Here is a 57,671-nt window from a genome sequence, read left to right as displayed (position 1 = left end):
CACGCTGCCCGATCATCGCCCCCACCTGCAAATGCAACATCATCTGCATATAGGCATCAACATCCCCCAAGCCGTAAATGGCGGAAACGGAAGCGACTACGATGGTGTCTCGGCGTTCCAAAAACGATTTGGTAGCGGAAAGTCGCATTTGCTCGATCTGCTCGTTAATCGAGGCATCTTTCTCAATAAAGGTGTCGCTTGACGGCACATAGGCTTCGGGCTGATAGTAATCATAGTAGGAAACGAAATATTCCACCGCATTTTCAGGGAAAAAGGCTTTCATCTCAGCATAAAGCTGAGCCGCGAGCGTTTTATTTGGAGCAAGTACCATCGCTGGGCGATTAAGTTGTGCAATGACATTCGCAATCGTGAATGTTTTCCCCGAACCCGTTACACCGAGTAAGGTTTGGTGTGCCAATCCATCATTCAAGCCTTCGGTGAGCTTTGCAATCGCAGTCGGCTGATCGCCTGAAGGTTTGAAAGGAGAGTGGAGAATAAAAGATTTTTGCTGTTTACTCATATCGTTCCTACCTAAAAAATCAGTTTATTCTAGCATAAGCAAGCGGTCTTCTTTTGATAAAAATTTACAAATTAAAATGTGAAGTAGTTCACAAAATTTTTATTTTCTTTTTGAGAATAGTTCGCAACAGTATTATTATTTATGCCAAAATATTGTTTAAGGAGACTTACTATGCGTTTAACCAAACTTGCTTTCGCACTTTCTAGCTTTTTTATTACAACCCACGCTTTTGCTTTAGATTTAAGCAAAGAAACCGAAACTTACAAACAATTTGTAATTGAGGAAATAGATCAATTAGTAACGGGTACAGAAAAATTTGTTGGTTACCTAGAAAAAGGTGATGTGCAAAAAGCAAAAGAAATTTACCCGCTTGCAAGAATGCATTTTGAGCGTTCAGAGCCAATCGCAGAAAGTTTTGGGGATCTAGACCCTCGCATTGATGCTCGCCTAGCCGATTTAGCCGAAGAAGGTAAAACGGAAAAAGATTGGTCCGGCTTCCATAAAATCGAAAAAGTATTATGGGAGAAAAACACCACCAAAGGTACGAAAGAAACTGCGGATCAGCTATTAAAAGATGTGAAAGAGCTGCGTGCAAAAATTCCGACCGCAGAAGTTACACCTGAGCTAATGATTACCGGTGCGGTAGATTTGTTAAATGAAGTTTCTACTACCAAAGTGACGGGTGAGGAAGAAATTTTCTCCAAAACAGATTTGTATGATTTTAAAGCTAATATTGAGGGTGCAGAGAAAATTTATCAAATTTTCAAACCTCAGCTAGACAACGTGGACGCTAAACTGTCGGCTGAAATTGCAAGCCGGTTTACTGCTGTAAATGCTTTGCTGGAAAAACATAATAAGTCCAAAACAGGTGGCTATGATTATGTGGGCTATGACACCCTTTCAAAAGCAGATATCAAAGCATTAGCTGAAGCTGTGAACCAACTGGGTGAGCCATTAGCTCAATTAGGTGTACTTTTAAGTAAATAATCGGAGCAAAAATGATGGCAGAAAATCGTTCTCGCCGTGATTTCTTAAAACACTCCGCATTAGTAGGAGCAGGCTTGTTGTCTGCTCCTGTTTTTGCATTAGAATCACGACAAATCCCGCAAAATGCAGAAAATCAACATCCATTTTATGGCGAACATCAAGCAGGTATTATTACTCCGGCACAAAAACATATCTACTTTTTGGTATTGGATTTAGATACTCACGACATTGCCAAAGTGAAAAGTATTTTCCAAAACTGGACAGCTTATAGCAATAACCTCACACAAGGTAAAAACGTGAAGCCTTATAGTAAAAATGCGTTTATCCCACCTAATGATACAGGTGAGGCAGATAGTTTATCGCCGCAAAATCTGACATTAACTTTTGGTGTTAGCCCGAGCTTTTTCAGTAAATTAGGTATTGAAAAATTAAAGCCTGCCGAACTCAAAGATCTCCCCCACTTCCCTCGAGATCAACTTCAAGCTGAATATACCGGCGGAGATATCTGCATTCAAGCCTGTGCTAACGATCCGCAAGTTGCCTTCCACGCAGTGCGGAATTTAGTTCGTGTGGCTCGAGGAGAGGTAAAAATGCGTTGGTCGCAAATGGCATTTAACTCTTTTATTGATGAGAGAACACCTCGTAATCTGTTTGGTTTTAAAGACGGTACAGCGAATGCTGATACGTTAAAAGAACAGGAAAATACCATTTGGGTACAAGGTGGTTGGTTGGAAGGAGGTTCTTACCTAGCCGTTCGCCGTATTAAAATGTTTTTAGAAACTTGGGATCGCACGCATCTCCGCTCACAAGAAGAAACCTTTGGTCGCCATCGGGATTCCGGAGCCGGGCTTGGACATCAGCACGAATTTGATGCCTTAGATTTAACCAAAAAAGATGAAAAAGGTAATCTTGCTATTCCTGATATTTCCCATACTCATCTTGCCAATAAAACAGGGTTAAAAATGCTCCGCCGTTCATTCTCTTACTCTAGCGGTATTGATGATAAAGGACAATTTGATGCGGGATTACTGTTTATTTCATTCCAGCAAAGTCCTGAACAGTTTATCAAAATCCAAAATGCGTTGGGCAACGTGGATAAAATGAATGAATACATTACGCATATCGGCAGTGGTTTATTTGCTTGTTTTGCGGGTGTAAAAGATGAAAACGACTACTTAGGCAAAGCCCTTTTTGATGCAATTTAAGGAAGAACAAATGAAATGGAAGAATTGGTTATTTATTTCGTTGCTTTTCTCAGCAAATAGCATTCTGGCTAAAGTTGATGTTAGCCCTTTATTCGTGCAACTTTCTGATGCAATGGCAGAAGCGAAAAAGGGCGAAATTGCAAAATCTCAGCAAAATTTGACCGCTTTACAGCAACATTTTTTAAACCTTGAACAAAACGATTCTATTGCCGGCATTCAAGTGAAAAACTCACTGAAAGTAGCCATTGATAGCCCGAATGTAGAGACCTTAGAACAGCTGGCAAAAAATCTCTACTCCTTTGAAAAGGAGCAAAATCCTGTCAATTATGGTGCAAAACATCAAGATTTCATCGCAAAAATGACACCACTGTATATGGAGCTAAAAGCCGCCATACAATCCAAAGATCTCACAAACATTAAAAAAGCAGCTCGTCAGTTTGGTCAAAATTGGGCAAAACACGAAAAGGCGGTGAGAGAAATCAGCTTAACACATTATGGCAAATTTGAACGAATTCTCGGTTTACTGCGAATTACAGTTAATTCAGAAAAAGCTGATTTAATCAAAATAGACAAACTTGCGGAAGAGCTAGGTATTGTAATGGCAGAATTCAACCAACTTGACGTTAAATAATCTGATGAGACTTTCAGAATTTACTATTTTGAATATTGTTTTAACTTCTATATTGCTTCAATTTAAGTTAAAATATTTGAGAATTATTTTCAATAAACAGGGAGTTGTTTAATGTTCAAAAAAGCACTATTTACGTTAACCACAATAGCATTATTTACCGGCTCAGCACTTGGAAAAGAAATTACCATTCCAACTGCTCGTGGCGATGTTACCTTTAGCGAAAGTCCGGCTAAAATTGCGGTATTTGATACAGGCAGCCTTGATACTTTACAAGCCTTAGGCGTAAAAATTGACGCTATGCCAGAGGTTAAAGTGATTCCTTATTTAAAAACAAGTGCTGAAAAAGCAACTAATGTCGGTACTTTATTTGAGCCAAATTTAGAAGCCTTGCATAGTTTACAACCTGATTTAATCATTGTAGGTACTCGCAGTGCAAAAAAATTTGATGAGGTAAGTCAAATCTCAAAAACCATTGATATGACTGATAATGGCGATAAACTCATCGAAAGTGGGTTACAACGTATCGATTCTTTCGGCAAATTATTTAATAAAGAAGCTGAGGCTGAAAAACTTAAAACCGAAATTAATACATTACTTGAGCAAACAAAAAATGCGGTAAAAAATAAAGGAAATGGACTTATTGTTCTGGTGAACGGTGGTAAAATTTCAGCATTCGGTTCAGGTTATCGTTTAAGTTGGATTCACGAGAACTTAGGTATTCCAATGGCGGATGCAAGCATTAAAAATGCAGGACACGGTCAGCCGATTTCATTTGAATTTATTCAAAAGTTAAATCCTGATTGGTTATTTGTACTGGATCGTATTGCGGCTATCGGTCAAGAAGGACAATCTGCTCAACAAGTATTAGATAATGAATTAATCCGCCAAACTAAAGCTTGGAAAAACGGTAATGTCGTTTATTTAAGCGGTGCATCATATTTAGCACCGGGTGGCTATGAGCAAATGAAAACCGACTTACAGACCATTAAATCAGCGTTTGAGAAAAAATAATTAACCTTACAAGCGGTCGTTTTTTATAAGAATTTTGCATCTTTGTATTGCAAAAAATCAGTAAAAAATGACCGCTTGCATTTATATCTTATGTTCTCTTTTTTTAGATTAAATCTTCTTATTTTATTGTTACTCATTCCAATCAGTACCAGTGTGGGTGTTGCTGATTTTAACTGGAGTGAGATATTCAGCTCTGCCGAGCAAAGTAAGCTCTTTTTTGTCAGCCGTTTACCAAGAACTCTTGCGGTATTGTTAGTAGGAGCAACGCTCGCCGTTGCGGGAATGGTATTGCAGATCGTCTTAAAAAACCGCTTTATTGAGCCAAGTATGATTGGAGCAAGCCAAAGTGCAGCTATTGGTATTCTTATTGCGAGCTTAATGTTTCCAGCCTCTACATTGATGCTGAAAATGTCTATTGCTACAGTCAGCACATTAATCGGAATCAGTATTTTTATACTACTTATTCGTAACTTACCGCCTTACCAGCAATTAATGTTACCATTAATCGGCATTGTATTTGGCAATGTGATTGAAGCAATTTCCACTTATATTGCTTACGAAAACGATAGCCTACAAGTTTTATCTGTTTGGTTCTCAGGCGACTTCTCGGGCATTTTAGCTGGTCGCTATGAATTACTCTGGCTTACTGCAATTTTAGCAGTGGTTGTATATGTGATGGCAGATAAATTAACGATTGCCGGGCTAGGCGAGAATATTAGTACAAATTTAGGCATAAATTATAAACAAATGACGTGGTTGGCGTTGATCGTTGTTGCGATGATTATCTCTATCGTCGTGGTAACCGTTGGGCAAATCCCTTTTATTGGTTTGGTTGTACCTAATATTGTTTCTCGTATTGCCGGTGATAGACTACGCCAAAATCTGCCTACTGTGGTGGTATTGGGTGCAAACTTGGTGCTCTTTTGTGATATTTTAGGGCGTTCAATTAATGCCCCTTATGAAGTGCCGATATCCACTATTTTTGGTATTGTTGGAACTGTTATTTTCCTCTATTTATTAATAAGAGAAAAACGTATTGAAGGAAAATATCGTGGTTAAATCTCGTTTTATTATTTTAGTCCTTAGTTTAATGTTATCCATACTCTTTTACCTTACTTATAATGCCAAAGGGAGTTGGGATTTCATTCTAACTTTTCGAGGTAAAAAATTAATTTTACTCTGTACTATTGCCTATACGATTGGAGTTTCAACCTTATTATTCCAAACGCTTACGCATAATCCTATATTAACACCCAGCATTTTAGGTTTTGATGCACTTTACTTACTATTGCAAACATCATTAGTCTTCTTTTTTGGTGGAATAGGCTTTACTCAACTTGATCCTAGTCATAAATTTTTCTTTGAAACATTGCTAATGTTAGGAGCATCTTTATTACTGTTTAGCTCATTAACTCAAAATAAATCAGATTTGCCCCGAATGATTTTAATTGGGGTCATTTTTGGGGTTATGTTTAGAAGTTTAAATAATTTATTACAACGAATGATTGATCCAACAGAATTTGCTGTTGCTCAAGGCTCATCATTTGCCTCATTTAATATCACAACACCTTCTCTACTTTGGATTGGTTCGGGTATTGCGTTTGCTTCTTCTATTTGGATTTGGAGGCAAAGGCATAAGTTAGATATTCTCTTGTTAGGTCAAGATAAAGCAGTTGGACTTGGATTAGAATACTCCCGTTTTTCTCGCCAATTACTCATCTGCTGCGCGTTGTTAGTTTCAATTTCAACCGCATTAGTTGGACCTATTCTATTCTTAGGATTACTGGTTTGTGCGATTGTTAATGCAATTACTCCAACCATTCACCACAGTGTACGCATTCCGATGACGTTTTTAGTTTCGGCGATTACGCTTATTTTAGGGCAAGCCATTTTTGAGCAAGTACTGAAAATGCAAGGTGTACTCAGTGTAGTGATTGAGTTTGTAGGGGGAATTGTCTTTATCTATCTCATTTTAAAACGGAAAAAATAATATTAATAAGGAATAAAATGATAACAGTAAAAAATATTTACCATAAAATTGGTAACACTACCATTTTAAATAATATCAATTTAACTATTCCAAATGGCGGTATTACTGCATTAATCGGAGCAAATGGAGCGGGCAAATCAACCTTACTTTCCCTTATTGCACGTTTAAAAGATATTCAAGAAGGCGAAATTCACTTAAATAATCTTAATATTGCAAAAACGCCTTCTCAAAAAGTGGCTAAGCAGTTAGCAATTCTAACGCAAGACAATGTTATCCATAGCAGAATCACAGTAAAAGATTTACTAATGTTCGGGCGTTATCCTCATCATCAAGGCAGAATAACACAACAAGACCAAAATATTGTGGAAGAAGCCCTTGAACGCTTTGATTTAGTTGATTTTTCTCATCGTTTCTTAAATGAATTATCTGGCGGGCAACGTCAGAGAGCGTTAATTGCAATGACTTTTTGCCAACAGACTAATTATATTTTATTAGATGAACCACTTAATAATTTGGATATGTTTCACGCTCGTGAATTAATGAAACTACTACGTCAATTAACTGATGAACTAGCACTAACCGTAGTAATGGTAGTTCACGATATTAACATTGCTGCCGCTTATGCAGATACCATTGTGGCAATGAAAAACGGCACTATTGAAAAGATAGGCTCTCCACAACAAATTATTACAAATGAAAATCTGAAAGCCGTATTTAATCTTGACGCTGACGTTGTGGAATATCAAGGAAAACCCTTAGTTATTCATCATATCTAACAGTTTACGGAAGAGATAGGTAACGACACCTGTCTATAAAATTAAAACAGCTCCCAAATAGGCTTGCACTCTTTTGGCAGTTCTAAACTTCTGCCGAGTTCAATCCAGCCTGTTGGGTAATGGAAATCAGAGCCAACCGAACCATATAAATCAAATTCTTTTGCCCAGCGGGTAAGCAATTGCCGTTGGTCTGGGGTTTGTCCGCAGCCTGAAACTTCAATGCCATCTCCGCCTGCTAGTTTGAAATCAACAATCAAACGGCGAATCCAACGTGCAGTCATTTTATAACGTAGTGGGTGGGCGATATTAATAACTCCGCCTGCATTGTGTGTTATTTGAACTGCTTCTTCTAAACTGCTCCACATAGGCTTAACGTAAGCAGGTTTTCCCATTCCTAAATAACGTTTAAAAGCGTGTTCAATGTTGCGAACGTGTCCTTGTTCATATAAAAAACGCCCATAATGAGCCCGAGTTACTTCACCTGAAGCAAGAGCTTTTGCACCTTCATAAGCGTTTGGAATGCCTGCTTTTGCTAATTTTTCGCCAATTTCGACCGCTCGTTCTTCACGCAATTTGGCTTGATTATCCAAAAATTGAATTAATTTCTTATTATTTTCATCAATATTTAAAGCTGCCAAATGAATACTTTTATCTTGCCATAGTACCGAGATTTCGACACCCGAGATAAATTTGATTGGTTGTGTTTGGGCAAATTTTTTTGCTTCACAAATGCCGGAAATAGTATCGTGATCAGTCAAAGCAAGCATTTCAACACCTTGTTCAACCGCTCGTTGTACTAATTCCGTGGGGGAAAGCACTCCATCAGAGGCTGTGCTATGGGAATGTAAATCGTATTTCATTGTTAATCCTTAATAAGCCCTGCTTGAATAAAAAATTGTCGATAGGCTTCTGTTTTTTTCTCCAAACTTAATGGGTAAGCTCTTGAGGTAGAAGGTAATCTGTATAAATAAAGTTCCCTTGATTTAGAATAAGGATACACTACCCATTCATTAGTTTTCGGGGCTTTGATTTTTTCTGAAAGCAGGTCTAATAACACATCTGTAGCTAAACCGCCTGTAGTAAACAGCCATTTCATTTTTGGCAATTGGGCTAACAATTCGTTCATATCTACAGGTTCAACAATTTTGAGATCTTTATCCGCCGCATTACCTTTTAAGCGAATTGCCGTTTTAGCGGAAGAACAAAGTGCAATACCTTTTTCTCGCAAAAAGGCTTCAATGCGAATAGGATCAAAACGCTTTTCATCATTCACTCGAAAGTAATCCACATCACCAAAAAAGATTTTACCCATTATCCGCCACATATCATTTTGGAAATTCGGATAGTGAAACTCCATACAGCGTTTCTCTGATGTTGGCGGAAAAGTTCCCATCATTACAACGGTCGCTTGTTCCGGTAAAATCGGATCAAAAGGATGATGTTCTAATTCAAGTATTTCCATTCTATTTGATTAATTCCTTTAATAACTTTAATTTGTCTGCTTTATCTAATGGTTGCTCTGCTACTTTATTCAAATCGCTCACTAGCGTTTCATCTTCGCTATTTTTAGCATAAACCACAGTCTGTTTTTGTGAGATTTGTTCAGCGTAAGCGGTCAGATTTTCCAATAATTTTACTATTTCCGGATTATCGTGATGTTGCTGGAACAAAGCATCAATAGCGTTCGCAAACTGTTCGGCTTTTGCATCAATCTGTTGGTGGCAATATTTCTGCCATTTAATCTGCTCTGCTCTTGTCAGAGTTTGTGAATAATGCCTTGCTCGATAATGGAATAAAAGTTGCTCCACTCGAGGATCTTCAAATTTTAATCCGTGATCCGCTAAACTTTCAGGTGGCAAGGAGCGTAAAATTGTCATATTGTTTTTATCCGCAGTTGAGAAAAAACCGTCATAAAGTGTCGTTTCTACATTGGCTGAAGGCTCAAATGTGCGTTCATCATTAAAGATTTCCAACACTTTTTCTCGAACCAACGATTTATGTGCTTTTAATGCCTTCAAATTTTCTAAACATAATGCTCTATCAATGCCTAATCGCTCTGCATTTTCAGGTAGCAAGGTTTTTGCAGGAGCTAAAATCGGGCATTTATTGATATGCACTAATTTTAATGGCACAGGTAGCTCGTTATCAGCTAACTCCTCACGTTTGGTATATAGGCGTTGGCGTAGAATTTCAGCATTTTCATTGAGCAAACCATTCATATCGCCCGATAAATCACACACAATCACCGCATTTTGATTAGTAGGATGCCAAGCCAATGGCACAACCCAAGCGGTATTACCCCGATAATTCCCTAACATTCCCGAAACGTGAACGAGCGGTGTCATTTCGCCTGTATCAATCAGTTTCTCCACTTCTTTTTTACTGCGTAGATTGAAGAAAAAATTGAATAATTTCGGCTGTTTTTCCTTAATTAATTTCGCCATCGCAATGGTAGCGTACACATCCGACATCGCATCGTGAGCATTTTCGTGAGCAATACCGTTTGCTTTAGTTAAATTCTCTAGTTTAAAGCTCGGCATTCCATTTTCATCTTTTGACCACTCAATGCCTTCCGGACGCAACGCATAACAAGCCCTTACTAAATCCAATAAATCCCAACGAGAATTACCGTTTTTCCAACTGTATTCATACGGATCGTAAAAATTGCGAAAAAAAGTGTAGCGGGTCATTTCATCGTCATAACGGATATTGTTATAGCCGATGGTACAAGTATTTGGCTGGCTAAATTCTGCGTGAATACGAGCAGCAAACTCAGGTTCAGACACTCCCTCAGCGTTACATTGTTGCGGTGTAATACCAGTTACCATAACGGCTTCAGGGCTTGGTAAATAGTCTGGCGTTTGCTTACAGAAAAACATTACTGGCTCACCGATGATATTAAACTCTTCATCAGTACGAATACCCGCAAACTGAGCCGGTCTATCGTGAGCCGGACTTACCCCAAAACTCTCATAGTCGTAAAAGAAAAAAGAAAATGATTTACTCATTGGAATTATTGATTAGATAAAATTAGAAAGATTGTACCACAGATAACATAAAAGAGAGGGAGAAATACAAGCGGTTGTTTTTCAGTAAAAATTTGCAAATCGTTTAATATAAAAAAAAGCCCCTAATCAAAACAGCGAAAAGGGGCGGAGGTCTTACCTAAGGAAATTAATGAAAAAAACTTGCATAAATCTGTTACATATACTCAGACTAACTCACTGAACAAAAGTTCATTAAAAAATTAAAAATTTTTTAAAACTAAGCAAATCCAGATCCAACTGCTTGCAATGTTTATATAGACCAACAAATTTTCAAATAATTCCGTAAAATTATTATATTTCCCCCTATTTTCTTGTAGAATATTAAATATTCTTTTCTTAAAAGAGCTTACAAGAAAAATTTGAGGTATTAAATGTCTAAATTTCCAACAGTTTCGGAAATCCTATCTGGCAAAGTTGCAGTAGGTGAAGAGGTTGCAGTACGTGGCTGGGTGCGTACCCGCCGTGATTCAAAAGCCGGTTTATCTTTCTTAGCCGTGTATGACGGTTCGTGCTTTGACCCAATCCAAGCAATCATTAACAACGATTTACCAAATTATAATGACGAAGTACTGCGTTTAACCGCAGGTTGCTCTGTTATTGTTACAGGTAAAGTGGTGGAATCGCCGGCAGAAGGTCAAGCTGTTGAGTTGCAAGCAACAAATGTAGAGGTTGTTGGTTGGGTAGAAGATCCTGATACTTACCCAATGGCAGCAAAACGCCACTCAATTGAGTATTTGCGTGAAGTAGCACACTTACGCCCTCGCACAAATTTAATCGGTGCGGTAGCCCGTGTTCGCCACTGTTTGGCTCAAGCAATCCACCGTTTCTTCCACGAACAAGGTTTCTACTGGGTTGCAACTCCTGTGATTACTGCATCAGACACAGAAGGTGCAGGCGAAATGTTTCGTGTTTCTACGCTTGATTTAGAAAACTTACCACGTGGTGAAAACGGCAAAGTGGATTTCAACCAAGATTTCTTCGGTAAAGAGTCATTCTTAACCGTATCAGGTCAGTTAAATGCGGAAACTTACGCTTGTGCATTAAGTAAAGTTTATACTTTCGGTCCGACTTTTCGTGCGGAAAACTCCAACACCACCCGCCACTTGGCAGAGTTCTGGATGATGGAACCTGAAGTTGCTTTCGCAGATCTAAACGATAATGCTAAATTAGCGGAAGATATGTTGAAATACGTTTTCCGTGCGGTACTTACCGAGCGTAAAGATGATATGGAATTCTTCGTTAAACACGTGGATAAAGATGCGATAAGCCGTTTAGAGAACTTTATTAACGCACCATTCGCTCAAGTAGATTATACCGATGCTATTGAGATTTTATTAAAATCAGGTAAAGCGTTTGAATTCCCTGTGGAATGGGGTATCGACCTTTCATCTGAACACGAGCGTTATTTAGCAGAAGAACACTTTAAATCGCCGGTGGTTGTGAAAAACTATCCGAAAGACATTAAAGCCTTCTATATGCGTTTAAATGAAGACGGTAAAACTGTAGCTGCAATGGACGTATTAGCTCCGGGCATCGGTGAAATCATCGGCGGTTCACAACGTGAAGAGCGTTTAGAAGTATTGGATAAACGTATGAACGAAATGGGCTTAAACCCTGAAGATTACTGGTGGTACCGTGATTTACGCAAATACGGGACTGTACCGCACTCAGGTTTCGGCTTAGGCTTCGAGCGTTTAATCGTGTATGTAACAGGTTTACAAAACATTCGTGATGTAATCCCATTCCCTCGTGCTCCACGCAATGCAAACTTCTAATTTGCAAGAAATTAGATAAAAGCAACCGCTTGCAAGCGGTCAAAAAAGGCGAAAATTTTACGTTTTCGCCTTTTGTATTCATCACTACCCTTTCAATGTTTTATTCGGTTCTTTCGCTATTTCTCTTGCTAATTTGGGCACAAGGTAGCCCGATGTGACTTTTTGCAGTTCTCGATAAATGGCAATCGCTTTTTCATCTTCAATATAAAAATGGCTTGCTCCTGCAACTTTATCAAATAAGTGAAGATAATAAGGCAAAATACCGTATTCAAATAGCTTATTACTCAAGGCTTTTAGGGTTTTGGCATCATCATTTACGCCTTTTAACATTACCGATTGGTTCAGCAATACAACGCCGACTTTTTTAAGTTGAGCCATTTTTTCCGCAAAAACATCATCAATTTCATTTGCGTGGTTAATATGAGTAACCAACACGACATTCAAACGAGATTGTGATAACCGTTCACATAATTCTGGCGTAATTCGACTAGGAATGACCACAGGAAGCCGAGAATGAATACGCAATGTTTTGATGTGTGGAATTTGTTCTAACTTATCTAACAACCAATCCAATTCCTGATCTTTTGCCATTAATGGATCACCACCTGAAAAAATCACTTCTTCTAGTTCTGTATGTTCGGCTATGTACTTCAAACTTTGTTGCCACACCATTTTCCCGCTTTTTACTTCATCATACGGAAAATGGCGGCGAAAACAGTAACGGCAGTTAATAGCACAACTGTTTTTTACCATAAATAACAAACGGTTATGATACTTATGCAAAATATTCGGAGCCGGGCTTTGCTGTTCTTCTAACGGATCAGCAACAAATCCTTCTTGCTCAATAAACTCTTGTTGTGATGACATCACTTGTAGAAAAAGCGGGTCTCCCGGATTACCCTTTTCCATTTTTTCAGCAAAGGCTCTTGGCACTCTGAGAGCAAATAATTTGCGAGCAACTATATCTTCCTCAAAATCGGTAGGATTGAGTTCGAGAAATTGCAGTAAATCGATAGGATTATTAAAGGCTTGAGCAAGTTCAGCCAGCCAAACTGGTTTGATTTGAATTGATTGCATTTGAGAAAGTAGGGGCAGGCTTTATGCCTGCCCACTAATAATTAAGGAATTAAGTTACATTGTAATGGTGTGCCGTTTGGATTAACCATTACAACAGGCGAGGCTTGTGAGCCCTGTGCAGCCACTAAGTATTGCACGCCAGAAATACAATAACGGCGGTAGCCATCCGTTTTCTCAACTAAGAATGGATCAATTTGACCACCAATGCTCTTAAATTCTGCAATAGCTCCATTTGCAACATTTTGAGCAGAATTAACCGCTTGTTGTGCATTTGCATCAGTAGGTTGATTTGCGTGAGCATTTGATGACATCATATCACCTAAAATATAACCTGCAGCAGCCCCCATTGCTACGTTTGCCATCGTGCTACCTTGACGAGCTGGCTGTTGTGTTGCGGCATTATTTGGCGTATTGGCAAAAGTCGCATCTCTTTGTTGTTGAGTTTGTTGCTTAGCTGCGGGCTTAGTTGCTACCGCTTTCGATGGACTTGCACGGAAACCACCGCCTCGTTTTGCCTCCGCAACTGTTGCTACAGAAACCGCTAAAACTGCAGAAAGGGTAATTAATTTTTTCATTCGTATTCCTTGTTAAGAGTGTTTATAAAAATTATAGCAAAAAATTTTAGAGATCTTTCGCTAATTTTGTGAATTTAGGTTATTATATGGCTCTTTTTGACAAACCCAATAGGGTTAGGTTCAAAATGTGTTAATTTATTGTTATTTTTTGAATAATTGAGGAAATAATGGCTAGTTACAGCACTAACGACTTTAAAAAAGGTTTAAAATTTATCCAAGATGGCGAACCTTGTGTAATCGTTGAAAACGAATTCGTAAAACCGGGTAAAGGTCAAGCATTTACTCGTACTAAAATCCGTAAATTAATTTCCGGTAAAGTATTAGAGATCAACTTCAAATCAGGTACTTCTGTTGAAGCCGCTGATGTTGTTGATGCTAACTACAACTACTCTTACAGTGATGGCGATTTCTGGTACTTTATGCACCCGGAAACTTTCGAGCAAATCTCTGTAGATGAAAAAGCACTAGGCGACAACGTAAAATGGTTGGTTGATAATGCTGAATGTATCGTTACATTATGGAACGGCTCTGCAATCGCAGTAACACCACCAAACTTCGTAGAATTAGAAATCGTTGAAACCGACCCGGGCTTAAAAGGCGATACTGCAGGTACAGGCGGTAAACCGGCAACATTAAGCACAGGTGCAGTTGTGAGCGTACCGTTATTCGTACAAATCGGCGAAGTAATCAAAGTAGATACTCGCTCTGGTGAATATGTTTCTCGTGTGAAATAAGTTTTTATCACTACCTAAAAATGAAGCCCTGTTATGATACAGGGCTTTATCATTTCTATTTCACTAATTTTAAAGTTGATGCCTTTTTCACTTTTGGTTTCTGCATTTTTTCAGCACCTGTTCTAGCTTGGTAAGCCTCAACAGAATAATACTCTTCCTCTTGGAACATAATGCCATCGCCTGTTTCTTGAGCATAAATAGCTTCCATTGCACCAAAAGGAATATGAATATCTCTTAACATTCCCTGAAAACGAGCACTAAAACCAATATATTCATCAGTCGCCACATATTGTCCGATTGAACGTGAGGAAATATTTAAAATAATTTTCCCTTCTTTGACAAATTCAACAGGCACATCAACATCTGGATATTCTGCATTTACCAATAAATAGGGCGTGTTATCGTTATCAATAATCCAGTTGTAATAGGCGTTATAAAGATAAGGTCTTAACGGTTTCATTAATCTTTATCGTCCATTAAATGCTTTGGAGCTTCACCGCCAACAGATTGAATAAAACTATCACGCTGGAACACCCTAGTCATATAAGTATTGATTGGTTTTGCAGTTGCACCCGTAAATTTCACGCCTAATAATTGCATACGCCATAATAATGGAGCGATATAGCAATCAACCAGGCTGAAATCATCGCTCATAAAATAAGGTTTAGCGGCAAAAACAGGTGCTAACGCTAAAATATCTTCTTTGAGTTGTGCTAATGCTGTTTTACCTTCTGCTGATTCAGGATCTTTATTCACTAAATCAATTTGAGCGTACCAATCTTGTTCGATACGATAGATATTCAAACGGCACTGACCACGAGAAACAGGATAAACAGGCATTAATGGTGGATGTGGAAAACGCTCATCTAAATATTCCATAATGATACGAGGGTTAAATAACACCAACTCACGATCAACTAAGGTTGGAATATTGCCATAAGAGTTCAATTCCAATAAATCTTCAGAAATACTACCTAGCATAACGTTCTCAATTTCATAAGGAACACCTTTTTCCGCTAATACGATACGCACTTGATGGCTGTAAATATCATTTTTATCCGAAAAAAGCGTCATTACTGAACGTTTATTTATACTACTCGTCATTTATATCTCCGATGATTAAAGTTACAAAAAATAAAATTGGTCGTTGATTATATCATATTTTGAACAGCAGATAATAGCCCTAAAATTTGTCTTTATTATATTAAATAGCTAAGCAAACGTTTGCTTTATATGATATCATCACGGCGTTTTACATTATCAGAATAAGGATTTAAAATGTCGAAGAAAGCCGAAATTGCCATTGTTATGGGTTCAAAAAGTGATTGGGTTACGATGTCTGAAGCCACTCAAATGCTAGACCAATTTGGTTTAAGCTATCACGTTGAAGTAGTCTCTGCTCATCGCACACCGGATAAACTTTTTTCCTTTGCAGAAAATGCACAAGCAAACGGCTACAAAGTCATTATTGCCGGTGCAGGCGGAGCAGCTCACCTACCCGGTATGATTGCAGCTAAAACTATTGTACCTGTGCTAGGTGTACCGGTTAAAAGCTCAATGTTAAGTGGTGTCGATAGCCTTTACTCTATCGTACAAATGCCGAAAGGCATTCCTGTTGGCACACTCGCCATTGGTCCTGCCGGTGCGGCAAATGCGGGCTTATTAGCGGCACAAATTTTAGCAGCTTTCAACCCTGAAATTGCGGAAAAATTACATCACTTCCGCCAAACACAAACTCGAATGGTGTTAGATAACCCAGATCCACGTATTGAATAACCACGTTTACCGATGTCTAAAAAATTATTAATTATCCACACAGGCGGCACAATTTCAATGAAAGAAGGGGAAGATGGTAAAGTCTCCCCTTCTGCTGAAAATCCATTACTAAGTGCGTTAGAACGCTTAAATCACCCTGCGAAATTAGTACAAGAATCCTTATTTAATATTCCCTCTCCACATATCAATATTGAACATTGGGAACAGTTAAAAAATCGGATAGAGAAAGCCGTAAACGAAGAAAATATGGACGGTATCGTAATTACTCACGGCACAGATACCTTAGAAGAAACCTCCTATTTCCTTGATTTAGCCTTAAATGTAAATGTACCAATTGCAATTACAGGGGCTATGCGTTCAAGTAACGAATTAGGGGCTGATGGCTTAATCAATCTACAAAGTGCAATTTTAGTTGCCTTAAATGAAGAAAGCCGTGATAAGGGCGTTTTGGTAGTAATGAATGATGAAATCCATAATGCCAAATTTGTTACCAAAACCCACACTACTAACGTTGCAACATTCCAAACGCCAACATTCGGACCTTGCGGTTTGGTCACGAAAGAATCGGTAATTTTTTTCCAAAAATTGACCGCTTACGAGCGTTTTCCTATCAATCAGCTCACTAAAACAAATGTTCAATTGCTCAAAGCCTATGTAGGAATGGACAGTTTCTTACTTGAGAAACTAGCCGAAAGCCATTGTGATGGCGTAGTGATTGAGGCACTAGGTGCAGGCAATTTACCCCCAAGCTGTCTTGATGGCGTAACTGCTTTAGTGAAAGCGAATATTCCTGTTGTTATAGTTTCCCGTGCATTCAACGGCATTACCCAAGATGTGTATGATTACGTAGGTGGCGGAAAACAACTTAAACAACAAGGTATTATTTTTACCAAAGGTTTAAGTGGACAAAAAGCTCGTATTAAACTGATGGTATTACTTAACCAGCAATTAGATAAACCATTATCAGATTATTTCTAAATTAGAGAAAATTTTATGCAAAAAAGTGCTATCTATCCTCCCGTTTATGTATTAGGCAATGGTCAATTAGGCAGAATGTTGCGTTATGCTGGTGCACCGCTTGATATTGAAGTGAAACCACTCGCCTTTGACTCGCCTGTATTTGATATTGAGCCAAACAGTATTATTACCGCTGAAATTGAACGTTGGGCAGATACGCCTTTAACACAATTACTCGGTAATCATAAAAATTTTGTCAACCTGAATGTATTTGGGCGATTAGCCGATCGTTTTACGCAAAAATCACTCCTTGATGAACTCAATCTTGCGACTTCAACGTGGCAATTACTGGAAAGTCCAGAACAGTGGCAACAGATTTTCCAAAATATCGGCGAGAAAGTCGTCGTAAAACGCCGTACTGGTGGCTATGATGGACGTGGACAATGGATTGTTACTGCTGACTCTATCAACCAAATTACGCCTGATTTATTCGGTGAAGTGATTGCAGAAAAATTTATTCCGTTTGATGGTGAAATTTCCGTAGTCGGGGCAAGATTCCGTGACGGCTCAACACGCTTCTACCCGATTTCACATAACCTTCAACAAAACGGCATTCTCCGCTATTCGGTATCTGATGTAAATTTACCTAACCAAACTATTTACCAGCAACAAGCCGAACAAATGCTTGGTGCGGTAATGCAAGAGTTGGATTATGTCGGCGTAATGGCAATGGAATGTTTTGTTGTGGGCGATAAATTATTGATTAATGAACTCGCCCCTCGTGTTCATAACAGCGGACATTGGACGCAACTCGGCTGCTCTATCAGCCAATTTGAGCTACATTTGCGAGCCTTGCTTGATTTGCCAACCCCGCAATTGCAACAAATTGCCCCAAGTGTGATGGTAAACCTCATCGGCATCGAACATTCTAACCAATGGCTAAATCTGCCATTCAGCCAACTTCACTGGTATGGAAAAGAGGTTCGAGCAGACAGAAAAGTAGGACATATTAACCTTACTTACCCCGATAAAAAGGTGCTGATTGATCTACTCGAACAACTCCGCCCAAATTTAACTGAAGATTTTAATTCAGGGCTAGATTGGGCGATTGGGAAATTAAAGTAAGCGGTTAAATTTACGCAAAATTTTACAAATCTTTTATAAATGGCATAGGTTCCTGACCTATGCCTTTTTTTATGCTATTATCTCCGCCATTTTAATTTTAAAGAGATAGAATAACCGTGCTAGTTTCCGACTTTCATTTTGACTTACCTGATGAACTTATCGCTCACTACCCGACTGCCGAACGTTCCGCAAGCCGTTTGTTGCATTTAAACGGTGAAACAGGCGAATTTGCCGATCAGCAATTTACCGATTTATACAACCATATTAACGAGGGCGATCTGCTTATTTTTAACAATACGCGTGTGATCCCAGCACGTTTGTATGGTCGTAAGCCTAGTGGGGGCAAAGTGGAAGCTTTAGTCGAGCGAGTGTTAGACGAACATCGCTGTTTAGCTCACGTTAAAGCCTCAAAAGCACCAAAAGAAGGTGCAGAACTGATTTTTGGTGAAGATAAATTAGGTGAAGGGAACGGCTTTAATGCCACAATGGTTGCCCGCCACGATACGCTATTTGAATTACAATTTAGTGAACAACAACCATTGTTTGATTTATTGCAACAAGCCGGTCATATGCCCTTACCGCCTTATATCGACCGTCCCGATGAAGATGCAGACCAAGAGCGTTACCAAACTGTTTACAGTAAAGTGTTAGGTGCAGTTGCTGCCCCAACCGCGGGATTGCATTTTGATAATGCGATGCTGGAAAAATTAAAAGCAAAAGGCGTGGATATTGCTTTTGTAACTCTACACGTTGGAGCGGGTACATTCCAACCTGTACGGGTCGATACCATCGAAGCCCACAAAATGCACGCAGAATATGCAGAAGTGAGCCAAGAAGTAGTAGATAAAATTTTAGCCACTAAAGCAAAAGGAAAACGAGTGATTGCCGTTGGCACAACTTCTGTGCGTTCAATTGAGAGTGCAGCTCAAGCAGCTGAGAGTGAAGGAAAGCTGATTGCCCCGTTCTTCTCCGACACTTCAATTTTCCTCTACCCGGGAAAAACATTCAAAGTGGTTGATGCGTTAGTAACAAACTTCCATTTGCCGGAATCTACGTTGATTATGTTAGTTTCCGCCTTTGCCGGTTACAGAAATACGATGAATGCTTATGCCCACGCCGTTGAAGCAAAATACCGTTTTTTCAGCTATGGCGATGCAATGTTTATCAATAAAAATCCGAATGCATTGAATGATATACCTTAATTTTTAAGGGCTGGGTTCAGCCCTTAATATTGTTGTTTATACCAAGCAGAATACTCACTTCTGGCTTGTTCTATGTCAAAAAAATTCTCGTAAAATTTTACCCTTACCATTCCAACTTCGGCAGTATTAAGCACCTTAATTCCTTTTCTTTCTAATCGCCCGACTACCTGCTTATTTGGCAATTTCCAGGCATTCCAACGCCCTGCAGAAATAAATGCAAATTGTGGTTCAGTTAGGGCTAATAATGTTTCACTAGTACTACTTTTACTGCCGTGATGTCCTACTTGTAAGAAATGAACTTTTCCAATATTGGGGGCAAATTGGCGTTCTTGTTCTATGCCAGAATCCCCGGTAAGTAAAATCTGCAAGCGGTCATTTTCTACTAAAATAACGCAAGAGTCGTGATTTTTGGCTCGCTCTACCCGATAAGCAGGATAATGTGATGATAAATGCCACTTACCAAACTGCCACGATTTCCCTTGAATACAAGGTTCAGGCTCAACATTATGGTAACGAACTTTACTTGAACTAATAAGACGAGCGTTTGGATAAGCAGAGAGTAAATCCATCACACCACCTGAATGATCATTATCATCGTGGCTGAGAAAAATTGCCTCCACAGAAATGCCATTGCGTTTTAAATAGGGTAATATTTCGATCTTTGCCATTGAGTTTATCTTGCCATCATCGGATTGCCAACTTGACCCCGTATCGTAAATTACCGCTTTATTTTGTTCATCAATCAACGCCATTGCTAAGCCTTGCCCGACATCAAACATAATCCATTCCGCTTTAGTTTGAGTAGCCAATTTATACAGATAAAAGCTCAAATTGAACAATATTGATAATGCAATTGCAGTTAGCCATTTTTTATAAGGCAGCCCATATAATTTGCAATAAAGGCATAATAGAACCAATAGATTAAGCGAAAGTAACTGCCATTGCTGCCAATAGCTGAGTGTGAACCAAGCATTAGAGAGTGGAGCTAATAACCATAAACTACCTTGAGCGAGATAATCCGCCAATTGCCAGGTTGCAAACAAATTGTCGGTTAATAAACTGAATAAAATAAGTGGTACAAGCAAAAAACTGTAAAGGGGTACAATAATCAAATTAGCGAGTAACGCAAAAGCAGACACACCCTCAAAAAAGTAGAGTTGAACAGGTGAGAAAATCAACCAAATCCCAATTTGTAAATGCAAAAGCGATAACCACAAGCGGTTAAATTTCGTCATTTTTTTACGTATTTCATCAGAAATAACGCAGCTTAAGGGGAAAAATTGATACCATAAAATCAAGCTCACTACCGCTAACAGAGAGAGCCAAAAACTATCAGACAGTAAACTGAGCGGTTCAAGAACGATCAATAAAGCCACAATTCGCCACCAACATTGCCAAGCGGTGTAATGACGTCTTAAACATTGGCAAAGTAACACAAATGCAATGGCGAATAAGGCTCTTACTGTTGGTACTGCAAAACCGGCTAAATAGCTATAAGCAAACGCAGTTAGAAAACCGATTGCCCTTGCAAAATAAAGTGAAAATCCGACCGCTTGTAACCATTCTAGTCTGCTTTTTAAACAAAGCCATTGCAGACTTTTCGCCATATAAAATCCAAAGAGCATCGCAAGTCCGATATGCAATCCTGAAATGGCAATTAAATGAGCGGTAGCAGTTTGTTGAAATAGTTCCCACTGTTCGGGCTCTAACCACGCTCGCTCACCGAAAGCCAGAGCTAATAACAAGCCTTGAGTAGGTAGCGTTTCTGTTTCTGCTTTAACACTACTCAGCCAATTGGTTCGAAAGGTGTTTTCTCTTTGTACCAATTTCTCAACTTGACGAACAGTTGCCGTCATATTGATGTGATTGGCGAAATACCAACGTTGGCGGTCAAAATTACCTATATTGCTACGGGCTGAAATTGGACGGAGATTAAGTTCGGCTTGGTAATATTGCCCAAGTAATAACGGTTGCTCTGCTTGCCAATTCAGGTAGATATTTTCGCCTGTTTGGAGTGTGCCAATCGCTGTTTGATAATCTGTCTGCTTAAGAATTTTGCTGATTTTAAACTGAATAAGCTGCTTACTAGCGGTTATATTTTCCGCATTTTTTGCAACTTGGATAATGTGAAAATAACTCATACAAATAATCACACCAAGCACAAAAGTGTGTTTAGCTCGAATATAAATGCCATAGAGCAAAATTATTCCGCCAAAAGCGAGGCCGCCTAATAACCCATCTTTAGGTAAAAACAAAATAGGCAGATGAAATAGAAAAATGGCAATACAAATACGATCTAACATAGCAAACAGATTAAATTTTTAATCTGAGTATGCCGTTTAAGAGAAATTTTTTCAGAGTAGATATGTAAATTTTCGACGCAGATCGCAAAAATAACTGTAAAAAGAAAGGCAGACTAAAAAGTCTGCCTTTAAATAAAATATATTATGCTGATTTTTGATCTTCAGCGTAGCTTACCGCAGCGGTAAATAATACGTCTGTTGATGAGTTTAGTGCAGTTTCAACCGAGTCTTGAATCACACCAATCACAAAGCCAACACCAATTACTTGAGCGGCAATATCATTTGGAATACTAAATAAGCTACAAGCTAATGGAATTAACAATAGTGAACCACCCGCAACACCTGAAGCACCGCAAGCACAGATTGAGGCTACCACACTTAATAATAATGCAGTTGCGAAATCTGGCTGAATACCTTGGGTATAAGCAGCTGCAAGGGTTAATACGGTAACCGTAATTGCTGCACCCGCCATATTAATGGTTGCACCTAATGGAATTGCCACTGATGCGATTTCATCTCGAATACCTAAACGCTTAGCTAGGTTCAAATTGACGGGAATGTTTGCTGCAGAACTGCGGGTAAAGAATGCCGTTACACCGCTTTCACGTAAGCAAGTGAATGTCAGTGGATATGGGTTACGACGGATTTTCCAGAACACTAATAATGGGTTTAAGACTAATGCAACAAACAACATTGCTCCCACTAACACCAATAATAAGCGAGCGTACCCTTCAAACGCATCTAAACCATTTACAGCCACTGTTTCTGCCACTAAGCCAAATACACCAATAGGTGCAAAAGCAATAACTACTTTCACTACAAATGAGACTGCATTTGATAAATCATTTAAAAATGCTTTTGAACTTGCTGAACCGTGACGGAATGCAATTCCTAAACCGATCGACCAAGCTAAAATACCAATAAAGTTACCGTTGCTTAACGCAGTCAGTGGGTTATCGACTAAGTTAAAAATCACGGTTTTTAAGATTTGACCGATGCCTTCAGGTGGTGCTAAACCGTCTGGACTAGCAGTTAATTCTAACGTGGTTGGGAACATATAGCTTAAAATAACTGCCGTTAATGCCGCCAAGAAAGTGCCTAATACATAAAGCACTAAAATCGGTTTTAATTTGCTGTCTGAACCAACTTCTTTATTTGCGATAGCAGATAACACTAAGACAAATACTAAAATAGGAGCGATAGCTCGGAGCGATTTCACAAAAAATTGACCTAGTACACCAACGTTCACCGCCCAATCTTTATTAATAAATGCCAGTAATACCCCTAGCACTAAACCAATGGCGATACGTAATACTAAATTACCGCCAAGAATTTTTGAAGATAATGAATTACTCATAAGAATTTCACTTCTGTAAGACAAAAAATAAAAAAGGATAAATAATATTTATCCACCTAATAAAATAGGTTCGTAGATTAGCCGAAAATCAGACAATATGGAATAAACAAGCGGTCATTTTTTAAAATTTTTTTGCAGAAAGTTGGATTTTTCTATTTTCAGATTAATTTATTTTATTCATACTAAGTTTCTTTAAAGATAACTTTTCTTTCAGTACAATAACGTTTTAACTTATTTACTTAATCTAACAACTTATGAAACCTAAAAATAAAGCTGACTTTCAGCGTGTTATTAACGCAACAAAATATTCAATGAAAGGCTTAAAAGCTGCTTATATTAATGAAGCGGCTTTTCGCCAAGAACTGTGGTGTGCAATTATTCTATTTCCATTAGCCTTGATGCTAGGTGAAACAAATATTGAAAAAATACTGTTAATCGGTACAATTTTTCTAGTATTAATTGTTGAATTACTCAATAGTGCGGTTGAAGCCGTTGTTGATCGCATTGGTTCAGACTTTCACGAACTCTCCGGTAGAGCAAAAGATTTCGGTTCAGCCGCTGTGTTTTTATCAATGATTTTACTGGCAATTACTTGGATATTGGTTTTATTCTTTTAATGCCTTTTTTAACACTCATATTTACTGAGGTATTTCTATGAACTTTAAGAAAACATTACTTTCTCTCGCTATTCTAGGCTCAGCCTCTGCAATGGCGTATGAAACAGATAAAACTTACCGTTTTACTGTGCTACATACCAATGACTTACACGGTCATTTTTGGCAAAATGATAAAGGCGAATATGGCTTAGCGGCACAAAAGACATTAATTGATGGTATTCGCAAAGAAGTAGAAGGAAAAGGCGGTTCAGTCGTCGTATTAAATGCGGGTGATGTTAATACAGGCGTGCCTGAATCGGATATGCAAAACGCTCGTCCTGATATTGATGGTATGAATGCGATTGGTTATGATGCAATGGTGTTAGGTAATCACGAGTTTGACTTCCCTCTCCAAGTGCTCTCTATGCAAGAACAATGGGCAAAATTCCCTTTTATTTCTGCGAACGTTATTAATAAAAAAACAGATAAGCCTATCGTAAAACCTTACGTTATGCTTGAACGAGGCGGTCTAAAAATTGCCGTTGTTGGATTAACTACAGAAGATACAGCAAAACTAGGTAATCCTGATGTAACTGAAAATGCGGTCTTTAAAAACCCGATTGAAACTGCGAAAACAACACTTGCAGAAATTAACAAAACTGAAAAGCCGGATGTGCGTATTGCCCTAACTCATATGGGCTATTACTTTGACGGTAAACACGGTACTAATGCACCGGGCGATGTAACAATGGCTCGTACGTTAGATAAAGGGGCTTTTGATTTAATTATTGGCGGACATACTCACGATACCGTGTGTATTGATGATAAAGGTCAATTCAAAGCCAAATACACACCGGGCGAAGAGTGTAAACCGGATTTCCAAAACGGTTCTTGGATTGTTCAAGCCGGCGAATGGGGTAAATTTGTAGGGCGAGCTGATTTTGAATTTAAGAACGGCAAAACAACTTTAGTAAAATATGAGTTAATTCCTGTAAACTTGAAAAAAACCATCAAAAAAGAAGATGGCACAAAAGAATATCAACTCTACCAACCTGAAATTAAAGCCGATGAAGCCACTTATCAATTACTCAAAAAATATCAAGATGAAGGCGATCAAAAACTTAATATTGAAGTAGGTAGTGTTAAGGGCTTATTAGACGGTAAACGTGAACACATTCGTTTCCATCAAACTAATCTAGGGCGTTTAATTGCACAATCTCAAATGGAACGTGTAAAAGCAGACATCGGTATTATGAACTCGGGCGGTATTCGTACTTCGATTGAAGAAGGAAAAGTAACCTATAAAAACCTACTGACTGTTCAACCATTCGGTAATATGATTGCAACTGTTGATTTAAAAGGCAAAGAGTTGTTAGAGACCATTACTGCTATCGCATTGAAAGATGTTGATACAGGTGCATACCCACAATTTGCAGGTATTTCAATGGTGGTTGATCGTAATGCAAAAACCATTTCTGATGTAAAAATTGGTGGCAAAGCATTTGATGAAAACAAAACCTATAAAGTCTCTTTACCTGACTACGTCGCAGCAGGCGGTGATGGTTATCCATTACTGAAAAAACACCCAACTTATGTGAATACAGGCTTTATTGATGCGGAAATGCTGAAAAAATTCTTTGAAGAAAATAAAGTGATTGAAGCGGACAAATACGATCCGAAAAATGACATTATTTTCAAATAATTAAATACAAATGGGGAAATCAAAATGATTTCCCCATTTTTTAGCCACCAGACAATTTTACTTTAAAGCCTTTACTTTCTAAAATTTGCTTAATGAGTTCACGGTTATCGCCCTGAATCTCAATAACTCCCTCTTTAAATGAACCGCCACAACCTAACTTACGCTTCAGCTCTGAAGCGAGTGAGTTAAGTGCTTTATCATCTAAATCAAGCCCGGTAATAACACAAACTCCTTTTCCTTTTGCCCACTGGTTTGACGTTGAATACGTACAATCCCATCGCCTTTCGGGCGTTCTTCTTGAATAATTTCCGGCTTTATTCTACCGGTTTCTGTTGAATAAACTAATGCCATTGGTAAATTTTTCCTTAAATACGACCGCTTGTATCATTTAAAAAGGCGGATAATTCCGCCTTATTGATTAACTATTAATGGATTGATTTATTGATTTGAGTACTGCTAATGGATCTGCAGCTTGGGTAATTGGACGACCAATCACTAAGAAATCTGAGCCCGTTTCTATTGCCTGTTTTGGCGTCATTACACGTCGTTGATCGGCAAAATCACTGCCTTCCGGTCGAATACCCGGAGTGATTAATTTGAAATCATTACCGCAATGTGTACGTAATACTTCCACCTCTTGCGGAGAACATACCACACCGTCTAAACCGGCACGTTGTGCTAAATGAGCTAAACGAATTACCTGTTCCATTGGCGAAGCATTAATGCCGATTTGCAATAAATCTAAGTCTTCCATACTGGTTAAAACCGTAACTGCAATCAACAATGGAGCATCTTTGCCGTAAGGCTCTAAGATTTTTTTCGCATCTTCCATCATTTTTAAACCACCGGATGCGTGTAAATCTACCATCCATACACCTAAATCAGCCGCTGAGCGTACTGCACGGGCAACGGTATTTGGAATATCGTGATATTTTAAATCAAGGAATACATCAAATTTACGGTCGTGTAATTGTTTCAAAAAATTTGTGCCTAATGTTGTAAACATCTCTTTGCCTACTTTTAAACGACAAAGTGATGGATCAACTAAGTCCACAAATTCCAATGCTTCACGTTCCGTTTCATAATCTAAAGCAACAATGACTTTATTGTTCATACTGAACTCCTTAATTTTCTATTAGATAAGACCATCGATACTCTGTACCGGTTTAATTTTTTCCCATTGATTACAAGATGGGCATTGCCACATTAAGCGGTAACTTTGATAACCACAATTTAAGCAGCGATATTGAAAGCCTCTTTTTATTTGGTTACCTACCATATTATGCAATAGTACCAAGCTCTCTTTACCATTTCCTTCTTCCGCAAAATCTGCTTGATAGCGAATAAAACGATGGAACGTAATCAAACTCGGATAAGCACTTAATTGTTGGTATAATTTAGAATGTGCTGCATTAATACCGTCTTTTTCTTCAATAAATTCGGTTAATGCAATATCTACACTACTATTATGCTTTACTTGATTAGCTTTAATTAGGAACAATTCATAGCCATTATGATCATTTAGTGCGACATAGCACTGTTTCACTCGTCCAATTACTTCACTAATATAATCGGGATCTTGCTGTAAAATTTGCTCAAAATAACCTAATGCTTTAATAAACTCTTCCTGTTCTAAATAGAAATCCCCCAGCATTATTGAAGCTCTTGTGGATTGAGGATAATAATCTAAGGCTTTGTTTAATGCTTCTAAAAATGCAATTTTATCTTCAAATTTAACCGCTTGTGCATATTCGCAGTAAAAATGAGATAGCGGAATTTTATCTGTTTCAGGCGAAATTTTTAATAACTTTTCAGAAGCATTAATTGCTTTCTTCCACTCTCGTGTCTTTTGATAAATCACTGTAAGTTGAGATAATGAATGCTTAGCAAATTCAGGTTCATCAACTAATGAGATATAGTAATTTTCTGCCCGATCATAAAAACCTGCAGCCATAAAATCTTTAGCCAACTGTTGTTTAGCTAATAATTTCTGTTCAAATGAGTAATCAGGATTATTTTCTAAGGCTTGATGAATACGCAAGGCTCTATCTACCTCCCCCCTTGAGCGAAACAGATTACCTAAGGTTAATTCAGCTTCAAATTGGGATTCAGTAGAAATTTGATTTTCAGATTCTTGCTTTTGTAGCATAGAAAGGAAAAGATCAACCGCCTTTTCCTGTTGATTAGATAAAAGAAAGTTCAATCCTGTAACATATTCACGGGAAAACTTATTATTAACAGTTTCTTGGTCCTTTTTTGCACTACGCTGCCCCATATACCAACCGTATAATGCAGCAATAGGCAATAAAAGGAACAATAATTCAAGCATTTATTCAACCTTTGGCGTGGTTAATTCAGTTATCTGTTGAGCTTGACGTTTTACACGACGATTTAATGCGATATTTTGCACTTTAACTTTCAAGTAAAAAATACCTGTTACTAACCAGCCTAAAATTAACCCTAATCCAAATAAAATTGCTACTAAGGTTGATAGGCGTAATTCACTTTGTGCAATAATATAATTGAAAGTAATAAGTTGATCATTATTTGCCCCAATTGTAATTGCAACAATAATTACTGCAATAACAATTAAAATTCCTAAAATATACTTAATCATACAATCTCCCTTACTACATAAGTTTCCAAGGAGTGAGACTTAAATTAAGTCCACCCGTTCTTTTAAATCTTTACCAGCTTTAAAATGAGGAACATATTTTCCAGATAATGATACGCTATCCCCTGTTTTAGGATTGCGTCCTATACGAGGCTGACGATAATGTAATGAAAAACTACCAAAGCCTCTTATCTCAATCCTTTTATTTTTTTCCATTGTCAGTGTCAAATGCTCTAAAATCTCTTTTACACAATTTTCTACGGTTTTAGTCTGTAAATGTGGATTTTTAGCAATCAAACTCTCAATCAATTCAGATTTGGTCATATCATCCTCATCAAAATCATCATAACAATTTTAAATAATCACTCTTTATAAATAACTATTTAAAATGGTCATCAAGTTTAAATGGGTATGTTGAAAACATACCCATTTATTATCAATTAAACCTAATTATTCACCTTTAGCAGCTTTGAAAGCTTCAGCAAACGCGTTAGGTACTGCAACTTCTTCTTTGTTCACTTGAGCAAGTGCCGCAGACTCTTCAGCTTGGTCTTTTGCACGAACAGATAAGTGAACGATACGTGATTTACGATCTACACCGGTGTATTTTGCTTCAACAGTATCGTTTACAGCAACTTCACCGTTTAAATCTGCTGCACGGATATAGCCTTCAACGCCACCTGCTAATTCAACTTTAGCACCTTTAGCATCAACTTCTACTACTGTCGCAGAAACGATTTCGCCTTTTTTCGCACCATCAACAAAGTTTGTGAACGGATCAGATTCTAATTGTTTGATACCTAAAGAGATACGCTCTTTCACTGCATCAACTTGTAGAACTACAGCTTCAACTTCGTCACCTTTTTTGTAGTTACGAACTGCTTCTTCACCTGAAACATTCCAAGAAATGTCAGATAAGTGAACTAAACCGTCAATACCGCCTTCTAAACCGATGAAGATACCGAAATCAGTAATTGATTTGATTTTACCTGATACTTTATCGTTTTTGTTATGCGTTGCAGCGAATTGTTCCCAAGGGTTTGCTTTACATTGTTTTAAACCTAATGAGATACGACGACGCTCTTCATCAACTTCAAGTACCATTACTTCAACCACATCACCAACATTAACTACTTTAGATGGGTGGATGTTTTTGTTTGTCCAGTCCATTTCTGAAACGTGAACTAAACCTTCAACACCGTCTAAAATTTCAACGAAACAGCCATAGTCAGTTAAGTTAGTTACTTTACCGCTTAATTTGCTGTTTACTGGGTGGTTTTCAGCGATTACCGCCCAAGGATCTTGACCTAATTGTTTTAAGCCTAATGATACACGGGTTTTATCTTTGTCGAATTTTAATACTTTAACAGTAACTTCGTCACCAACATTAACCACTTCGCTTGGGTGTTTAACACGTTTCCATGCCATATCTGTGATATGTAATAAACCGTCAACACCACCTAAATCTACGAATGCACCGTAGTCGGTTAAGTTTTTAACTGTACCTTTAACTTCTGAACCTTCAACTAAGTTCGCTAATACAGCATCACGATCTTGGTTGCTTTCTGTTTCGATTACAGCACGACGAGAAACCACTACGTTGTTACGTTTTTGGTCTAATTTGATTACTTTGAATTCGTACTCTTTACCTTCTAAGTTTAAAGAATCACGAACCGGACGAGTATCAACTAATGAACCTGGTAAGAACGCACGTACACCATTTAATTCAACAGTGAAACCGCCTTTTACTTTACCATTTACGAAACCGATAACAGTAGCTTGCTCTTCGAATGCTTTCTCTAAAGCAATCCAAGCTTCGTTACGTTTTGCATCACCACGAGAAACAACTGTTGCACCGAAGCCATCTTCCACAGCTTTAAGTACTACATCTACCTCATCACCAACTTGAACTTCTAACTCACCTTGTGCGTTAGTAAATTCTGATGCATCGATAGCTGATTCAGATTTGAAACCTGTATCAACAATCACTAAACCTTTTTGGATAGCAACAACAGTACCTTTAACAACATCACCTAAACGTGGTGTAGCTGCAAATGATTCTTCAAGTAGTTGAGCAAACGATAATTCTGACATAATAAATCTTCTTTAAAAATAAACATCCATCTAACATCTTGTTAAACGGGGTTAGTAATAAAAGCCAAACAATTCCTATGTAAGGCAGACAAAAACTAATATTTAATATTATATTGACCAATATGCTTCAACGCTTGTTGGATCACATCTTCAATAGATAAATGCGTAGAATCTAAAATTAACGCATCTTTAGCCGGAACAAGCGGAGCAACAGCTCGATTTCTATCTCGAAAATCACGCTCTTTTATCTCGGCTAAAATCTCGTCAAAGTTAGCATTAAATCCCTTTTCTTGCAACTGTTTTACACGTCTTTTTGCACGTTCTTCTGCACTTGCATCTAAAAAGAGCTTAATTTTAGCATTTGGGAATACAACTGTCCCCATATCTCGTCCATCAGCAATTAATCCTTTTTCCGTGCTAAATGCTCTTTGACGTTCTAATAATGCCTCTCTCACTTTAGGGAAAGCTGCAACTTTTGAGGCATTTTGACCTGCTTGTGCAGTACGAATTTGGTCACCAACATTCTCACCGTCTAAAATTACATTAATTTCACCATTTACAGGCACAAATTGGATATTTAAATTACGCCCTAGTTCCGCTAGTTTTTCATCATCATCCAATGCAATATCTTTTTTTACTGCACTCAAAGCAGTAATTCGATATAACGCCCCAGAATCCAAGAAATCAAAGCCTAGTTTTTCTGCTAAAACGTGGCATAGTGTACCTTTCCCAGCACCACTAGGTCCATCAACTGTAATAACTATTTTTTCCATTCTTTACCCTATTGTGCTTGTAACTCAGTAATCGTTACATCAAAATTTAATAATTGACTACCGCGTTGAACAACCACACGAACTGTGGAGTATGGTTGCATTTCAGCTAACGCCTCCATCATTTGTGAAGGTGATAATGCTTCAACGTTGCCGATTTTAAGAATCAAATCCCCGGCTTGAATACCTGCTTTAGCCGCCGGACCATTTTCACTTACATCACCAATAATTACACCCTTTTCATAGCCCTGCATTTTAGCTGTATCAAATAAATCTGTACTGACGCCGAAATATCCTCTAATTACACGACCATCTCGAATAATTTTTTGCATAATTTGATCAGCCAGATTAATTGGAATAGCAAAATTCAATCCTTCAGATAATTCATTGGTATTTTTACCTAAACGTAGAGTATTAATACCAATAAGCTCTCCTACACTATTAATTAATGCACCACCTGAATTACCTTGATTGATAGATACATCTGTCTGGATAAAATTTTGTCGCCCACTTTCTGTTAGGGTATTTCTCCCGATAGCACTCACTATACCTTGCGTAATACTCTGACCTAGATTTAACGGATTACCGATGGCTAAAACCACATCTCCCACTTCAATTTTTCGCTCGGGATTTTGTGGTATTGTCGGTAGATTTTCAGCCTCTATTTTGAGTACGGCTAGATCAGTAAGAGAATCCGCACCGACTAATTTTACGTCTGTTGAAATTAAACCGCTTTGTAAAGCAATAACTATTTGATCAGCATCATCAATAACGTGCTTATTCGTTAAAATATAACCATCATTACTCATAATCACGCCAGAGCCTAAATTTTTGACTTCAAATGCTGAATTTTCAGCACTAAAATTTCGGTTATATACATTTACTACTGCTGGCGATGCAATTCTTACAGCTTGATTGTAACTTGCAATTTCTCTCTGATTTAATGCTAAAAAGGAGAATCCATTACCTTTATATTGAAATAACGGAGCAACAAACAAAATTAAAAATGCACAAAAAAGTCCAAAAATGACCGCTTGTCCAATTTTTTTTAGCATTATGAGCTCCCTAAAATTTAATTATAAACGACGAGCCTGCCAAAAAGCTTTTGACCAATAAGGCGAATCCATATCGGAATAAATCACGCCACCTTTTGTTGAAGCGTGCAAGAATTGTCCGTTTTTAACATAAACACCAACATGTTTACCATTTGGACCTCTCCCTGTATTAAAGAAAACTAAATCCCCAGTTCTCAATTCTCGTTTGGAGATACGCTCCCCTTCTTTGGCTTGCTCTTTAGTTGTTCTTGGTAGACTAATCCCGAATAAGTCTCTAAAGGTAACTTGCATAAAACCGGAACAATCAATCCCAGACTTACTATTACCGCCTAAACGATAGCGAGTTCCTTTCCATTCGTGTTGTTGTTCACTCAAACGACTAATTGCCATAATAGGATCAGATAAATCTGCGTGATAGGCGGAATGATATATTTTACTTCTTGCCTGTGCCTTAGAAACAGATCTATCCGAGCTAGAACAAGCTGACAATACTATTGCACTTGCAAATACAAATCCTAATGATAGCCATTTTTTTACTAATTTCATTTGATACCCCTTTTCTGAGCACCCGCATTATCTATGATAAGATAACCTTATTGTGCTTAAATATTTGCCTGCTCAATACGCTCACGCAATTTTTGACTGGCTTTAAAGCTCACCACTCTACGAGCAGATACTGCTACATTTTCGCCTGTTTTAGGGTTACGACCGGGTCTTGCTTTTTTCTCTCGAAGTGAAAAATTACCAAAACCTGATAATTTTACTTCTTTACCATTCTCGAGAGATACTCGAATTTCTTCAAAAAATAATTCTACAAATTTCTTAGCCGCACGCTTTTCTAAATCTAATTTTTCAATTAGGTTTTCTGCAATTTCAATCTTGGTAAGTGCCATAATTGATCCTTTTTTATTTTATGGCTGATATAACATCAGCCATATTTTATTTGATAATTAATCACGAAGTACCGCATTGAAACGTGTTGCCAATTCATCTAAAACTACTTGAATGACAGCATTAATTTCACTTTCTTCTAATGTTTTTTCTTTATCTTGAACAGTTAAACTAATCGCTAAACTTTTCTTACCTTCGGCTAAATTTGTACCACGATAAACATCAAACAAGTTTAATGCCACTAATTTACTGCCTGCCGCTTGACGACAGATGTCTAATACTTCACCTGCTGGCACAGATTCATCAACCACGACCGCAATATCACGGTTATTTGCAGGGAATCGGGAAATTTCACCCGCTTGTGCAACAGGGCGTTCCGCAATCGCAGACGCTAGAATTTCACATACAATTGGTTTACCTTTAATACCAAGTTTCTGCACGATTGAAGGATGAACCGTACCGATGAAACCAATCTCTTTACCGTCTAACATAATCGCAGCTGATTGCCCTGGGTGTAAGGCTGCAAACTGTTTTGGCACAAATTGTAAATCGTGGCGAACCGCAGTTAATGAAAGTACACGTTCGATATCGCCTTTCAAATCAAAGAAATCAGCCGCTTCGTTTTTAGCTTCCCAATGCACAGGGCGTTTATCGCCAACAATAGCTGCACCAAACACATATTCTTGGCGAACACCGGATTCCGCATTACTGTCAGGAATAAAACGTAAACCACCTTCAAAAATACGCACACGGTTTTGCTGACGGCTTTGGTTATAAACGATAGTGTCTAACAAGCCTGTTAATAGTGAAACACGCATCGCCGACATTTCACTTGAAATAGGGTTAGGTAAAATTAACGCCTCTTGGTTTGGATGTAATAGTTCCTGTTTTTTCGGATCTACAAAGCTATAAGTAATCACTTCTTGGTAATCACTATCCACCAACGCCATACGGATACGGTTTGCTTCCAATAATTTTTCCGGCGTACCTTTCATCGTTAAATGCGCAAGTGGAGAATTATTTGGAATGCTGTTGTAGCCGTAGATACGAGCCACTTCTTCGATTAAATCTTCTTCAATTTCAATATCGAAACGCCAGCTTGGGGCAACTGCAGTCCAAGTGTCATTCGCAAAAGTCACTTTTAAGCCTAAACGGGTTAAAATATCCGTTACGGCTGCATCTTCAATATGATGTCCAATAACAGCATCTAATTTACTGCGACGTAGCGTGACAGTATTACGTTTTGGTAGATTTTCCTCGCTCACAGCTTCCACAATCTCACCCGCTTCACCGCCACAAATCTCTAATAATAATGCGGTTGCACGCTCCATTGCTTTGCGTGTTAATTCAGGATCAACCCCACGCTCAAAACGGTGAGAAGCATCGGTATGTAAACCATATTGACGAGCACGACCGGTAATCGCTAATGGTGCAAAAAATGCTGCTTCTAAGACCACATCTTTGGTATTTTCACTCACACCACTGGCTTCGCCACCAAAGATACCCGCCATTGCCAAAGCACCTTTGCTATCAGCAATCACAAGCGTATTAGCTTGTAATTTAGCCGTTGTGCCGTCTAATAAAACGAGTTCTTCACCGTCTTTCGCCATACGCACTTGAATGTTGCCATTAATTTTTGCCGCATCAAAAGCATGCATCGGCTGACCAAGTTCTAATAAGCTTAGGTTAGTAATATCCACGATTGGGTCGATAGAACGAATACCGCAACGGCGTAATTTTTCTTGTAACCATAATGGTGAAGCCGCTTTCACATTCACATTTTTCACCACACGGGATAAATAACGAGGGCAAGCTTCAGGGGCTTGTAATTCCACCGCTACTTTATTGGCAATAGTCGCTGCCACAGGAGTAATTACCGGTGCTTTCACATCAATTTGGTTAATCACACCCACTTCACGAGCGATACCTGAAATGCTTAAGCAATCGGCACGGTTTGGCGTTAAGCTGATTTCAATCGCTACATCGTTTAAATTCAAATATTCACGGAAATCTTGACCAATTGGTGCATCAGCTGGTAGTTCAATAATACCGCTATGATCTTCTTTAATACCTAGCTCTGAGTAAGAACATAACATTCCTTCTGACGGCTGACCACGCAATTTGGTTTTCTTGATTTTGAAATCGCCCGGTAAAACCGCACCATCCACTGCACACGCCACTTTCAAGCCCTGACGGCAATTTGGAGCACCGCAGACGATATCTAATAAACGCTCGCTGCCTACATTTACTTTAGTTACACGTAATTTATCGGCATCCGGGTGTTGGGCACACTCTACCACTTCGCCCACAACCACGCCTGAAAATGCACCTGCTACCGGCTCTACATCATCAACTTCTAAACCTAACATTGTAATTTGGTCGCATAATTGCTCTGTCGTAATGGCTGGATTAACCCATTCACGCAACCAAGATTCATTGAATTTCATTATTTATATCCTTTAATTTGCAAAATTTTTGTTCTTTTTGACCGCTTGTTGTGAGCGAATTACTTAAATTGTTTTAAGAAACGTAAGTCGTTTTCAAAGAATGAGCGTAAATCCGTGACATTGTATCGCAGCATAGTTAAACGCTCAACGCCCATACCGACCGCAAAACCGCTGTATTCTTCAGGATCGATACCCACGTTACGCAACACGTTCGGGTGAACCATTCCGCAGCCTAATACTTCTAACCATTTGCCGTTTTGACGCATTACGTCTACTTCTGCTGAAGGCTCGGTGAATGGGAAGAACGATGGGCGGAAACGCACTTGTAAATCTTCTTCAAAGAACGCTTTTAAGAAATCGTGAATTAAGCCTTTTAATTCAGTAAAGTTTGCTTTTTTATCCACATAAAGTAATTCGATTTGGTGGAACATTGGTGTATGAGTTTGGTCGTAATCGTTACGATATACACGCCCTGGAGCTACAATGCGGATTGGTGGTTTTACAGTTTCCATCGTACGAATTTGCACGCCGGAAGTTTGGGTTCTGAGTAAACGTTTTGCATCAAACCAGAACGTATCGTGATCGGCACGAGCAGGGTGATGAGCAGGAATATTTAACGCATCAAAGTTATAGTAATCGGTTTCGATTTCTGGACCGTTTGCCACCGTAAAACCTAATTCAGAGAAGAATTTCACTACACGTTCAATCGTGATAGATACAGGGTGTAAGCCGCCTAATTCTGTTTTACGCCCCGGCAATGACACATCAATACTTTCATTGGCTAATTTAGCATTTAATTCGGCAGTTTCTAAGCTCTCTTTCTTCGCATTTAACGCATCTTGAGCAATTTGTTTGGCATCATTAATTTTTTGACCTACTGCCGGACGTTCTTCCGCCGGTACATCACGCAAGCCTTGCATTAAGGCGGTAAAATGACCTTTTTTACCAAAATATTCTACTTTCACTGCTTCTAATGCGGCAACATCGTTTGCGGCATTTACTGCCTCAACTGCCTGTGCAACTAAACTCTCTAAGTTGTGCATTCTATCCTCTAATAATTTTGATGATTTAAAATTGATGGAATGATAATACTTTACTAAAAAAAAGTAAATGTAACGTTTCGCTAAATTGTTGATTTTTAAGGTAAAGGATTTTAGTACAAGCGGTCATATTTCTGCATTTTTTTGCAAGTATTTAGCAATGAAATTGGCTTTAGTTGTTAAAAGCGTTATTATGAGTGAAATTTTTAAGCTAACAAAGGAAAAAACGATGTTCAATATTAGTAAACAACAAGTTTTAGAGGCTTTTAATTTCCGTGCTGCTTGCCGTAGTTATGATCCTGTCCGCAAAATCAGCAAAGAGGATATGGATTACATTTTAGAACTCGGTCGTCTTTCACCAAGTTCGGTAGGTTCTGAACCTTGGAAATTTTTAGTGCTGCAAAATCCTGAAATCCGTAGCAAAATTGCCCCTATCTCTTGGGGAATTAAGCACCCGATGGAAGAAATGAGCCATTTAGTGATTATTCTTGCTAAGAAAAACGTTCGCTATGACTCACAATATTTAAGAGATTCGCTTATCAAACGTGGTTTAACCGATGAGCAAATTGAAGGATCTATCGCTCGCTATAAAAGTTTCCAAGAAGAAGATATGAAAATTTTAGAAAGCGAAAGAACGTTATTTGATTGGAGTACTAAACAAACCTATATCGCATTAGGCAATATGATGACCGGTGCGGCTTTAATCGGTATTGATTCTTGCCCGATTGAAGGTTTTCATTATGATAAAGTAAATCAGATTTTAGCTGATGAAGGCTTATTTGATCTTAATGAATATGGTATTTCGTGTATGGTAACTTTTGGCTACCGCAACAAAGATATTAAGAAAAAATCACGAAAACCAACAGAAGAAGTCATTGAGTGGATTGAGTAATTCATACTGAAATCCATAAAAAAGGGCGATTTTATCGCCCTTTTTCATCTTTTTTATTCAGGTTTTACCCATTTATTAGTAATTGTGCCGGCAACCATTGCCCCATTTACATTTAGTGCGGTACGTCCCATATCGATCAGTGGTTCAACAGAAATTAATAATCCTACTAACTCAATCGGTAAGTTTAAGGTTGATAGCACCACTATTGCCGCAAATGTCGCACCACCGCCAACACCTGCAATCCCAAATGATGAAATAGCAACCACTAAAACCAATGTTAAAATATAATTTAAGCTAAAGGGATCAACACCCACTGTTGGTGCAATCATTACCGCTAACATTGCCGGATAAATTCCTGCACAGCCATTTTGACCGATAGTTGCCCCGAATGTTGCAGCAAAGTTTGCAATCACACTATGGTTACCTAATTTGTTCGTTTGCGTTTCAATATTCAGCGGAATCGTTGCTGCACTTGAGCGTGAAGTGAAAGCAAAACTTAATGTCGGTAAAACTTTTTTATAATAATCAAACGGGTTCACTTTGGCGATGAATAGCAAGATACCGTGTACGATAAACATCAACGCCATTGCGATATAAGAAGCAACAATAAAGCTACCTAAGTTTACAATATCGCTCCATTGCGAAGTTGCCGCCATCTTGATCATTAATGCAAACACTCCGTAAGGCGTTAAGCGAATGACAAAACGGACTAAACGCATTACTAATTTATTTAAGGTTTCCACACCTTGAGCGATACGCTCACCTAAATTTTTGTCTTCTTTACCTAAACTTAATGCAGCAAAACCTAATAAGGCAGAAAAAATAACCACGCTAATGATTGATGTTGGATTTGCTCCTGTTAATTCTAAGAACGGGTTTCTCGGAATAAAAGACAGTAACATTGCAGGCACAGATAAATTACTCACTTGCTCTGCTCGCCCACCTACTTTTTCTTGTGCGGCAATTTCACGAGTGCCAGCGACTAATCCTTCCGCAGAAAGATCGAATAGATAAACCAATGCAATCCCGATTACCGCAGAAATTGCAGTCGTCACTAATAACACTGAAAGCACACCAAAACTGATTTTACCTAATGCTCCCGCTTCTTTTAAACGGGTAATTGCAGATAGAATTGAAACAAAGACAAGCGGCATTACGATCATTTGTAATAAACGTACATAACCGTTACCCACTAAATTGATCCAATCAAGTGTTGCATCAATAAGAGGTTTTTCGTAAAAAGTTTGTAAAATTACACCGCTTGCAAGACCTAACACTAAGCCGATAAATACGGTTTGCCCCAGTTTTTGCGTCGATTTATAAATTCTCGCCAGTAAAAATAAAATAGCAGCAAAAACCGCTAAATTTAGAATAAGCACAAAGCCTCCCAATATAAATAGTCATATAATAAAAAATGCCGCAAGGTTATTATGTTTACGGCATTTCTAAAAGACGAATTGTTACTTTATCATAACTAAAAGTTATAACAACTCCCAGCTTAGATTAGAAATTAAACGGCAATGATCGCATTTAAAATGGAAAATATCGTGTAATGGCGATGCCAATTTCCACTCGCAATTACAAGATGGACATTTCCTATTGTGTTCTTCCAGCTCATCTGTACCTAAGCGATAGAGATAATAAAAAGTTGGAATCTGCGTTTTTTCTTCCACTTGTTTGCATAAATCTAAGCCGGATATTGCCAATTCGCTTCGATTATCCGAGATCTGCATTAACGCACTTTCCTCTAAAACAGATCCTTTCATTTGCAAGAGATCGCACGCTTGCCAATTTTGCTGCCACTCTAGTAATACTTCGCTTAATGCTTGATCTTTTAAACGATATAGTGGAATGGGGGCAAATTGCTCACCATCATAAAGTGGCGAACAGGTATCTAAATGCGTTGTGTATAAAATTTGGAATTTAGGCTGTTTATTATGGCTTGTTTCTTCACCTTGATAATCACGCCCAACAATTTCGAAACCGGTAAAATTTACGCCATTTTCGACCGCTTGTAACAGTGCTTCATTCACTTCTTCACTATTATTATCCGGTAATAAACTCTCTTGCTCAGGCGTGCAAACGCTAGCTTGAAATCCATTTTGATGAAAAGTAATCGGCATTTCTCTACCAATTACTTGCCCATTATATAACCATTGATTTAAAATCTGCCCAATTAACGTTACAGGGTCTTGTTCAAAATTTTGATAACTGAAATGAACGATAACTTGATACATTAAATATTCTCTGCCATATCTTGAAATTCTTGCTTAACCACCGTTGTGGGTTCTTGATGAATAATCACTTTTGACATTGGAAAAGCCTCTAGTAATTTCTGCTCAAGACTATCGGTAATTTCGTGTGCAACTAAAAGTGTTAAGTGATCATCTAATTCCAAGTGTAGTTGAATAAAACGCACAGCCCCGGCACGACGAGTTTGAATATCGTGGATACCTAAAATATTTGGGTGATGCGAAGCAATTTCTTTAATTTGCTCAATTTCTTCATCCGGCAATGATTTATCGAGCAAGGTTTGTACCGCCTCCCAAAACATTTTTACCGCATTGAACGCAATATAAAGTGCAATACCGATAGCAAAAATCGCATCTGCATAGATAAAGCCCGCTCCATTAAGTAACATCGCCACCAAAATCGCCGCATTCATAAATAAATCTGTTTGATAATGTAGCGAATCTGCTTCAATTGCCGGGCTCTGCGTAATTTTCACCACATAACGTTGGTATAACACTAAAATAGCTGTCGCTATAATAGAAACAATACTGACAATTACCCCAATATGTGATTGAGTAATCAATTCCGGATTGGTTAATTTATGGAAGCCTTGCAATAGCAAGAACACTGCCGAACCGGAAATAAAAGCACTTTGAGCGAGTGCAGCCAAAGATTCTGCCTTACCGTGTCCGAAAGTGTGATCATCATCAGCCGGTTGTAGTGCAAAACGCAGAACTAAAATATTGGTAAGTGACGCAAACAGATCCACAACTGAATCGGTCATTGCCGCTAAAATAGAAATTGAGCCTGTTTTCCACCAGGCAAAGGCTTTAATAATGATAAGTGAGACTGCAATAATAATGGCGAAATTCGCAGCTCGTTTCACTAATTTGTTATAATTTTCTGTCATTTTCTACATTCAACTAACCAAGCAAGTTGATTAAATTCAAAAGCAAGTTTTGTCATTGCTTGGCTGTAAGCGGTCAAATTTTTCGATTTTTTTGCAAATTCGGTGTTATTCAACGATCTTTTATCTGAAAATTGGATCTGCCCATAACCACAATCCAAATTACGCCCACGCGTTACTTCTAGCATTACATTATTAAAACGTTCTGTTGGCGGATAAATTACATTACTCTGGAGCTCGTTTTGCTCAATTTTAAATTTCGCAATCACATCTTGTTGTTTGGCAAAACTGGATTGACGAAAAGCGGATCGTTGTTCCAACGTCTGATTTTTGCTGTTTTTATCTAAGAAAAACAGGATACCTTTTTCCCAGTTTTCAGGATTTTGCTCTCCGGATTTAGGCAAATAAAGTAAATGCTGCATTTCATCAAGCTGATTGGCGGTAACTTTAATGTAAGTCTGCCCTTGAAAATCTACTTTTTCCGGCACAGAAAATTGTTCGTTTTGACTAACGCAACCTGCTATCATCAAAATAGTAGGGGCGAATAACATTCGCCCGCTAAATAAACGCTTAATCATTTTGCTCTTCTCGCTTGAAAACCAACTCTGTTGCGGTTGAACTTTCCTCATCAAACCAATATCCACCGTAGTTAAACTGCTTGAGTTGTTCAATTTTAGTTGGTTGATTTTCCAACATAAAACGCACCATCATTCCACGAGCTTTTTTGGCATAAAAGCTAATCACTTTATATTTACCGTTTTTCTCGTCTAAAAAAACTGGCTTAATGATCGTTGCATTTAGATTTTGTGGTTTAACCGCTCCATAATATTCATCAGAGGCAAGATTAACTAAAATATCATCACCTTGTTCATCAATCGCTTTTTGTAAATTTTCTGTAATAGTATTGCCCCAAAAAGCGTAAAGATCTTTACCTTTAGCATTAGCCAATTTTGTTCCCATTTCTAAGCGATATGGCTGCATTAAATCTAACGGTTTTAATAAACCGTATAAGCCTGATAACATACGTAAATGATTTTGTGCATATTCTATTTGCTCTTTGGTTAAGGTTTCTGCATCTAGCCCTGTATAAACATCGCCCTTAAAGGCAAAAATCGCTGCTTTTGCATTTTGTTCGTTATGCTCAAGTTGCCATTCGGTAAAGCGAGCGACATTCAGAGCGGCTAACTTATCACTAATTGACATCAAACTCCCAACTTCCGCAGGCGAAAGTTGTTTGCAAATATCAATTAACTCTTGACTGTAAGCGGTCAAATTTGGCTGAGAAAATGCAAATCCGTCAATTTTAGTTTCAAAATCAAGGGTTTTAGCAGGTGAAATAATGGCTAACATATTGATCCTTTACTCTTTTAATTTTTCAATTTCTTTTGTGAATTCCTCAATATCGCTAAAACTCAAATATATGGAGGCAAAACGGATGTAAGCCACTTTATCTAGTTGTTTTAACGCATTCATTGCAAGTGTGCCGATATGACGGCTTGGCACTTCTCGCTCGCCCATTGCTTGTAGCTGAATGATAATTTGGCTGATGGCTTTTTCTACATCATCAGCACTCACAGGGCGTTTGTTTAAAGCTCGTCTTAAACCCATTCTGAGCTTTTCAGCATCAAACGGCTCTCGACTGCCGTTATTTTTAATCACATAAGGCACAACCAATTCTGCCGATTCAAAGGTGGTAAAGCGTTCTTTGCACCCCACACATTCACGGCGACGGCGAATTTGGTAGCCGTTTGCCGCCAAGCGTGAATCAATCACTTTGGTTTCTTCGGTTGAACAAAACGGGCAACGCATTATTTTTCCCCTTTTTGTTGTGCTGCTTGCTGTGCGATAAAAACTTTATGCAAATTTTCCGGCGGTGGAGGCATTTGCAAATAGTAACCCTGTTCTGCTAATTTTTGCAAAACTTCTTCGTTTTTAGCTCGAACCAGCTGTTTATCGCCTGCTAAATTGAACATCATCACAAATTCAGGTTTGCCAAACATTTGACGTAAAGTCTCCGGAACTTGTTCAAATTGATCTCGCTTTTCTACATATAAATACATTTCATCTTTTGCTTTACTTTTATAAATCGCACAAAGTGTCATTGGTTTAGTATTCGTCGTCATAATGTCCGCCACTATAGTTATCAAATCGGGAATATTGCCCTTGAAAGGTTAATCTCACTCGTCCAATAGGACCGTTACGCTGTTTACCGATAATAATCTCAGCAATACCTTTAAGATCAGAATTGTCATTGTAAACTTCATCACGGTAAATAAACATAATTAAGTCTGCATCTTGCTCAATAGACCCCGATTCACGCAAATCAGAGTTTACCGGGCGTTTATCTGCACGCTGCTCTAAGCTACGATTAAGCTGTGAAAGTGCCACTACAGGAACTTCTAACTCTTTGGCTAAGGCTTTCAGTGAGCGGGAGATTTCTGCAATTTCAAGCGTTCGGTTATCGGAAAAACCCGGAGCACGCATTAATTGTAAATAGTCAACCATAATCAAACTCAAGCCGCCATTTTCACGGTATACACGTCTCGCTCGGGAACGAAGCTCTGTTGGCGTTAAGCCTGAACTGTCATCAATATAGATATTATTACGCTCTTGCAAAATTGCCATTGTGGTAGAAATTTTGGCGGTATCTTCATCATCTGAGATTTGCCCTGTTCGGATCTTAGTTTGATCCACTCGAGAAAGTGAAGCTAACATACGCATCATAATTTGATCGGCTGGCATCTCAAGGCTGAAAATCAGTACAGGTTTTGCCGGCTTTTTCTTTGGATTGCCGTTTTCATCTAAATCGTCTTTATCTTCAATATCAATGAGCGAGGCATTTTCGCATAAATTCATCGCAAAAGTTGTTTTTCCCATTGAAGGACGAGCAGCAACAATAATTAAATCCGAAGGCTGTAATCCAGCCGTTTTTTTATTGAGATCGGTAAAACCGGTGGAAACGCCCGTTACCCCACCGTTATGACGATTTTTAGACAAAGTATCCATCCTCGCCAACGTTTTTAACAAAATATCATCAATACGTTGCGGACCTTCATTGGCATTATTTCGCTTTTCGGCAATTTCAAACACGATACGCTCAGCTTCGTCTAAAACCTCTTTAGAATTTCTTCCTTTGGTCTTATAACCCATTTCCGCAATTTGATTGCCTGCACTGATAACACTTCTTAAATCGGAACGATCCCGAACAATATCCGCATAAGCAAGGATATTTGCTGCACTTGGGGTGTTTTTAGAGAGTTCTGCAAGGTAAGCAAAACCGCCCACATCTTGTAGCACGCCTTTGTCTTTTAACGCTTGGTCGAGAGTAATAATATCAACAGGTTTGTTAGCACGCACCAAATCTGCCATTTGCTCAAAAATAATACGGTGTGCATAATTATAAAAATCGTGCGGTTGCACACGCTCAGCCACATTATCCCAATGATCGTTACTTAGCATAATGCCACCAAGCACTGCCTGCTCTGCCTCAATAGAATGCGGAGAAATGCTAATCTGCTCAACTTGCTTATCTTTTACTTTTTCACGAGGTGTGCCGTTATATTCTGCCATTTTCATCTCTTATTTAAATAAAGTTTGATTGGTATAGTTTATCGGAATTTACATTAAATTGAAATTTGCATTTTTTATACCTTATTCGAACAATAGCAAGCGGTCAAATTTCTTTAAATTTTTGCAAAATGCTTACAAAATTCGACCGCTTGTTTAAAAAACACTCGTTATGCCGTGATCTTTGCTGATACATCAAGTAAAATACGCAAGATTTCAAATTGGAAGTCATTTTAAATTTATCACTATGGAGATATTCTATGGCACTGAATAACATTTTAGGTTTATTCGCCCAGTCCCCACTTAAACCGTTACAGCAACACTCAAATAAAGTTGTAGAATGTAGCGAATTATTAGAATCTTTTTTTGAGGCTACTTTTGAACATAATTGGGAAAAAGCCTCTTTAGTTCGTGGTCAAATTGTTGATTTAGAACGCCGTGCAGATGCATTAAAACGTGAAATCCGCCTAAAACTTCCTCGTGGCTTGTTTATGCCTTTAGAAAGAACGGATTTACTAGAGCTAGTAACACAATTAGACAAACTGGCAAACTATTCTAGAGATATTTCAGGTCGCATTATCGGACGCCAATTAGTAATTCCTGCAGAAATGCAACCGCTTTTCAAAAAATTCCTTTCTCGTAGTATTGATGCCAGCCGTCAAGTACGAAAAGTATTAGACGAAATGGATCAATTATTAGAAACCGGCTTTAGAGGTAGAGAATTAGATTTCGTCAATAAGATGATTCTTGAACTCGACCAGATCGAAGACGATACAGATCAATACCAAATCACATTACGCCATACCCTGTTATCATTGGAAAAAACGCTTAACCCAATTGATGTAATGTTCTTATACAAATGTATCGAACGTATCAGTATTTTAGCCGATCAAGCCCAACGAATCGGTTCTCGTATTGAATTGATGTTAGCAAAATCATAGGAGTTGTAATGGAACTGATTAATAACTACGGGTTTACGATCATTGTTATTTCTGCCATTTTTGGCTTTATTATGGCATTTGGTATTGGTGCAAACGATGCTGCAAATGCAATGGGTACGTCTGTTGGCTCTCGTACTATTACTGCCAAACAAGCCATTTACATTGCCTTAGTCTTTGAATTTTTCGGTGCTTATCTCGCTGGTGGTGAGGTGGCAGAGACGATTAAGAGTGGCATTATTGCTTCTGAAGTATTCGTCGGTCGCCCAGATATTCTGATTATTGGTATGATGTCAGCCCTTTGTGCTGCAGGGATTTGGCTATTAATTGCTTCACAAAAAGGCTGGCCTGTCTCTACTACTCATACCATTATCGGGGCAATCGTTGGCTTTGCTCTTGTAACCGTTGGTATGGAAGCCGTTCGCTGGTCAAAATTCGGTGGTATTATCGGCAGCTGGTTTATTACACCGTTTATTGCTGGTGTGATTGCCTATCTTATCTTTACCTCAACGCAAAAATTAATTTTTGATACCGATGCACCAATGAAAAATGCAGAGAAATATGCACCCTATTACACTCTATTAACTGTATTTATCATTTGCATTGTTACGCTGGAAAAAGGCTTAAAACACGTCGGTTTAGATTTTTCTACTTGGGAAACAATTTTATTATCGGCAGGAATTTCCGTACTTTCTTCAATTGGTTGCGTGTTCTACTTACGCAGTAACGCTTTCAAAGCTAGACTAAAAGATACATCTAATTTTGGTAGCGTGGAAAAAGTATTCAGTATTTTAATGCTTATTACCGCCTGTGCTATGGCATTCGCACACGGTTCAAACGATGTAGCAAATGCGATCGGCCCTTTGGCTGCAATCGTTTCAACAATAGAAAATGGTGGTGTGGTTGAAGGCAAAGCAGTAATGGCCCCGTGGATTTTACCACTAGGTGCGGCTGGTATTGCAGTTGGTCTTGCTTTAATGGGCTATAAAGTAATGGGTACTATCGGCACAGGTATTACTGATTTAACCCCAAGTCGTGGCTTCTCAGCAGAATTTTCCTGCTCGGTTACCGTGGTTATTGCTTCTGGCACAGGTCTTCCAATTTCTACCACACAAACACTTGTGGGTGCAGTAATTGGTGTTGCCTTTGCTCGAGGTATCGCAGCATTAAACATCGGCATAATCCGTAACATCGTAGCTTCTTGGGTTATTACCTTACCAGCAGGTGCATTACTTGCAATTATTATCTACTATATTCTGAGTGCAATTTTTATTTAATTCACTTACTATTGTTTAGGGGTAACTCGTTTACCCCTTTCCTTTTTTAGATTGCAAGGAGAATTATGAAAAAAATCATTTATTTACTCGTAGGAATGTTATCCTGCTCTGCTCTTCCTACACTCGCTCAAACGCAATATATTAGTGAAAACCTCAATACCTATATGCGTAAAGGTGCGGGAGATAATTTTAGAATTTCCGGTGCAATCCAAGCAGGGGAAAAAGTAACGGTATTAGATAAAAAAGAACGTTATAGCCTAATTAGAGACAGTCGAAGCCGTGAAGGCTGGGTATTAAACTCTGATTTAAGCAATACCGCAAGCCCCAAAGAGCTTATTCCACAGTTAAATCAACAAGTTCAAGATTTAACAAATCGCTTGAGTAAAATTGATACTGAATGGCAGCAGCGTACCGCAGAAATGCAACGCAGAACACAAGATGCTGTCCAAAAAAGCAGTGATTTAGTAGAAGAAAATGCTCAGCTAAAGCGTGAACTTGAGATCTTAAAAAACAAAAACCGTGATTTAGAAACAATGCACGATTCTGAAAAGCGTGAAATTGTAATTCAATGGTTTATCTACGGTGGTGCTGTTTTAGGGGCTGGTTTACTACTCGGTTTACTTGTACCATTCTTAATTCCTCGCCGTAAACGTAATAGTGGTGGTTGGGCTTAATAAAAAGATAAAAAGGATTTAGCTTAAAACTAAATCCTTTTTTCATTTCTATCTTACCGATAATTTCTCTAACTCAGTAAAATAGGTCGGGAAGGTTTTTGCCGTACAGTTTGGATCTAAAATCATTACTGGTGTATTAGACAACGCAATTAATGAAAAACACATCGCCATTCGGTGATCGTTATAAGTTTCAATTTCTGCGTGTTGGAATTTATCCAATTCAAGAGGTTGAATACGGATAAAATCTTCACCTTCTTCAACAATTGCCCCGATTTTGCGTAATTCCGTAGCCATTGCCGCTAAACGGTCAGTTTCTTTTACCCGCCAATTGTAGATATTACGAATAACTGTTTCCCCTTCCGCAAATAAGGCAGTGGTAGCAATCGTCATTGCCGCATCAGGAATATGGTTCATATCCATATCCACACCTTTTAATGGGGCTTGCTCTGCTTGGATAAAATCCTCACCCCAAGTGATTTTTGCCCCCATTGCCTCTAATACATCAGCAAACAAGCGGTCGCCTTGTATTGATTTTTTACCAATGCCCGTAACTTTAACATTACCTTTAATTGCCCCAGCAGCTAAGAAATAAGAGGCAGATGAAGCATCACCTTCTACTAAATAATTGCCTTGTGGTGCGATATAGATTTGATTGCCTTTCACCAAAAATGTTCTGTAATCACGGTTTTCAACTGTTACCCCAAAATCTTTCATCATTGATAGCGTAATATCGATATAAGGTTTTGAAACCAGCTCACCAATAATTTCAATTTCCATATCATTTTCAGCTAAAGGTGCAGACATCAATAATGCGGTTAAGAACTGGCTGGAAATTGAGCCATCAATTTGTACTTTTCCACCATTTAAGCCACTATTTGTTATGGCTAATGGCGGATAGCCTTCATTTTCTAAATATTGGACTTCTGCCCCAACTTGATGTAAGGCATCAACTAAATGCTTGATTGGACGTTCTTTCATTCGAGGCTCACCTGTCAAAATAATTTGAGCCTTGCTCTCGCCTTTTAAACACAATGCTGCGGCTAATGGTCGCATTGCCGTACCTGCATTCCCTAAAAAGAGTGATAAGCCATCTTGAGCTTGAAAAGCTCTGCCAATGCCTTGTACTTCACAAATGGTTTTGTCTTCTGAAAGCTGATACTGCACACCTAAGGCTTTTAACGCATTAAGCATATGGCGAATATCATCACTATCTAATAAATTGGTAACACGTGTTGTACCTTTCGCTAATGCTGCCAGTAATAATGCACGATTAGACAGGCTTTTTGAGCCGGGTAAGTTGATTTCCCCTTCTACTCGAGAAATCGGATTTAATGTTAATTTTTCCATTTGTTTCTATTTTTGTAAAATTTTGATAAAAAGAGACCGCTTGTTAAGCTAACACTTTCAATAAAGCAGTAAAAAATCTGTCATTTTCTTCGGGCAGACCAATACTCACACGCAAATGATTTGGCATTCCGTAACCTGCAATGGGGCGAACAATTACACCTTCACGCAATAATGCTTCATAAATGGGAGCAGCAGGACGTTTAAAATCAATGGTAATGAAATTACCTTTAGATGGGATATAGTCCAACCCGTTTGCTTGGCAAAATGCCTCAAAACGAGCCATTTCCAAGCGGTTATTTTTTGCAACTTTTTGTACAAAAGTATCATCATTCATCACCGCAATAGCAGAAGCTAATGCAAGGCTGTTGCAGTTAAACGGCTGGCGAACACGATTTAATAAGTCCGCAATTTCAGGAGCTGACACCGCATAACCAATACGAAGCCCCGCTAAACCATAGGCTTTAGAAAGTGAGCGAGAAACAATTAAATTTGGGTATTTTGCTAATAAACCGAAAGAATCAATTCTTTCTTCCGCAGCCGTAAATTCGGTATAAGCCTCATCTAACACCACAATGACATTGCTTGGCACTTTTGCTAAGAAAGCCTCAATTTCAGCTTGCGTTAAGAAGTTACCCGTTGGGTTATTTGGGTTTGCAATAAAAATCAGCTTGGTTTTTTCGTTGATTGCTGCTAAAAAGCCCGCTAAATCGTGCCCCCAATTTTTAGCAGGAATTTCACGAGCAACTGCATTAATCGCTTTTGTGACTAAAGGGTACACAATAAAAGCATATTGCGAATAGATAATTTCATCTTTATCGCTGGCAAAGGTATGAGCAAATAGCTCTAATAAATCATTTGAACCATTACCTAAAGTAATTTGATTTGGTTGTAGGTTGAATTTTTTTGCGATAGTCGATTTAAGATCAAACCCGTTTGAATCAGGGTAACGCGTTAAATCATCAAGTTGGTTGATAATCGCCTGTTTAGCACTTTCAGGGAAACCAAACGGATTTTCATTTGAAGCCAGTTTGATGATATTTTGAATACCCAATTCACGTTCTAATTCCTCAATAGGCTTTCCTGCTTGATAAGGCGAAAGCGATTTCACCCCTTCATTGGCGATGTTGAAAAATTGCATAATAACCTCTGTTTTTCTTATTAAAATATCGAGTGATTTTAGAGGAGAAAGGACTATTTTGCTAGTAAAAAATTTGTTACAAACGGCAAGAAATTATTACAAGTTAATTATCCGCTCTATTTGCAAAAAATTAGTCAAAAACGACCGCTTGCAAACAAAAAAACCGAGAGCAATTTGCTCTCGGCTTTTAATTTATCTATTAGTGTTCCGCTTTAGTATCAGCAAGGGAATCACCAATATTGTTATCCTTAGTTGGCTTATCATCTAACGTGATAGAAGTAGTATCAGCTGCTTGTTCACCACTTGGTGGTGTTGCATTATCATCTTTAGTCGGTGTATCACTCCAACCTGATGGTTCTCCTACCGGACGACGAGCCATTAAATCATCAATTTGTTTGCTATCTAAGGTTTCGTACTTCAATAAGGCATCTTTCATTGCGTGTAAGATATCCATATTTTCTTCTAGCGTTTGCTTCGCACGCTGATAGTTTCTATCAATGATCTTACGCATTTCAGTATCAATTAATTTTTGCGATTCTTCAGATACCCCTTTAATCGCCCCCATTCCATCTTCATTCTGATAGAAGATAGGACCTAGTTCTTTTGAGAAGCCCCATTGCGTTACCATTGCTCGTGCAATTTGGGTCGCACGGTGAATATCTGATGATGCCCCTGTGGTGATTTTATCTTCCCCGAAAATCAAACCTTCAGCGATACGACCTGCAAATAAAGTTGAAAGCTGACTTTCTAATTTGGTGAAGGTCTCACTTACACGGTCGCCTTCCGGTAAGAACTGTGCAAAACCGAGTGCTTGACCACGAGGTACAATAGTTACTTTATTCAATGGATCGTGTTCCGGCATTAAATAACCGACAATAACGTGTCCAGCTTCGTGATAAGCCGTGTTAATAATCTCTTTTTCCGTCATTGTGTTTGAACGACGTTCCGGACCCATATTGATTTTATCACGGGCTTCTTCAAAATCTTCCATTGTTACTACACGTTTATTTTTACGTGCTGCAAACAATGCAGCTTCATTCACTAAGTTCGCTAATTGTGCCCCTGAATAACCCGGTGTACCACGAGCAATTTGCATAGGATCAACACCTTCTGCAAGCGGTACTTTTTTCAAGTGAACTTTCAAGATCTGCTCACGACCTTTTACATTCGGTAAATCAACCGTTACTTGGCGGTCAAAACGACCCGGACGGGTTAAAGCATCATCGAGCACATCAGCACGGTTGGTCGCTGCAATGATAATTACACCTTCAGAGCCTTCAAAACCGTCCATTTCCACTAGCATTTGGTTTAGAGTTTGTTCACGCTCATCGTGTCCGCCACTAAAGCCGGCACCGCCACGTTTACGACCTACTGCATCAATTTCATCAATAAAGATGATACAAGGGGCATTTTTCTTCGCTTGGTCGAAAAGATCACGCACGCGTGAAGCACCCACACCAACGAACATCTCAACGAAGTCCGAACCCGCCATCGTAAAGAACGGCACGCGAGCTTCACCGGCAATTGCTTTTGCCAATAAGGTTTTACCAGTTCCCGGAGGTCCAACCATTAAGATCCCTTTTGGGATACGTCCGCCTAGTTTTTGGAATTTGCTTGGATCACGCAAGAATTCAACGACTTCACCTACTTCTTCTTTTGCTTCATCACAGCCGGCAACATCAGAGAAACGGGTTTTGACTTCATCTGCCGTCAGCATTTTCGCTTTGCTTTTACCAAAGCCCATTGCACCTCGACCACCCCCGCCTTGCATTTGTCGCATATAGAAGATGTAGAAGCCGATCAATAGCAACATTGGGAACCACGAAATCAAGATTTGCGATAACAAACCACGACGCTCTGCCGGTTGTCCTGTAATCACTGCATTGGTTTTCGCTAAATCTGCCATTAGATATTCATCATACATTGGCATTACTGTTTGGTAGGTTGCACCATCGTTCTTGGTAACCACAATAGTGTCGTCATTCTGTTTGAAATCGACCCCTTTTAAGCGATTTTCTTTAATATCACTCAAAAAAGTCGAATATGGCACAGTGTTCGAAGCTCCACCAAAATTAGAATTGAAGCCTTCGTAGGCAGTCATCATTACAATGGCAACCACCACCCAAAGCAAAATATTTTTAACCATATCGTTCAAGGTTAATCCCCTATCTTCTTAATAAAAACTGTTTAAGGTTACTATAAAAGCGGTTAAATTTCTTAACTTTTTTGCAAAATTTTAGCAAAAAACAACCGCTTGTGTGGTTTCTAGCCTTTATAGCCCGTTGCAACTATATAAACTTCTCGAGAACGATCTCTTGAAGCCTCCGGTTTTCTGACTTTTACTACACTAAATAGTGAACGAATTTCTCTGAGATACTCATCAAATCCTTCCCCCTGAAACACCTTAACCACAAAGCTGCCTTTTGGTGCTAATACTTGACGGCACATATCTAATGCTAATTCTACCAAATACATCGCACGAGGAATATCAACAGAAGGCATACCGCTGAAATTAGGTGCCATATCAGACATTACCACATCAACTTTATCTTCCCCAACACGCTCCAATAACGCATTCAGAACTGATTCTTCACGGAAATCGCCTTGTAAAAAATCCACACCGACAATCGGGTTCATATCTAAAATATCACAAGCAATAACTCTGCCTTTACTACCGATTTGTGTAACCACATATTGCGACCAGCCACCCGGTGCTGCACCTAAATCAACAACCGTCATACCCGGTTTAAATAAACGGTCGGTTTGCTGAATTTCATCTAATTTAAAATATGCACGAGAGCGTAATTTTTGCTTATGTGCTTTTTGTACAAATTGATCTTTAAAATGTTCCGCAAGCCAACGAGAGGAACTTGCACTACGTTTTCTACCCATTTTTCTTTTTGTTTAGTTAATCCAATAATTAATAATAAGGTTTAAATTAACAAATTCAATAGATAACGAAAAATTAATCTCCGTCATCTATTGAATATTGATATATCTAAGGAACAATTACAGTAAACACATAAGTCGCTAAAATTACGAGTAATACGATACCATAAAGTATATTAGTTTGACCGTGATTAAGTGAAAGCATTGCCACAAAAGAAGAAAGTGAAAGTAATACCATTGATTTCCAGTCTAAACCCAGCACCATATTGATATCATAAATTACACAAACAATAGCTACCGCCGGAATAGTTAAGCCGATACTTGCCACAGCAGAGCCTAATGCAAGGTTAATACTGGTTTGTAAACGGTTACGGCGTGCTGCTGTTAATGCAGCTAATCCTTCCGGTAATAACACCACTGCTGCAATAATTACCCCTACTAATGCTACCGGTGCACCCGCACCTAACACCATTTGTTCAATAGATGGCGAAAGTGCCTTAGCTAGAAATACCACAATACCTAAACAAATGATCAAAAATAATAAACTTATTAATGCTACTTTAGTTGAAGGCGGTTCTGCGTGATGCGATGGGTTGTCATCATCTTCAACTAAGAAATAATCACGATGGCGAACTGTCTGAATTAAAATAAATGATGCATAAAGCACAATAGAGGCAATTGCAACAAAAATTAATTGAGAAGGGCTATAGGTTGCACCTTCTGTACTTGTGGTAAAGTTCGGTAATACTAAAGTAATCACTAAAATTACGACTAAGGTAACTAATGCCGTTGTTGCTGATTTTTGGCTGAAAAATTGCTCACGGTGTTTTAATCCACCAATTAACAAACAACCGCCTAAAATCCCGTTTAGGATAAGCATTATTGCAGCAAAAACGGTATCTCGAGCTAAATACGCAGTGTTATCACCACCGGCAACCATTAGTGAAACAATAAGTGATACCTCGAGCACAGTAATGGCTAATGCAAGAATAATAGTACCAAAAGGCTCACCTACTTTATGTGCAACTACTTCGGCGTGATGAACGGCTGATAAAACACTTCCAATTAAAAAAGCACCGGCTACTAATTGTAAAAATACGCTTTCTTTTACGCCTACAAAGTAGATAATCCAAGCGGCAATAGGTAATAGAAGCGACCAAATCGGCAAAGGCTGATGACCTTTTTGTACTGTTGGCATAAATTCTCCTTAATATTAATTAGTTATGTAGTCCATTTTGGCATTCTATCAAAAAGATTTTTAGTTGTAGAGAAATATAAGAAATAAGTAATACCTATTTATTCTTAATCAGCTAAATCCTTTTTAAAAATCCTAAAAAACTCAGCCAAAATCGATTTTTTCTCACTACAATAAATGAAATTATTGAATAAAAAGAGTAAAATATTGTCAAAATCACACTTTAGCATATCATTTAAATATCTTGCTAAAGTAAAACATTATTAATAAGGATCTTTTATGACTCAACTGAGCGTTGTAATTTTAGCTGCCGGCAAAGGCACTCGTATGTATTCAGATTTGCCAAAAGTGCTACACCCGGTGGCAGGCAAACCGATGGTAAAACACGTTATTGATACGGCAAAACAGCTAGATGCCAAACAAATTCACTTAATTTACGGACACGGTGCAGATTTACTCAAAGCATGTTTAAGCGAAGAACCTGTAAACTGGGTATTCCAAGCGGAACAATTAGGCACAGGACACGCAATGCAACAAGCAGCTCCATTTTTTGAAGATAATGAAAATATCGTGATGCTGTATGGCGATGCACCATTAATTACCAAAGCAACCCTTGAGCGTTTAATCGCCGCTAAGCCTGAAAACGGCATTGCATTATTGACCGTTGAATTGGAAAACCCAACAGGCTACGGTCGTATTCTTCGCGAAAACGGCTCAGTAGTGGCGATTGTTGAGCAAAAAGATGCCAACGAAGAGCAGCTAAAAATTCGTGAAGTGAACACCGGTGTAATGGTAGCAAGCGGTTCAAGTTTCAAAAAATGGCTACAAAACCTCAATAATAACAATGCACAAGGCGAATACTACATTACCGATGTAATCGCAATGGCAAACCAAGACGGTTTCAAAGTGCAAGCGGTTCAAGCCACCGAATTTATGGAAGTGGAAGGGGCAAATAACCGTTTACAACTTGCCGCATTAGAACGTTTCTACCAAAAACGTGAGGCAGAAAAATTATTGTTAGCAGGTGTGACTATTATCGACCCAACCCGCTTTGATATTCGTGGTACAGTTTCCCACGGCAAAGATGTGTCTATTGATGTAAACGTGATTTTAGAAGGTGAAATCAAGCTAGGTAACAATGTGAAAATTGGAGCTGGCTGTATACTGAAAAACTGTGAAATTGGAGACAATGTCGAAATAAAACCTTACTCGGTACTTGAAGATTCGGTTGTCGGTGCGAAATCGGCTATCGGTCCGTTCTCTCGCTTACGTCCGGGTGCGGAGTTAGCGGAAGAAACCCATATCGGTAACTTCGTTGAAATCAAAAAAGCGACCATCGGCAAAGGTTCTAAAGTGAATCACTTAACCTATGTAGGCGATGCGGAAGTTGGTAAAGATTGTAACATCGGTGCAGGCGTGATCACTTGTAACTACGATGGTGCAAACAAATTCAAGACCATTATCGGCGATAATGTATTTGTTGGCTCAGACAGCCAATTAGTTGCCCCTGTTACGATTGCCAGCGGCTCAACCATTGGTGCAGGTGCTACAGTAACAAAAGATGTGGGTGAAAATGAGCTAGTTATCAGCCGAGTGCCACAACGCCATATCCAAGGCTGGCAACGCCCGACTAAAAAGAAATAATACAAGTGGTTATATTTTGAGAATTTTTGCAAAAAATAGGTGAAATATAACCGCTTGTTCTTTTAAACTTCATTTGATAAATGAAATAACCGAGCTGATATTATCAAGCTCGGTCTTTTATTCATTATGGCAACCTATCTACAAAGATGGCTTTTTAATGCCTTTAATTTCTACCGTTACTCGGCGATCTGGTTGTAAGCAAGCAATAAGGGATTTCGTTGCTTTTTCTCCTACACAGTCTGTTGTCATAGGTTGATTTTTACCTGCACTTGCAGTGCTGATTTGAGCATCAATGCCTGCATTTTCTAAATATGCTTTTACCGTTTCCGCTCGGCGTAAACCTAACTTATAATTGTAATGCTCACTGCCTAATCGGTCTGTATGTCCTACTAACGCTATACTTTCTACCTTGGCATAATCACTAGTTATTTTTCCAATCGTTCATCTAAGGTTTTGCGACCTGCTGGCAATAACTCTGAGGAACTTGATTTATCAAAATAAAATAATGCGTCTGCTGATAAGGCTATTTTTTCATTCACTACCACCTTTTGTTCTGGTGGACACCATTTGTGGTTTACATCAGTTAATTGGCTTGAACAAGCACTTAATAATGTTGCTGTCGCAACTGTCATCAATAATTTGCTTTTCATATTGCTTCCTTATCCTTTGGGGTTATCACCCATTGAATGTTAATCTGTTGCAAAATGTTATGAAAAAAGTACCGCTTGTATGCTTTTATCTCTCGCTTTCTAGCGACAGGAAGCGAGAGATAAATTAAGCTAAATGTGCCTTTTATTCACAATTTGCGTTTATTTCCAAGTATATTTAAAGCCCACCGTACCGCGGTAGCCTTCACGTTTAGCACCGCCTAAGTTACGTTCATAACGAGCGTCTGCATAAAGGTAACTTTGTTTACCTACTGGTAATTGTCCGCCTAAGCCTACCTCAACCCAAGTTTTCGCATTTACTTCTTTCACTTGGTCTGAACCAATAGACACCACTTTGCCAGCTTTGAAATCTTGTAAGATATTGGCAATCGCATAGATTGTATTGGTGCGATATTTCTCCTCTGTAGCTTGAGTGTTATAAGCTAAACGTACGCCCACTCGTCCACGTAAACCGTGATGTGTATCACCTTGCACCTGGCGAGTACCATCATTGAAGCTATTTAGTTTCAAGGTTTGGTAAACCAATTGAGCTTGCGGTTCAACTAACCAAACGCCTTCGTGTGTTTTGTGTTCGGCTAAGGCATACGGTCTTCCCACTTCAATCGATAACGCTAATGCATTACCACGTTGTTTCGCTTCTACACCATTTCTTGCTTGGTATTTATTGCGTAACCAGCCAATTTGACCGACTAAATCAACATAAGCACCGTTCGGTGCATAGCGAGTGTGAGTTAAACCTAAGTTCCAACCATATTGTTTGCTGTTACCTGTAAATTTATCTGCTGATACAATGCCATTTACTGCTCTGTAACGGTCAAAGTAATCTGAATTCATTACACCATAGCTAACATAAGCTCCCGTTAAACTATGACCACCCTCATTTGTACGACTAATCGCAAAATCGTGCCCTAATTGGAAACCATATAATCTATGGTTAGCACCTAGACGATTTTTACCTTCTAACTCTAGATATTTACCAAATACCCTTGCCCAACTCTGTCCCTTGGTATTTTCACCACAACGACCACATTCATCCCAAGCCAGTGTTTGGTTTTCTCCACGACGTTCGTGTAAGGTAGCGAGTGTTGTATAACCAAACTCTAATCCTGCTTTAGCTGCTAAGCTGTAAGCAGGCACCGTTGGATTGTAAATCGGTGTTGCTGGTTTTCCAGGCTCTGTTGGCTTTTTAGGCTCTGTTGGCTTTTTAGGCTCTGTCGGTTTTTCAGGTTCTACAGGCTTTTTAGGCTCTACTGGTTTCTCAGGTTCTACTGGTTTCTCAGGCTCTACTGGTTTCTCAGGCTCTACTGGTTTCTCAGGCTCTACTGGTTTCTCAGGCTCTACTGGTTTCTCAGGCTCTACTGGTTTCTCAGGCTCTACTGGTTTCTCAGGCTCTACTGGTGGTTGTTCTGGTAATGCAGCAATAGTCCAATAATATTCACGCACACCATTATTATCTCGACTAGCAAGCTGAGCCTCACCAGCACCAGTGGTTTGAGCTGTTCCTATAAAGCTACCACCTTGATTATCTTTATCAACTTTAACCACAGGAACTGTGTTTAGTATCACAGCAGTAACTTGCTTAATTGAGCCATTAATGATGTTTTCTGTGCCATCTGCACCAACAGGAATAACGCGTGTACTTCCTGTTGCAGTACCTTTAATATACAATACATCGGATTCTGAATCTGCTCCGCTTACACTACCTGGTGCATTCCAGTGCGTATTCATTAATACTTTAGCATTGCCATCAGCGGCATAATCTCCATCAATAGTCAATGTTTGTGTTGGTGCGGTATCTTTAACTAAGTTAATCGTGCCACTATTGTGTACATCACCTAAAACAGTTACGTTAGATTTAGCACTAAGTGTTTCATTCGCTCCAATATGTAAGCCAAGTGTGTTACCACTGCTATCTTTACCCTTACCTGTTTTTAATGTTCCCTCTAAGGTGAGGTCTGCACTATCATTTAACTTGATAACTTCCCAATTAATAATCTTGTCCCCATTAGCGGTTACTTTTACGCCATTGAGATTTAATGTATCGAT

The 57,671-nt window shown here is 38.7% G+C and carries 57 protein-coding genes and 1 pseudogene (2 of these 58 only partly in view); 20 read left to right on the top strand and 38 right to left on the bottom strand.

The features are described 5' to 3' along the window. Positions 1-520, bottom strand: the 5' end (the start) of a protein-coding gene (gene uvrB, locus ICJ55_RS07710; protein ID WP_188156281.1) for an excinuclease ABC subunit UvrB. Its footprint begins 1,499 nt before the window's first position; 520 of the gene's 2,019 nt are visible here — the first part of the coding sequence; its start codon is at positions 518-520; the stop codon falls past the left edge of the window. Positions 521-691: 171 nt separating this feature from the next. Between uvrB and efeO the strand changes: the two genes are divergently transcribed. From efeO to ICJ55_RS07675, 7 genes are all read left to right on the top strand, one after another. Beyond that, a complete protein-coding gene (efeO, locus tag ICJ55_RS07705) occupies positions 692-1,507 on the top strand; it encodes an iron uptake system protein EfeO (RefSeq protein ID WP_188156280.1) in 816 nt (271 codons plus the stop codon). Between the two features lie 11 nt (positions 1,508-1,518). Beyond that, a complete protein-coding gene (efeB, locus tag ICJ55_RS07700; RefSeq protein WP_188156279.1) occupies positions 1,519-2,712 on the top strand; it encodes an iron uptake transporter deferrochelatase/peroxidase subunit in 1,194 nt (397 codons plus the stop codon). A 10-nt stretch (positions 2,713-2,722) separates the two neighbouring features. Continuing rightward, a complete protein-coding gene (locus tag ICJ55_RS07695; RefSeq protein ID WP_188156278.1) occupies positions 2,723-3,343 on the top strand; it encodes a Fe2+/Pb2+ permease in 621 nt (206 codons plus the stop codon). A gap of 111 nt (positions 3,344-3,454) precedes the next feature. Continuing rightward, positions 3,455-4,354 (top strand): siderophore ABC transporter substrate-binding protein, encoded by a 900-nt coding sequence (locus ICJ55_RS07690; protein WP_188156277.1) that lies wholly within the window; start codon positions 3,455-3,457, stop codon positions 4,352-4,354. 90 nt (positions 4,355-4,444) lie between these two features. Continuing rightward, positions 4,445-5,413, top strand: a complete 969-nt coding sequence (locus ICJ55_RS07685) for an ABC transporter permease (protein ID WP_188156276.1) — start codon at positions 4,445-4,447, stop codon at positions 5,411-5,413. A gap of 31 nt (positions 5,414-5,444) precedes the next feature. After that, positions 5,445-6,344, top strand: a complete 900-nt coding sequence (locus ICJ55_RS07680; RefSeq protein ID WP_188156275.1) for an iron chelate uptake ABC transporter family permease subunit — start codon at positions 5,445-5,447, stop codon at positions 6,342-6,344. A gap of 17 nt (positions 6,345-6,361) precedes the next feature. Further along, the gene (locus ICJ55_RS07675; protein ID WP_188156274.1) at positions 6,362-7,120 is read left to right on the top strand and encodes an iron ABC transporter ATP-binding protein; all 759 of its coding nucleotides are present in this window, start codon (positions 6,362-6,364) and stop codon (positions 7,118-7,120) included. A 41-nt stretch (positions 7,121-7,161) separates the two neighbouring features. On the opposite strand, the gene ICJ55_RS07670 is transcribed toward ICJ55_RS07675, so the two are convergent. The 3 genes from ICJ55_RS07670 to sbcB are packed head-to-tail and all read right to left on the bottom strand — an operon-like array spanning position 7,162 to position 10,128. Further along, positions 7,162-7,980 carry a PHP domain-containing protein gene (locus ICJ55_RS07670; RefSeq protein WP_188156273.1) on the bottom strand — a complete coding sequence of 273 codons (819 nt, stop codon included), beginning with the start codon at positions 7,978-7,980 and terminating at the stop codon, positions 7,162-7,164. A 2-nt stretch (positions 7,981-7,982) separates the two neighbouring features. Then, positions 7,983-8,582, bottom strand: a complete 600-nt coding sequence (locus ICJ55_RS07665; protein ID WP_188156272.1) for a DNA glycosylase — start codon at positions 8,580-8,582, stop codon at positions 7,983-7,985. Between the two features lies 1 nt (position 8,583). Beyond that, positions 8,584-10,128, bottom strand: coding sequence for an exodeoxyribonuclease I (sbcB, locus tag ICJ55_RS07660; protein WP_188156271.1), 1,545 nt, complete (start codon positions 10,126-10,128; stop codon positions 8,584-8,586). 410 nt (positions 10,129-10,538) lie between these two features. On the opposite strand from sbcB, the gene asnS reads away from it, so the two are divergent. Further along, on the top strand, positions 10,539-11,942 hold the full coding sequence (gene asnS / locus ICJ55_RS07655) for an asparagine--tRNA ligase (protein ID WP_188156270.1): 1,404 nt from the start codon (positions 10,539-10,541) through the stop codon (positions 11,940-11,942). Between the two features lie 84 nt (positions 11,943-12,026). Here the strand turns inward: asnS and epmB are convergent, their stop codons facing one another. Further along, complete coding sequence (epmB, locus tag ICJ55_RS07650) at positions 12,027-13,019, bottom strand: EF-P beta-lysylation protein EpmB (protein ID WP_188156269.1); 993 nt, start codon at positions 13,017-13,019, stop codon at positions 12,027-12,029. A gap of 41 nt (positions 13,020-13,060) precedes the next feature. After that, positions 13,061-13,594, bottom strand: coding sequence for a Cj0371 family chemotaxis-regulating polar lipoprotein (locus tag ICJ55_RS07645; RefSeq protein WP_188156268.1), 534 nt, complete (start codon positions 13,592-13,594; stop codon positions 13,061-13,063). Between the two features lie 167 nt (positions 13,595-13,761). On the opposite strand from ICJ55_RS07645, the gene efp reads away from it, so the two are divergent. After that, on the top strand, positions 13,762-14,328 hold the full coding sequence (gene efp, locus ICJ55_RS07640) for an elongation factor P (RefSeq protein ID WP_188156267.1): 567 nt from the start codon (positions 13,762-13,764) through the stop codon (positions 14,326-14,328). Between the two features lie 55 nt (positions 14,329-14,383). On the opposite strand, the gene ICJ55_RS07635 is transcribed toward efp, so the two are convergent. Beyond that, positions 14,384-14,788: a ClpXP protease specificity-enhancing factor gene (locus tag ICJ55_RS07635; RefSeq protein ID WP_188156266.1), complete on the bottom strand. Its 405-nt coding sequence runs from the start codon at positions 14,786-14,788 to the stop codon at positions 14,384-14,386. Further along, entirely contained in the window at positions 14,788-15,432 is a 645-nt protein-coding gene (locus ICJ55_RS07630) for a glutathione S-transferase N-terminal domain-containing protein (protein WP_188156265.1), read from the bottom strand. Before ICJ55_RS07630 ends, ICJ55_RS07635 begins: the two co-directional genes overlap by 1 nt. Before the next feature lie 174 nt (positions 15,433-15,606). On the opposite strand from ICJ55_RS07630, the gene purE reads away from it, so the two are divergent. From purE to queA, 4 genes are all read left to right on the top strand, one after another. Next, positions 15,607-16,104 (top strand): 5-(carboxyamino)imidazole ribonucleotide mutase, encoded by a 498-nt coding sequence (gene purE / locus ICJ55_RS07625; protein ID WP_188156264.1) that lies wholly within the window; start codon positions 15,607-15,609, stop codon positions 16,102-16,104. A 12-nt stretch (positions 16,105-16,116) separates the two neighbouring features. Beyond that, positions 16,117-17,082 carry an asparaginase gene (locus ICJ55_RS07620; RefSeq protein ID WP_188156263.1) on the top strand — a complete coding sequence of 322 codons (966 nt, stop codon included), beginning with the start codon at positions 16,117-16,119 and terminating at the stop codon, positions 17,080-17,082. Between the two features lie 15 nt (positions 17,083-17,097). Continuing rightward, on the top strand, positions 17,098-18,186 hold the full coding sequence (gene purK / locus ICJ55_RS07615; RefSeq protein WP_188156262.1) for a 5-(carboxyamino)imidazole ribonucleotide synthase: 1,089 nt from the start codon (positions 17,098-17,100) through the stop codon (positions 18,184-18,186). Between the two features lie 116 nt (positions 18,187-18,302). Further along, a complete protein-coding gene (gene queA / locus ICJ55_RS07610) occupies positions 18,303-19,388 on the top strand; it encodes a tRNA preQ1(34) S-adenosylmethionine ribosyltransferase-isomerase QueA (RefSeq protein WP_188156261.1) in 1,086 nt (361 codons plus the stop codon). Positions 19,389-19,411: 23 nt separating this feature from the next. Here the strand turns inward: queA and ICJ55_RS07605 are convergent, their stop codons facing one another. Then, positions 19,412-21,691 (bottom strand): DNA internalization-related competence protein ComEC/Rec2, encoded by a 2,280-nt coding sequence (locus ICJ55_RS07605; RefSeq protein WP_188156260.1) that lies wholly within the window; start codon positions 21,689-21,691, stop codon positions 19,412-19,414. A 142-nt stretch (positions 21,692-21,833) separates the two neighbouring features. Next, positions 21,834-23,048, bottom strand: a complete 1,215-nt coding sequence (sstT, locus tag ICJ55_RS07600) for a serine/threonine transporter SstT (RefSeq protein WP_188156259.1) — start codon at positions 23,046-23,048, stop codon at positions 21,834-21,836. A 254-nt stretch (positions 23,049-23,302) separates the two neighbouring features. Between sstT and ICJ55_RS07595 the strand changes: the two genes are divergently transcribed. Together ICJ55_RS07595 and ushA are read left to right on the top strand one after the other, a co-directional pair. Then, complete coding sequence (locus ICJ55_RS07595) at positions 23,303-23,665, top strand: diacylglycerol kinase (RefSeq protein WP_188156258.1); 363 nt, start codon at positions 23,303-23,305, stop codon at positions 23,663-23,665. Positions 23,666-23,702: 37 nt separating this feature from the next. Beyond that, positions 23,703-25,346, top strand: coding sequence for a bifunctional UDP-sugar hydrolase/5'-nucleotidase UshA (gene ushA, locus ICJ55_RS07590; protein ID WP_188156257.1), 1,644 nt, complete (start codon positions 23,703-23,705; stop codon positions 25,344-25,346). A 40-nt stretch (positions 25,347-25,386) separates the two neighbouring features. Here the strand turns inward: ushA and yciH are convergent. The 12 genes and pseudogenes from yciH to pheS all read right to left on the bottom strand — a co-directional run bounded on the left by yciH (position 25,387) and on the right by pheS (position 36,260). Continuing rightward, positions 25,387-25,697: pseudogene (gene yciH / locus ICJ55_RS07585) on the bottom strand (stress response translation initiation inhibitor YciH). Between the two features lie 67 nt (positions 25,698-25,764). Further along, entirely contained in the window at positions 25,765-26,460 is a 696-nt protein-coding gene (gene pyrF / locus ICJ55_RS07580; protein WP_188156256.1) for an orotidine-5'-phosphate decarboxylase, read from the bottom strand. Between the two features lie 21 nt (positions 26,461-26,481). Beyond that, positions 26,482-27,675: a lipopolysaccharide assembly protein LapB gene (lapB, locus tag ICJ55_RS07575; protein WP_188156255.1), complete on the bottom strand. Its 1,194-nt coding sequence runs from the start codon at positions 27,673-27,675 to the stop codon at positions 26,482-26,484. After that, entirely contained in the window at positions 27,676-27,963 is a 288-nt protein-coding gene (locus tag ICJ55_RS07570) for a LapA family protein (RefSeq protein WP_188156254.1), read from the bottom strand. 39 nt (positions 27,964-28,002) lie between these two features. Next, the gene (locus tag ICJ55_RS07565; protein WP_188156253.1) at positions 28,003-28,284 is read right to left on the bottom strand and encodes an integration host factor subunit beta; all 282 of its coding nucleotides are present in this window, start codon (positions 28,282-28,284) and stop codon (positions 28,003-28,005) included. A gap of 126 nt (positions 28,285-28,410) precedes the next feature. Continuing rightward, on the bottom strand, positions 28,411-30,054 hold the full coding sequence (rpsA, locus tag ICJ55_RS07560) for a 30S ribosomal protein S1 (protein ID WP_188156252.1): 1,644 nt from the start codon (positions 30,052-30,054) through the stop codon (positions 28,411-28,413). 95 nt (positions 30,055-30,149) lie between these two features. After that, positions 30,150-30,827 (bottom strand): (d)CMP kinase, encoded by a 678-nt coding sequence (gene cmk / locus ICJ55_RS07555; protein ID WP_188156251.1) that lies wholly within the window; start codon positions 30,825-30,827, stop codon positions 30,150-30,152. Between the two features lie 8 nt (positions 30,828-30,835). Beyond that, positions 30,836-31,879, bottom strand: a complete 1,044-nt coding sequence (gene degS / locus ICJ55_RS07550; protein ID WP_188156250.1) for an outer membrane-stress sensor serine endopeptidase DegS — start codon at positions 31,877-31,879, stop codon at positions 30,836-30,838. Between the two features lie 21 nt (positions 31,880-31,900). After that, complete coding sequence (locus ICJ55_RS07545; RefSeq protein ID WP_188156249.1) at positions 31,901-32,425, bottom strand: NlpC/P60 family protein; 525 nt, start codon at positions 32,423-32,425, stop codon at positions 31,901-31,903. Positions 32,426-32,481: 56 nt separating this feature from the next. Further along, the gene (locus ICJ55_RS07540) at positions 32,482-32,772 is read right to left on the bottom strand and encodes an integration host factor subunit alpha (RefSeq protein ID WP_188156248.1); all 291 of its coding nucleotides are present in this window, start codon (positions 32,770-32,772) and stop codon (positions 32,482-32,484) included. A gap of 57 nt (positions 32,773-32,829) precedes the next feature. Continuing rightward, on the bottom strand, positions 32,830-35,217 hold the full coding sequence (gene pheT / locus ICJ55_RS07535; RefSeq protein ID WP_188156247.1) for a phenylalanine--tRNA ligase subunit beta: 2,388 nt from the start codon (positions 35,215-35,217) through the stop codon (positions 32,830-32,832). 59 nt (positions 35,218-35,276) lie between these two features. Beyond that, positions 35,277-36,260, bottom strand: a complete 984-nt coding sequence (gene pheS, locus ICJ55_RS07530) for a phenylalanine--tRNA ligase subunit alpha (RefSeq protein WP_188156246.1) — start codon at positions 36,258-36,260, stop codon at positions 35,277-35,279. Positions 36,261-36,486: 226 nt separating this feature from the next. Between pheS and ICJ55_RS07525 the strand changes: the two genes are divergently transcribed. Then, positions 36,487-37,149 carry an NAD(P)H-dependent oxidoreductase gene (locus ICJ55_RS07525; RefSeq protein WP_188156245.1) on the top strand — a complete coding sequence of 221 codons (663 nt, stop codon included), beginning with the start codon at positions 36,487-36,489 and terminating at the stop codon, positions 37,147-37,149. Between the two features lie 53 nt (positions 37,150-37,202). On the opposite strand, the gene ICJ55_RS07520 is transcribed toward ICJ55_RS07525, so the two are convergent. The 8 genes from ICJ55_RS07520 to ICJ55_RS07485 all read right to left on the bottom strand — a co-directional run bounded on the left by ICJ55_RS07520 (position 37,203) and on the right by ICJ55_RS07485 (position 43,858). Next, the gene (locus tag ICJ55_RS07520) at positions 37,203-38,528 is read right to left on the bottom strand and encodes an L-cystine transporter (protein ID WP_188156244.1); all 1,326 of its coding nucleotides are present in this window, start codon (positions 38,526-38,528) and stop codon (positions 37,203-37,205) included. 102 nt (positions 38,529-38,630) lie between these two features. Next, on the bottom strand, positions 38,631-39,386 hold the full coding sequence (locus tag ICJ55_RS07515; protein WP_188156243.1) for a Zn-ribbon-containing protein: 756 nt from the start codon (positions 39,384-39,386) through the stop codon (positions 38,631-38,633). Beyond that, positions 39,386-40,291 (bottom strand): cation diffusion facilitator family transporter, encoded by a 906-nt coding sequence (locus tag ICJ55_RS07510; RefSeq protein WP_188156242.1) that lies wholly within the window; start codon positions 40,289-40,291, stop codon positions 39,386-39,388. Before ICJ55_RS07510 ends, ICJ55_RS07515 begins: the two co-directional genes overlap by 1 nt. Beyond that, a complete protein-coding gene (locus ICJ55_RS07505) occupies positions 40,288-40,866 on the bottom strand; it encodes an ABC transporter ATPase (RefSeq protein ID WP_425168880.1) in 579 nt (192 codons plus the stop codon). The genes ICJ55_RS07510 and ICJ55_RS07505 overlap by 4 nt, the downstream gene beginning before the upstream one ends. Next, positions 40,859-41,638 (bottom strand): peroxide stress protein YaaA, encoded by a 780-nt coding sequence (gene yaaA, locus ICJ55_RS07500; RefSeq protein ID WP_188156241.1) that lies wholly within the window; start codon positions 41,636-41,638, stop codon positions 40,859-40,861. The genes ICJ55_RS07505 and yaaA overlap by 8 nt, the downstream gene beginning before the upstream one ends. A gap of 9 nt (positions 41,639-41,647) precedes the next feature. Next, on the bottom strand, positions 41,648-42,097 hold the full coding sequence (gene nrdR / locus ICJ55_RS07495) for a transcriptional regulator NrdR (RefSeq protein WP_025236064.1): 450 nt from the start codon (positions 42,095-42,097) through the stop codon (positions 41,648-41,650). Next, the gene (locus ICJ55_RS07490) at positions 42,097-42,411 is read right to left on the bottom strand and encodes a YcgL domain-containing protein (protein WP_188156240.1); all 315 of its coding nucleotides are present in this window, start codon (positions 42,409-42,411) and stop codon (positions 42,097-42,099) included. The genes nrdR and ICJ55_RS07490 overlap by 1 nt, the downstream gene beginning before the upstream one ends. Further along, positions 42,395-43,858 (bottom strand): replicative DNA helicase, encoded by a 1,464-nt coding sequence (locus ICJ55_RS07485; protein ID WP_188156239.1) that lies wholly within the window; start codon positions 43,856-43,858, stop codon positions 42,395-42,397. The genes ICJ55_RS07490 and ICJ55_RS07485 overlap by 17 nt, the downstream gene beginning before the upstream one ends. A 257-nt stretch (positions 43,859-44,115) precedes the next feature. On the opposite strand from ICJ55_RS07485, the gene ICJ55_RS07480 reads away from it, so the two are divergent. The 3 genes from ICJ55_RS07480 to ICJ55_RS07470 all read left to right on the top strand — a co-directional run bounded on the left by ICJ55_RS07480 (position 44,116) and on the right by ICJ55_RS07470 (position 46,744). Beyond that, complete coding sequence (locus ICJ55_RS07480; RefSeq protein WP_188156238.1) at positions 44,116-44,796, top strand: TIGR00153 family protein; 681 nt, start codon at positions 44,116-44,118, stop codon at positions 44,794-44,796. Between the two features lie 8 nt (positions 44,797-44,804). After that, positions 44,805-46,070: an inorganic phosphate transporter gene (locus ICJ55_RS07475; RefSeq protein WP_188156237.1), complete on the top strand. Its 1,266-nt coding sequence runs from the start codon at positions 44,805-44,807 to the stop codon at positions 46,068-46,070. Positions 46,071-46,165: 95 nt separating this feature from the next. Beyond that, positions 46,166-46,744, top strand: coding sequence for a TIGR04211 family SH3 domain-containing protein (locus ICJ55_RS07470; RefSeq protein ID WP_425168896.1), 579 nt, complete (start codon positions 46,166-46,168; stop codon positions 46,742-46,744). Between the two features lie 48 nt (positions 46,745-46,792). On the opposite strand, the gene aroA is transcribed toward ICJ55_RS07470, so the two are convergent. The 5 genes from aroA to ICJ55_RS07445 form a co-directional block, all read right to left on the bottom strand. Next, positions 46,793-48,091, bottom strand: a complete 1,299-nt coding sequence (gene aroA / locus ICJ55_RS07465) for a 3-phosphoshikimate 1-carboxyvinyltransferase (protein ID WP_188156236.1) — start codon at positions 48,089-48,091, stop codon at positions 46,793-46,795. A gap of 43 nt (positions 48,092-48,134) precedes the next feature. Further along, a complete protein-coding gene (gene hisC, locus ICJ55_RS07460) occupies positions 48,135-49,229 on the bottom strand; it encodes a histidinol-phosphate transaminase (protein ID WP_188156235.1) in 1,095 nt (364 codons plus the stop codon). 199 nt (positions 49,230-49,428) lie between these two features. Next, on the bottom strand, positions 49,429-51,375 hold the full coding sequence (gene ftsH / locus ICJ55_RS07455) for an ATP-dependent zinc metalloprotease FtsH (protein WP_188156234.1): 1,947 nt from the start codon (positions 51,373-51,375) through the stop codon (positions 49,429-49,431). 119 nt (positions 51,376-51,494) lie between these two features. After that, positions 51,495-52,121 (bottom strand): 23S rRNA (uridine(2552)-2'-O)-methyltransferase RlmE, encoded by a 627-nt coding sequence (rlmE, locus tag ICJ55_RS07450; protein ID WP_188156233.1) that lies wholly within the window; start codon positions 52,119-52,121, stop codon positions 51,495-51,497. Positions 52,122-52,227: 106 nt separating this feature from the next. Then, positions 52,228-53,316: a calcium:cation antiporter gene (locus tag ICJ55_RS07445; RefSeq protein WP_188156232.1), complete on the bottom strand. Its 1,089-nt coding sequence runs from the start codon at positions 53,314-53,316 to the stop codon at positions 52,228-52,230. A gap of 276 nt (positions 53,317-53,592) precedes the next feature. Here ICJ55_RS07445 and glmU point away from each other — a divergent pair, with 276 nt between their 5' ends. After that, positions 53,593-54,957: a bifunctional UDP-N-acetylglucosamine diphosphorylase/glucosamine-1-phosphate N-acetyltransferase GlmU gene (gene glmU, locus ICJ55_RS07440; protein ID WP_188156231.1), complete on the top strand. Its 1,365-nt coding sequence runs from the start codon at positions 53,593-53,595 to the stop codon at positions 54,955-54,957. Between the two features lie 138 nt (positions 54,958-55,095). On the opposite strand, the gene ICJ55_RS10760 is transcribed toward glmU, so the two are convergent. The 3 genes from ICJ55_RS10760 to ICJ55_RS07430 all read right to left on the bottom strand — a co-directional run. Further along, positions 55,096-55,386 (bottom strand): OmpA family protein, encoded by a 291-nt coding sequence (locus tag ICJ55_RS10760; protein ID WP_425168895.1) that lies wholly within the window; start codon positions 55,384-55,386, stop codon positions 55,096-55,098. Continuing rightward, positions 55,383-55,607: a hypothetical protein gene (locus ICJ55_RS10670; RefSeq protein WP_208455125.1), complete on the bottom strand. Its 225-nt coding sequence runs from the start codon at positions 55,605-55,607 to the stop codon at positions 55,383-55,385. Before ICJ55_RS10670 ends, ICJ55_RS10760 begins: the two co-directional genes overlap by 4 nt. A gap of 159 nt (positions 55,608-55,766) precedes the next feature. After that, positions 55,767-57,671, bottom strand: the 3' end of a protein-coding gene (locus ICJ55_RS07430) for an autotransporter outer membrane beta-barrel domain-containing protein (RefSeq protein WP_188156230.1). The gene runs 2,562 nt beyond the window's last position; only the last 1,905 of its 4,467 coding nucleotides appear in the window; the start codon falls outside the window, past its right edge; it ends in the stop codon at positions 55,767-55,769.

It is taken from the genome of Mannheimia bovis, assembly GCF_014541205.1.
GTDB classification, from domain to species: domain Bacteria; phylum Pseudomonadota; class Gammaproteobacteria; order Enterobacterales; family Pasteurellaceae; genus Mannheimia; species Mannheimia bovis.
The sequence above is the reverse complement of the archived record's forward strand: the minus strand, read 5'-3'. Positions and strand labels throughout refer to the sequence as shown.

Bases quoted from the DNA above. Each gene is read 5' to 3' on its own strand.
- efeO (WP_188156280.1), top strand. From the start codon at position 692: ATGCGTTTAACCAAACTTGCTTTCGCACTTTCTAGCTTTTTTATTACA.
- efeB (WP_188156279.1), top strand. From the start codon at position 1,519: ATGATGGCAGAAAATCGTTCTCGCCGTGATTTCTTAAAACACTCCGCA.
- ICJ55_RS07695 (WP_188156278.1), top strand. From the start codon at position 2,723: ATGAAATGGAAGAATTGGTTATTTATTTCGTTGCTTTTCTCAGCAAAT.
- ICJ55_RS07690 (WP_188156277.1), top strand. From the start codon at position 3,455: ATGTTCAAAAAAGCACTATTTACGTTAACCACAATAGCATTATTTACC.
- ICJ55_RS07685 (WP_188156276.1), top strand. From the start codon at position 4,445: ATGTTCTCTTTTTTTAGATTAAATCTTCTTATTTTATTGTTACTCATT.
- ICJ55_RS07680 (WP_188156275.1), top strand. From the start codon at position 5,445: ATGTTATCCATACTCTTTTACCTTACTTATAATGCCAAAGGGAGTTGG.
- ICJ55_RS07675 (WP_188156274.1), top strand. From the start codon at position 6,362: ATGATAACAGTAAAAAATATTTACCATAAAATTGGTAACACTACCATT.
- ICJ55_RS07670 (WP_188156273.1), bottom strand. From the start codon at position 7,980: ATGAAATACGATTTACATTCCCATAGCACAGCCTCTGATGGAGTGCTT.
- ICJ55_RS07665 (WP_188156272.1), bottom strand. From the start codon at position 8,582: ATGGAAATACTTGAATTAGAACATCATCCTTTTGATCCGATTTTACCG.
- sbcB (WP_188156271.1), bottom strand. From the start codon at position 10,128: ATGAGTAAATCATTTTCTTTTTTCTTTTACGACTATGAGAGTTTTGGG.
- asnS (WP_188156270.1), top strand. From the start codon at position 10,539: ATGTCTAAATTTCCAACAGTTTCGGAAATCCTATCTGGCAAAGTTGCA.
- epmB (WP_188156269.1), bottom strand. From the start codon at position 13,019: ATGCAATCAATTCAAATCAAACCAGTTTGGCTGGCTGAACTTGCTCAA.
- ICJ55_RS07645 (WP_188156268.1), bottom strand. From the start codon at position 13,594: ATGAAAAAATTAATTACCCTTTCTGCAGTTTTAGCGGTTTCTGTAGCA.
- efp (WP_188156267.1), top strand. From the start codon at position 13,762: ATGGCTAGTTACAGCACTAACGACTTTAAAAAAGGTTTAAAATTTATC.
- ICJ55_RS07635 (WP_188156266.1), bottom strand. From the start codon at position 14,788: ATGAAACCGTTAAGACCTTATCTTTATAACGCCTATTACAACTGGATT.
- ICJ55_RS07630 (WP_188156265.1), bottom strand. From the start codon at position 15,432: ATGACGAGTAGTATAAATAAACGTTCAGTAATGACGCTTTTTTCGGAT.
- purE (WP_188156264.1), top strand. From the start codon at position 15,607: ATGTCGAAGAAAGCCGAAATTGCCATTGTTATGGGTTCAAAAAGTGAT.
- ICJ55_RS07620 (WP_188156263.1), top strand. From the start codon at position 16,117: ATGTCTAAAAAATTATTAATTATCCACACAGGCGGCACAATTTCAATG.
- purK (WP_188156262.1), top strand. From the start codon at position 17,098: ATGCAAAAAAGTGCTATCTATCCTCCCGTTTATGTATTAGGCAATGGT.
- ICJ55_RS07605 (WP_188156260.1), bottom strand. From the start codon at position 21,691: ATGTTAGATCGTATTTGTATTGCCATTTTTCTATTTCATCTGCCTATT.
- sstT (WP_188156259.1), bottom strand. From the start codon at position 23,048: ATGAGTAATTCATTATCTTCAAAAATTCTTGGCGGTAATTTAGTATTA.
- ICJ55_RS07595 (WP_188156258.1), top strand. From the start codon at position 23,303: ATGAAACCTAAAAATAAAGCTGACTTTCAGCGTGTTATTAACGCAACA.
- ushA (WP_188156257.1), top strand. From the start codon at position 23,703: ATGAACTTTAAGAAAACATTACTTTCTCTCGCTATTCTAGGCTCAGCC.
- pyrF (WP_188156256.1), bottom strand. From the start codon at position 26,460: ATGAACAATAAAGTCATTGTTGCTTTAGATTATGAAACGGAACGTGAA.
- lapB (WP_188156255.1), bottom strand. From the start codon at position 27,675: ATGCTTGAATTATTGTTCCTTTTATTGCCTATTGCTGCATTATACGGT.
- ICJ55_RS07570 (WP_188156254.1), bottom strand. From the start codon at position 27,963: ATGATTAAGTATATTTTAGGAATTTTAATTGTTATTGCAGTAATTATT.
- ICJ55_RS07565 (WP_188156253.1), bottom strand. From the start codon at position 28,284: ATGACCAAATCTGAATTGATTGAGAGTTTGATTGCTAAAAATCCACAT.
- rpsA (WP_188156252.1), bottom strand. From the start codon at position 30,054: ATGTCAGAATTATCGTTTGCTCAACTACTTGAAGAATCATTTGCAGCT.
- cmk (WP_188156251.1), bottom strand. From the start codon at position 30,827: ATGGAAAAAATAGTTATTACAGTTGATGGACCTAGTGGTGCTGGGAAA.
- degS (WP_188156250.1), bottom strand. From the start codon at position 31,879: ATGCTAAAAAAAATTGGACAAGCGGTCATTTTTGGACTTTTTTGTGCA.
- ICJ55_RS07545 (WP_188156249.1), bottom strand. From the start codon at position 32,425: ATGAAATTAGTAAAAAAATGGCTATCATTAGGATTTGTATTTGCAAGT.
- ICJ55_RS07540 (WP_188156248.1), bottom strand. From the start codon at position 32,772: ATGGCACTTACCAAGATTGAAATTGCAGAAAACCTAATTGAAAAATTA.
- pheT (WP_188156247.1), bottom strand. From the start codon at position 35,217: ATGAAATTCAATGAATCTTGGTTGCGTGAATGGGTTAATCCAGCCATT.
- pheS (WP_188156246.1), bottom strand. From the start codon at position 36,260: ATGCACAACTTAGAGAGTTTAGTTGCACAGGCAGTTGAGGCAGTAAAT.
- ICJ55_RS07525 (WP_188156245.1), top strand. From the start codon at position 36,487: ATGTTCAATATTAGTAAACAACAAGTTTTAGAGGCTTTTAATTTCCGT.
- ICJ55_RS07515 (WP_188156243.1), bottom strand. From the start codon at position 39,386: ATGTATCAAGTTATCGTTCATTTCAGTTATCAAAATTTTGAACAAGAC.
- ICJ55_RS07510 (WP_188156242.1), bottom strand. From the start codon at position 40,291: ATGACAGAAAATTATAACAAATTAGTGAAACGAGCTGCGAATTTCGCC.
- ICJ55_RS07505 (WP_425168880.1), bottom strand. From the start codon at position 40,866: ATGATTAAGCGTTTATTTAGCGGGCGAATGTTATTCGCCCCTACTATT.
- yaaA (WP_188156241.1), bottom strand. From the start codon at position 41,638: ATGTTAGCCATTATTTCACCTGCTAAAACCCTTGATTTTGAAACTAAA.
- nrdR (WP_025236064.1), bottom strand. From the start codon at position 42,097: ATGCGTTGCCCGTTTTGTTCAACCGAAGAAACCAAAGTGATTGATTCA.
- ICJ55_RS07490 (WP_188156240.1), bottom strand. From the start codon at position 42,411: ATGACGACGAATACTAAACCAATGACACTTTGTGCGATTTATAAAAGT.
- ICJ55_RS07485 (WP_188156239.1), bottom strand. From the start codon at position 43,858: ATGGCAGAATATAACGGCACACCTCGTGAAAAAGTAAAAGATAAGCAA.
- ICJ55_RS07480 (WP_188156238.1), top strand. From the start codon at position 44,116: ATGGCACTGAATAACATTTTAGGTTTATTCGCCCAGTCCCCACTTAAA.
- ICJ55_RS07475 (WP_188156237.1), top strand. From the start codon at position 44,805: ATGGAACTGATTAATAACTACGGGTTTACGATCATTGTTATTTCTGCC.
- ICJ55_RS07470 (WP_425168896.1), top strand. From the start codon at position 46,166: ATGTTATCCTGCTCTGCTCTTCCTACACTCGCTCAAACGCAATATATT.
- aroA (WP_188156236.1), bottom strand. From the start codon at position 48,091: ATGGAAAAATTAACATTAAATCCGATTTCTCGAGTAGAAGGGGAAATC.
- hisC (WP_188156235.1), bottom strand. From the start codon at position 49,229: ATGCAATTTTTCAACATCGCCAATGAAGGGGTGAAATCGCTTTCGCCT.
- ftsH (WP_188156234.1), bottom strand. From the start codon at position 51,375: ATGGTTAAAAATATTTTGCTTTGGGTGGTGGTTGCCATTGTAATGATG.
- rlmE (WP_188156233.1), bottom strand. From the start codon at position 52,121: ATGGGTAGAAAACGTAGTGCAAGTTCCTCTCGTTGGCTTGCGGAACAT.
- ICJ55_RS07445 (WP_188156232.1), bottom strand. From the start codon at position 53,316: ATGCCAACAGTACAAAAAGGTCATCAGCCTTTGCCGATTTGGTCGCTT.
- glmU (WP_188156231.1), top strand. From the start codon at position 53,593: ATGACTCAACTGAGCGTTGTAATTTTAGCTGCCGGCAAAGGCACTCGT.
- ICJ55_RS10670 (WP_208455125.1), bottom strand. From the start codon at position 55,607: ATGAAAAGCAAATTATTGATGACAGTTGCGACAGCAACATTATTAAGT.